The organism is Dongia rigui (assembly GCF_034044635.1).
GTDB lineage: Bacteria > Pseudomonadota > Alphaproteobacteria > Dongiales > Dongiaceae > Dongia > Dongia rigui.
The window spans coordinates 2,102,203-2,158,072 of sequence record NZ_JAXCLX010000001.1 but is presented as its reverse complement, the minus strand read 5'-3'; the positions used below and the strand labels follow the sequence as shown (position 1 = coordinate 2,158,072).

The following is a 55,870-nucleotide window of genomic DNA, read 5'->3' as shown; positions in this document are numbered from 1 at the left end:
CGGCGATGATGTTCATGGCGATGGCGGGGGATGTTAGGAGCAGCAGCAGATCGACGCCGCGAAAGCCCAGCGCCCGGCCGCCGGCCAGCGCAATCAGCCAGGTGAGGAAACACCACAGCGCATAGGCCAGCGCATAAGGCATCGTCCCGAAGACCGCCACCAGCGGCAGAAGATGCGGCGGGTATGACCACATATGCGCGGGGAAGTCGGCGCCAAAAAGATCGCGCAGCAACGCGTTATAGGCATTGAAATCGAACAGCGGCGCGACATCGCCCGCCCAGGCCAGTTTGGCCCCCAGCCAGGTGTTGACGAAATCGAGGCCGATCATGTGGCCGCGAAAATGGAGATCCCCGGTCACCGCCGCATAGGTCCATTGCGCGATCAAGGCAATGACGACGAGGATGTTGGCAAATGCAAGCGGGCCGATTGTGCGTCCGTTATCTTCAACCTCAGATAGCAGGGCGAGGCGCGAATGGGTGTGTGACGGCATGGTCATGAGGCAGATACCGCAGTTTCTTAGGAACAGACGCTCTGCCAGCCGCCGCCATAGATCGCCCACAACAACACGCCACCCAGCGCGATGCGATAGACGACGAAGGGAGCGAAGCTGGCACGACGCAGCCAGTACATCATGAAGGCGATGGCGAGGAAGCCGGTGACGGCAGAGAAGCCCGCCATCATCACGGCCCGCTCCATTTCGGCAAAATTGCCGGAGCGCACCAGTTCGATGCCTTTATAGAGGCCGGCCGCCGCAATGGTCGGGATGGACAGCAGGAAGGAAAACCGCGCCGCTTCCTTGCGCTCGTAACCCAGGATCCTTGCCATGGTCATGGTGATGCCCGAGCGGCTGGTGCCGGGCACGAAGGCGAGGCATTGGAAAAACCCGATCGCCAGGGCCGATCCGGCGGTCATGTGTTCGATGCGGCGCACGGTGAGGCCGACACGGTCGGCGATGTAGAGCAGGATGCCGAACCCGATCAGTGTTGCGGCGATGATGCGATCGTCCCGCAAGGCATCGCCGGCCCATTTATCGAGGGCGAAGCCGATGGCCAGGGCGGGGACGGAGGCGACCAGGAGCAGCCAGACCATGCGGGCGCGGTTGTCGCGCTTGCCACGGGCGAGTTTCGCCAGGCCGCCGGCCATGTTGCCGACATCGCGCCAGAAATAGATCAGCACGGCGACCAGCGTACCGACATGGGCCGCGACATCGAGGGTCAGGCCCTGATCCGGCCAGCAGAACAGCTTCGGCACAAGGATGAGATGGCCGGACGAGGAGATGGGCAGGAATTCCGTGATGCCCTGCACGATGGCGAGGACAAGGATGTCGATGTTCGGCACGCGGCAACCATCCCCTGGCGGCTTCGGCGCGGCCAACCGGCCGCTTTTCTCAGAGTCTCAAGTGAATCAGTGCGTTGGCTTATAGCATGGGGCGGAAAAGCTGCCGATTGGATAATTAGTCACATATCGGACCTATTATCCGGCGCAAACCACCCGACAGGAGTCCTCCGAGGCTATTCTTGACCTCTCGGACGAATTATAAGTCAGCTTACCTGTCTTAACTGGTCAAATCTTCATTGATCTGACAAAAGAGCCTGCTAATGTGTCGGGCCATTCGCCCCGATCCGGGGCCAAATCGGCGAGCCAAAGCAGAGGAAGCCATGGCGGAAAAATTGCTGAAATTCGTGTCCGTCGCCCGCGCCATGCCGGATAAGCGCAAAGCCGACGAGCGCCGCACCGATTTTGCCGAGATCTATGCCGATTTCGCCGCCCGCTTTGCCCAAACCCAGGCCAGCCGCTGCTCGCAATGCGGCGTGCCCTTCTGCCAGGTGCATTGCCCGCTCAACAACAACATCCCGGACTGGCTGAAACTGACCGCCGAGGGGCGCCTGGAGGAGGCCTATGAGATCTCGGCCGCCACCAACACCTTCCCCGAGATCTGCGGCCGCATCTGCCCGCAGGACCGTTTGTGCGAGGGGAACTGCGTCATCGAGCAGTCCGGCCACGGCACGGTCACCATCGGCGCCATCGAAAAGCATGTGACCGACACCGCCTTCGAAATGGGCTGGGTGCAGCCGGTGAAGCCCAGCCACGAACTGGCGCAGAGCGTCGGCATCATCGGCGCCGGTCCCGCAGGCCTTGCCGCCGGCGAGGCTTTGCGCCGCAAGGGCTATCAGGTCACGATCTATGACCGCTATGACCGCGTCGGCGGCCTGCTCATCTACGGCATTCCCAATTTCAAGCTCGACAAGCAGGTGGTGGCGCGGCGCGAAAGGCTGCTGCGCGAAAGCGGCATCAAGTTCGAGCTGGGTGTCGAGATCGGCCGCGACATCAGCCTCGACGATCTGCGCGCCCGGCATGACGCGGTGCTGATCGCAACCGGCGTCTATAAGGCGCGTGATCTTGCTGCCCCCGGTTCCGGGGCGAAGGGCATCGTGCCGGCGTTGCAATACCTGACCGCCGCCAACCGCGACGGCCTCGGCGATCAGGTGGCCGAGATCGCCAGCGGCGAGCTCAATGCCAAGGGCAAGAATGTGGTCGTCATCGGCGGCGGCGATACGGCGATGGATTGCGTGCGCACAGCCATTCGCCAGGGCGCCAAATCGGTGAAGTGCCTTTACCGCCGCGACCGCGCCAACATGCCGGGCTCGCAGCGCGAGGTGCAGAACGCCGAGGAAGAGGGCGTCGAATTCATCTGGCAGTCGGCGCCGGCCGCGTTCCTCGACGACGAGGTCGGCAAGGTGAAGGCGGTGCGTGCCGAGCGCATTCATCTCGGTATGGCCGATGCCACCGGCCGGCAGACACCACGCGTCATCGACGGCTCGGCCTTCGACATGCCGGCCGATCTGGTGGTGAAAGCCTTGGGCTTCGAGCCGGAAGACCTGCCGCAGCGCCTCAAAGCCCCGGCCCTCTCGGTCACCAAGGCCAACACGGTGCGCATCAACTGGCGCAACCTCACCACCACCATCCCCGGCGTGTTCGCTGCCGGCGATATCGTGCGCGGTGCCTCACTGGTGGTCTGGGCGATCCGCGATGGCCGCGACGCCGCCGCCGGGATCGAGGCATATCTGAGGGAAAACGCGCGCAAGGTCGCGGCGGAGTAAGGACGAAAGCCATGTCGCAGGAAATCGAACTCTTCCAGAAGAACGCCGCGCATCTTCACGCCAACGGCATGTATGACCCGGCCGATGAAGGCGATGCCTGCGGCGTCGGCCTCATCGCAGCCCTCGACGGCAAGCCGCGGCGCGAAGTGGTCTTGATGGGTATCGAGGCGCTGAAAGCCGTGTGGCACCGCGGTGCCGTCGATGCCGACGGGAAGACCGGCGACGGTGCCGGCATTCATGTGCAGATCCCGCATGCCTTTTTCGAGGATTTCATCCGCCGCGCTGGGCAGACCTTGCAGCCGGGCAAGTTTGCGGTCGGGCAGATCTTCCTGCCGCGCAACGATCTGGGCAAACAAGAAAGCTGCCGCGTCATCGTCGAGCAGGAAATCCTCAATGCCGGCTACACCATCTATGGCTGGCGCCAGGTGCCAATCGACATCTCGATCATCGGCGAGAAGGCCAATGCGACGCGGCCTGAGATCGAGCAGATCATGATCGCCAATTCGCGCGGCGTATCGGAAGAAGATTTCGAGACCGATCTTTATGTCATTCGCCGCCGCATCGAGCGGGCGGCCGTCGCTTCCCAGGTGCCGGAGCTTTACATCTGCTCCCTCTCCTGCCGCTCGGTCATCTATAAGGGCATGTTCCTCGCCGAACAGTTGACATCGTTCTATCCCGATCTTCTCGACGAGCGCTTCGTCTCGAACTTTGCCATCTATCACCAGCGCTATTCGACCAACACCTTCCCGACCTGGTCGCTTGCCCAGCCCTTCCGCGTCATCGCCCACAATGGCGAGATCAACACGCTGAAAGGCAATGTCAACTGGATGAGCGCCCATGAGACGCGGCTCTATTCCAGCGTCTATGGCGACCGCATGAACGATCTGAAGCCCGTCATCCAGGCGGGCGGATCGGATTCGGCGCAGCTCGACAATGTGTTCGAAATCTTGACCACCCATGAGCGGCCGCTGCCCATGGTGAAAAGCCTGCTCATCCCCGATGTCTGGGACGGGCGCGTGACCATGCCGCAGAACATCAAGGACATGTTCAGCTACTGCAATTCGGTGATGGAGCCCTGGGACGGGCCGGCGGCCATCTGCGGCTTCGCCGGCACCTGGGTCGTGGCTGGCCTCGACCGAAACGGCCTGCGACCCTTGCGCTATGCGATCACCGAGGATGGCATCCTGGTGGCCGGTTCCGAGACCGGCATGGTGCGGCTTGATGAGACGCGCCTCAAGACCAAGGGCCGCCTGGGGCCAGGGCAGATGCTGGCCCTCGATCTTTCGGAAGGTCGTCTCTACGACAACAACTCGATCCTCGACAAACTGGCGGCGACCGCCGATTTCTCGGCCTGGGTCAAGAACATCACCGTCATCGATGACCTCATCAAGAAGACGCGCGGCGAGCCAGCGATCTTCGAGAAGGATTATCTGCGCCGCCGCCAGGTTGCAGCCGGCCTCACCATGGAAGACATGGAAGTCGTGCTGCAGCCGATGGTCGACGAGGCCAAGGAAGCCGTCGTCTCGATGGGCGACGACACGCCCTTGGCCGTCCTTTCCGATCGCTACCGGGGTCTCCATCAGTTCTTCCGCCAGAATTTCAGCCAGGTGACCAACCCGCCGATCGACTCACTTCGCGAGAAGCGGGTGATGAGCCTCAAAACGCGCCTCGGCAATCTTGGCAACGTGCTCGACCAGGACGAAAGCCAGTGCCGCCTGCTGCAGCTGGATTCACCGGTTCTCACCACTGCCGAGTTCCAGGCGATGCGCGCCTATATGGGCGAGAGTGTGGCCGAGATCGACTGCACCTTCGATGTCACCGGCAACGACAATGCGCTGCGGGAAGCGATCCAGCTGGTGCGCCGCCAGGCCGAGGATGCCGTGCGTGGCGGCGCGACGCATCTGATCCTCTCCGACGAGCATGTGAGCGCCACCCGCGCCGCCATTCCGACCATTCTGGCGACGGGTGCGGTGCATGTGCATCTGCTGCGCCAGCAGCTCCGCACCTTCACCAGCCTCAATGTGCGCTCGGGCGAATGCCTCGACGTGCATCATTTCGCGGTCCTCATCGGTGTCGGCGCCACCACGGTCAACGCCTATGTCGCCGAGGCGGCGATCGAGGACCGGCGGCGGCGCGGCCTTTTCGGCGAAATGGCGCTGGAAGATTGCCTCGATAATTACCGCAGCGCCGTCGACCAGGGCCTCTTGAAGGTCATGTCGAAGATGGGCATCTCGGTCATCTCCTCCTATCGCGGCGGCGCCAATTTCGAGGCGCTGGGTCTGTCGCGTACGCTCGTTGCCGAGTATTTCCCGTCGATGCCCAGCCGCATCTCCGGCATCGGCATGACCGGCATCCAGCACCGTGTCGTCGATCTTCATAAGCGCGCCTGGAACGAGAGCGTCGTGGCGTTGCCGGTCGGTGGCTTCTACAAGTTCCGCAAATCCGGCGAGACCCATGCCTGGGCGCCGGAACTCATTCACACGCTGCAATCGGCCGTCGCCACCGAATCCTATCAGGCCTTCAAGCGCTATTCGGAAGCTGTGGCCAAGCTGCCGCCCGTGGCCATCCGCGACCTTCTCGATTTCGTGCCGGGCACGACGCCGATTTCGACCGACGAGGTCGAAAGCATCACCGAAATCCGCAAGCGTTTTGTGACGCCCGGCATGAGCCTGGGTGCGTTGGGGCCGGAAGCCCATGGCACGCTCAACATCGCCATGAACCGCATCGGCGCCAAATCCGATTCCGGCGAGGGCGGCGAAGATCCCTTGCGCTTCCGCCCGCAGGCCAATGGCGACAACGCCAATTCGGCGATCAAGCAGATCGCGTCGGGCCGCTTCGGCGTGACGGCGGAATATCTGGTCAATTGCCGCGAGATCGAGATCAAGGTGGCGCAGGGCGCCAAGCCCGGCGAAGGCGGCCAGCTGCCGGCCTTCAAGGTGACGATCGAGATCGCGAAGCTGCGCCATGCAACACCCGGCGTCTCGCTGATCTCGCCGCCGCCGCACCATGACATCTATTCGATCGAGGATCTGGCGCAGCTCATTTATGATCTGAAGCAGATCAACCCCGCAGCCAAGGTCTGCGTGAAACTGGTGGCGCGTTCCGGCATCGGCACGATTGCGGCCGGTGTCGCCAAGGCCAAGGCCGACGTCATCCTGGTTTCCGGCCATGTCGGCGGCACCGGCGCCTCGCCCCATACCAGCATCAAATATGCCGGCATCCCGTGGGAGATGGGTTTGGCGGAAGTGCACCAGGTGCTGACGCTCAACCGTCTACGGCACCGCGTGAAGCTCAGAACCGATGGCGGCATCAAGACCGGCCGCGACGTCGTCATCGCCGCGATCCTGGGTGCCGAGGAATTCGGCATCGGCACCGCCTCGCTCGTCGCCATGGGCTGCATCATGGTGCGGCAATGCCATTCCAATACCTGCCCCGTGGGTGTCTGCACGCAGGACCATGCGCTGCGCGAGAAATTCACCGGCACGCCGGAGAAGGTCGTCAACCTCTTCAGCTTCATCGCCGAGGAAGTGCGCGAGGTTCTGGCGCAGCTCGGCGTCAAGACATTGAATGAGGTGATCGGCCGGACGGAACTGATCGAACAGGTGAGCCGCGGCGCTGCCGATCTCGACGACCTCGATCTCAATCCCATCCTCAGCCAGGCCGACCCCGGAAACGAGGCGCGCTATTGCACGCTGGAAGGCCGCAACGAGGTGCCGGATACGCTCGACGCCCGCATGGTGACGGATGCGGCGGCCTTGTTCCAGGCCGGCGAGAAGATGCAGCTCCAGTACAATATCCGCAACACGTACCGCGCCATCGGCACGCGTCTCTCATCGCATATCACCAAGCGTTTCGGCATGGCGGGGTTGAAGCCCAACCATCTGACCGTGCGCCTGCGTGGGTCAGCCGGCCAATCGCTGGGCGCCTTCGCGGTGCAGGGACTGAAGCTCGAGGTCTTTGGCGATGCCAATGATTATGTCGGCAAGGGCCTCTCCGGCGGCACCATCGTGGTGCGCACCCTGCCCTCCTCGCCGCTCGAGAGCAACCGCAACACCATCATCGGCAACACGGTTCTTTATGGTGCTACGGCCGGCAAGCTCTTTGCCGCTGGTCAAGCAGGCGAGCGTTTCGCCGTCCGGAATTCCGGCGCCGATGTCGTCATCGAGGGCTGCGGCTCCAATGGCTGCGAATACATGACAGGTGGTACAGCGGTGATCCTCGGCCCCGTCGGCGACAATTTTGCCGCCGGCATGTCCGGCGGCATGGCCTTCGTCTATGATGAGGATGGCCGTTTCCCCCTTCGCATCAATGGCGACAGTGTGGTGAGCCAGCGCCTGGAAAGTGCCTATTGGGAGAGCCGCCTGAAGTCGCTTATCGAAGAGCATGCGACCGAGACCCAGTCGAAATGGGCCGGCAGCATCCTCAACGACTGGGCAGAGGAGAAGAAGAAGTTCTGGCAGATTGCCCCCAAAGAGATGCTGGACAAGCTGGAACATCCGCTGACCGATCAGCCGGCCAAGCCCACGGCCAAGAAGGCGAAGTAAGCCGCATGGGTAATCGCTATGGCGACGTGCCCTTGCGCTGCCGGGCGGTGGCGGCAGCGATCATCGCCGGCACCGGCACCAGCGCCAGGGTGCTGGCCCTGCGCCGTGCCGGTGACGTTGCCGGCGGCGCCTGGGGTTTGGTGACCGGCAGCATCGAGCCGGGCGAGACGGCAACCGAGGCGATCATTCGCGAGATCGCCGAAGAGACCGGCATCCAGGTCACGGATCTGTTCACCTGCGGCTTGACCGAGACCTTCTATTTCGCGCCAGACAACGTCATGGAGCTGATGCCGATCTTCGTCGCCTTCGTGCCGCAGGAGGTGCCGGTGGTGCTCGATCACGGCAGTGACGCCTTTGAATGGTGCTCGCGCGACCGGGCGTCGGCCCTGTTCAGCTTTGCCGGGCAGCGCCGTGCCATAGGCGATATCTGGCACGATTTCGTCGACTGCACGCCCGCCGATTTCCGGAAAGTGATGTGATGCGGCCGATCGTCATCGTCCCGGGCCTTGGCAATTCGGGCCCGCAGCATTGGCAGCGCCTGTGGCAAGCGGAGATGCCCGACCGGATCGTCGCCGTCGAGCAGGCTGATTGGGACCAGCCGGACTTTGCCGATTGGCTGCTGCGTCTCGATGCCGTCATCGCCGCCTGTGCAAAGGCACCGGTCATCGTCGCGCATAGCCTTTCTTGCGCGCTGGTCGCGCATTGGGCGGCTCAGCATGAGCGGCCGGTCGCCAGCGCGCTGCTGGTGGCGCCAGCCGATGTCGATTCGGATACCCACACGCCGCCGGAGACACGCGACTTTCGCCCAATGCCAATGCAGACCCTGCCCTTCCCCAGTGTCGTGGTGGCGAGCAGCGACGATCCCTATGTCACTAGGGACCGTGCCGAAGCCTTTGCCGTCGCCTGGGGCAGTCGCTTCGTCGACATCGGCGCCGCCGGGCATATCAACAGCGCGGCCGGCTTCGGTCACTGGCCGCTTGGGCGCCTGCTGCTCGACGATCTCAGCCGCTAGCGCTGGGCCAGCGACAGCAACCGGCGCTTGGCGGGCCTGAGATTTTCCGCCTCATCAAGCGCCAGGGCGTGCACAACGCGCCAGCGTGCGCCTGCCGGCCATGTCGTTCGCCGCAAGGTGTAGGCGCTGGCGAGGCTGGCTGCATCCGCACCCCGCGCATTGCTGAACGACCACACGGCCTCCGCCCGCGCGAAGTCACCAGACAGCGCGTTGATGGTAAGCGAGGCCAGGCTGGCGCTCATCAGACCCTGCTGGCGATAGGCCGCAAAGACCTTGGCGAAATGCGCCCGCAGTTCGCCGCGCGCGGAAAAGCTGCCATGACCATGCATGCCGGAAACGAGGCAAGGGAGATCATAGAGAGCCACAACGGCATCGGCATCGAAGTCGAGGCAGGCGGAATCATAGGCCTTGAAAAACAGCTGCAACTCGGCGCGGAGATCGGCCGGGTTCTTTCGTTCCGGGGTGGTCGAGAGGGATGCGCGCGGGCTGGCGCGCAAGGTGGTTTCGGTAAACATCGATCATGACCTTTCGGCGCGGCACGACGGCTCATGATTGCCATCCCCGCGCCCGTCGGCGAATGCCGACATGCGTCGGCGGGAATGGCACGTTCGGAAACTCATGTCCGCTCAATGCAGCACGGCAAAGAAATTGTGCGGTGAACGCGCCAGCAGCGAAGGATCGATCAGGATCTGGAAAAGATCGGAACGAGACTTCTCGGGCGCAGCAACAGGCCCGGCCTGAACGGATCAGGCCGGGGTGGTAATTCGCGCGATATATGCGCTATTTTGGCGCCAGGTCATGAAGCAAATTTAGCGAAGCGCGGTGATTGGTCAAGTCGGCATATCTGGCGAGTCGTTACGCGCCAGGCAAAAGGCTTGTCACGCCGCCGCAGGGAGTCGTTTTACACTTGATCTGCCTCATTGTTGAAGCTCAATTCGATACCAATCCGGAGAGAAGTCAAAATCTAGCATCTTTCGACATACCTCCCGAAAAATCACAATCGCCGCTTGGACTACTATCTGTGCTGAAATTGCGCCTTGGGTTCTAGTCTTCACGCTTTGCGGCAATTCGCCGCCATGAACGACCTTGTTCCGCAATTTGTATAAGGCTTCGATTATATCCCGAACGCGGAGTCGTTGCTTAGCGGTTCCGCCCATCAATCCAGCGCACCTCAGAGAAACAGGGCCTGATTTAGGTCCAGTTTCGGTCCCCATTAGTTGTTCAAAAGCTATACAAAGATCGACAGCTTGATCCCCAATATTTCGCCTAGAAACGCTAACCTCAAAGCGCTCCATAGATTTTAGCAGCTTGTTCTGCCATTGGTCCTTTTTGATAAGCAAAGAAGCCATGGCCGTAGAAAAGTGATTTTCACTGATCTCAAGTATACTAACTTTGGACGGCACAATTTCTGGCATTCGCCATGCTCGCTTGATGTCGTACATGAACGACTCAAGATTTAAGCTCTCATACTCTGCCCACGAGATATCGACAATTGGGCCGCCGGTACCAAACACTACGATCCCTTTACACACTATGTCGTTGCGCCTCACGACATCATAGAAAGCAAGCTCCTGATCTATCCGATCCTTTGTTAGAAAGGGAAATGTGAGCGCTTTCTGAGCAATGACTAGCGCTGGCTGTTCAGAGACATTCGATGTGTAAGCACCGAGCACCGGCTGTAAATTTGGTAACCGCCATCGCTCTGAATCATTTGGCGATGCGAACTTAGTCTCTTCGAAAGGAAAGAGGGCGATGCCTTCAGCTACTTGAATTTCTTTTCTAACTGACGCACCCCAAACAAGCGTCCAAAATATTAACGGAGCGGTTCTTGTACCTAGCATCTCTCGCACGCTTAGAACGCGACGCAGGATTTCTTCGTCTCCGTCAAAATATCCAAATCCGAATAGATACTTCGTGAGCCAGTCAGATTGTACTTGGCGCGTAATTCCACGCGCCCAGATCCAGCAGCCCTGAGCTTCGTCGAACAATTTCAAGCTCCTTAGTTGCTGATCGATGGGCGCCAGTTCGTCTGACTTTGGATCAGGCATTCCCAGCAATGAGGGCCGTATGCCCTCTCTATCAAGCCGCGCCTGAAATAGCGCGTGTGATTGCTTTGTAGCTGTCACCAAATCGTCGGACGTCACCGGAGCACTCCTTCGAGGTCTGGTTCGAAAGTGCGAATTCATCCAAGCTTTGGCATCCCGTACAATAAAGCAATGATTAATTGCAAAGGTGACGCCGGCCCCAATAACATCCTGCTTGTGACCTACGGGGCTGGGCGGCACCATAGGGGCCCCCGAGTCGCGAGGTTGGTGCGGAATGGACCCGCAGGCGCCCAAGGTTCTCAAAAAACTGACGCTCAATGCCGGGGCGCTGCGACGGCTGGCCGATGTGCATCGCAACTGGCGGCTGGGTCGCGTCAACGGCCAGCGCATGATGCTGAGCGAATGCAATCTCTCCCAGCTCGACCTCAGCCATATGGATTTCACCGACGCCTATATGGTGCGGTGCAATTTGGAACGCTCGGTCCTGCGCGGCACCTCCTTTCGCGGCGCCATCCTGACTGGTTCGGTCTTCGACGAAGCCGACATGACCGGCGCCAATTTCGAACGCGCGGATATGCGCGGCGCGGTGTTCCATGGCAGCGACATGACGCGCACAGCCTTGGCGGCCGCAGACTTGCGCCAGGATTTCAGCCAGCGTACCGGCAAGGATGCCAATTGGGACGAGGCACCGGCCTGCCGCTTCCGTGGTGCCAAGCTCGCCCAGACCGTCTTCAAGGACGCCAAGCTGGTCAGCGTTGATTTTTCCGGTGCCTATTTGCTGGAGACGGATTTTTCCGGTGCCGATCTCAGGCGTTCCATTTTCGCCGCTGCCGAGCTGCAGGCCATTCGCCTTAACCAGGCGGAATTGGAGAATGCCGATTTCAGCCACGCCTCGGTCGACCAGTCGACCCGCGACCAGGTGCGAGCGGCGCAGTTGCCCGTGGGTTCCGCCCCGCGCCTGTCGCAGGATGAGGTCAGCGAGCGCTTGGGCCAGCATGCGCGCTGGGTCAACTCGCTGGGGCAGGCGGGACAGCGGCTGGAACTGGAGGGCTTCGACCTTTCCGGCCTCGACCTCAGCCGCACCAATCTCGCGGCGGCGCGGCTGGTCGGCTGCCGTCTCACCCGCGCCAATCTGAAGCGCGCCTGGCTGCTGGCCACCGACCTCAAAGGCGCCAATTTGACGGAAGCGGATGTAAGTGGCGCCGATCTGCGCGGCGCGGATCTCAGCGACGCACATCAGCGCGGGCTGGAAACCAGCGAGGCCAAGGTCGGCGCCATTCCGGGCCTGCCGATCTCCACCAAGGGTCTCAGGAGCTGAAATTGGATCCCGCAGCATCCGGCCTCTTCGCCTGGCTTGCCGAGGCGAGCCTTCGCGGCATGCCGCTCAAAGACTTGGTCGACGGCTTCTGCACCGAGATCAACGCGAGGGGCTGCAAGATCGATCGCGTGGTGATTGCGACGGCGGCACTCGATCCCTCGATCCGCGCGCAATCGCTGACCTGGGAGCGAGAGCAAGGTGGCCAGCTCGCCACCTTTCCTCATGGTGAATCGAATCTGGCCTGGCGGCAAGGGCCGCTCGCCATGATGATCCGCACGCATCTGGGCGTCATGCGCCGCCGCCTTGCCGAGCCGCTGGCCGAGGATGACTACGCCTTGTTTGCCGAATTGAAGGCGCAGGGCTTCGCCGATTGGGTGGCCTATGCCCATCTGTTCCATTGGGACGCCGAGCATGTCGAAGGCGGCGGCATGGGCATGGTCTCTGCCTGGTCGACCAGGGACCCGGCGGGTTTCAGCGAAGCCCAATTGGCGTTTCTGGGGCCCCATGTGCAGGCATTGGCGGCGGCGGTCAAATCATTGGTGATTGTCGACAGCGCCTGCAGCATCCTGTCCGCCTATGTCGGCGAGGATGCCGGGCAGCGGGTCTTACGCGGCGCCGTCACGCGCGGCAGTGTCACCGAGACCCGCGCCGTGCTGATGTTCGCTGACCTCACCGGCTTCACACGCTACAGCGCGGAGCAGCCGATCGACGCGACGCTCGACACGCTCAACCGTTCCTTCGACTGCGTCGGTGCCGCCATCGAGGGCCATGGCGGCGAGATCCTCAAATTCATCGGCGATGGTGTGCTGGCCGTCTTCCTGCTGGATCAAGGGCGGGACGACGGTGACGTGGCAATGGGTGCGGTCGGCGCGGCCGAGGAGGCGCAGCGCCTGCTGGCCCAAGCGCAGCTGCCGCTGAAGCTCGACATCGCGCTCCATGTCGGGCGCGTGTCCTACGGCAATATCGGCACGGCGCGGCGCCTCGACTTCACCGTCATCGGTCGCGCCGTCAATGAGGTGGCGCGCCTGGAACCGCTCTGCGGCCAGCTGGGCGAGCCGATCCTCATTTCAGCCGACCTGGCACGCTTGCTGCCGCCAAACGCGAAACGCCTGCGACCCTTGGGGCCGCAGGCGTTGCGAGGTTTGGCTGAGATGGATGTGTTCGGGCTTTAGCGCCGCTCGACCATCAGCTTCTTGATCTCACCGATCGCCTTGGCAGGATTGAGGCCCTTCGGGCAGGTCTTGGTGCAGTTCATGATGGTGTGGCAGCGATAGAGGCGGAACGGATCTTCGAGCTGGTCGAGACGCTCACCCGTGGCTTCATCGCGCGTGTCGGCGATCCAGCGATAGGCCTGCAGCAGGATGGCTGGACCCAGATAGCGATCGCCGTTCCACCAATAGCTGGGGCAGGAGGTGGAGCAGGAGAAACAGAGGATGCATTCCCACAACCCGTCGAGCTTGGCGCGCTCCTCCGGCGATTGCAGGCGCTCGCGCGTCTGCGGCGGTGTGTCGGACTTCAGCCACGGCTCGATCGTTTCGTACTGCGCGAAGATGTGGGTGAGGTCGGGCACAAGATCCTTCACCACCGGCATGTGCGGCAGCGGATAGATCTTCACATCGCCCTTCACCTCGGCCGTGAATTTCGTGCAGGCGAGCGTATTGGTGCCGTCGATGTTCATGGCGCAGGAGCCGCAGACACCTTCGCGGCAGGAGCGGCGGAAGGTCAGCGTCGAATCGATCTCGTTCTTGATCTTGATGATCGCGTCCAAAATCATCGGGCCGCAGGTGTCCATGTCGACTTCGTAGGAGTCGATGCGGGGATTGGCGCCGGTATCGGGGTCCCAGCGATAGATCTTGAAGACCTTGATGTTCTTGGCCCCCGCCGGCGCCTTCCAGGTTTTGCCGGTGGTGGGTTTCGAATTCGCTGGCAGTGTCAGTTCGGCCATGATGGCGGTCCTTAGTACACGCGGGCTTTGGGCGGGAAGACCTGAACGTCATTGCTCAAGGTCGTCATGTGGACGGGGCGGTAATCGAGCGTCACCTTGCCGGCTTCGTCGATCCACGAAATCGTGTGCTTCATCCACTTTTCATCGTCGCGGTTCGGGAAATCCTCGCGCGCCTGGGCGCCGCGGCTTTCCTCGCGGTTGAGGGCCGATTCGATCGACACCACCGCCTGATACATCAGATTGTCGAGTTCCAGTGTTTCAACAAGATCGCTGTTCCAGATCAGCGAGCGGTCATCGACCTTCACCCGGTGGCGCTGGCCATAGACGTCGCGGATCTTGTCGACGCCCTCTTTGAGGGTCTTGCCCGTGCGGTAGACCGCGCAATCATTCTGCATGATCTTCTGCATGTCGAGGCGCAGTTTCGCCGTCGGGATGTCACCCTTGGCATGGCGCAGGCGGTCGAGACGCTCGATCGCCTTGTCGCCGGCATCCTTCGGCAGGTTGCGATGCTTCTCACCCTTGCCGATGATTTCGGTGGCGCGAATGGCGGCCGAGCGGCCGAAGACGACGAGGTCGAGCAGCGAATTGGAACCCAGGCGATTGGCGCCGTGCACGGAGACGCAGGCCGCCTCGCCGATCGCCATCAGGCCGGGAACAACTGCGTCCGGGTTGCCATCCTTCTTGGTGACGACTTCGGTGCGATAATTGGTGGGGACACCGCCCATGTTGTAATGGCAGGTCGGCAGCACCGGGATCGGTTCACGCGTCACGTCGACGCCGGCGAAGATGCGCGCCGTTTCGGCGATGCCGGGCAGGCGTTCGTGGATGATCTTCGGATCGAGATGCTCGATGTGGAGATGGATGTGGTCCTTATGGGCGCCCACACCGCGGCCTTCGCGGATTTCCATCGTCATGGCGCGGGAGACAACGTCGCGGGACGCCAGATCCTTGGCCGACGGTGCATAGCGTTCCATGAAACGCTCGCCCGCCGAATTGGTGAGATAGCCGCCTTCGCCGCGGACACCTTCTGTGATGAGGCAGCCGGCGCCGTAAATGCCGGTCGGGTGGAACTGGATGAATTCCATGTCCTGGAGCGGCAGGCCGGCGCGGAGCGCCATGGCATTGCCGTCGCCGGTGCAGGTATGGGCCGAGGTCGCCGAGAAGAAGACGCGGCCATAGCCGCCGGTCGCCAACACGACGATCTTGGCATGGAAGCGGTGAATGGTGCCGTCATCGAGGTTCCAGGCGACGACACCAACACAGGCGCCTTCCTCATCCATGATGAGGTCGAGGGCGAAATATTCGACGAAGAATTCGGCGCGGTGTTTGAGTGCCTGCTGGTAGAGCGTGTGCAGGATGGCGTGGCCGGTGCGGTCGGCGGCGGCGCAGGTGCGCTGCGCGATGCCCTTGCCATATTCGGTGGTCATGCCGCCGAAGGGGCGCTGATAGATCTTGCCGGCCTCGGTGCGGCTGAAGGGCACGCCGTAATGCTCGAGCTCGATGATCGCCGGCACCGCTTCGCGGCACATATATTCGATGGCGTCCTGGTCGCCGAGCCAATCGGAACCCTTGACCGTGTCGTACATGTGCCAGCGCCAATCGTCCGGACCCATATTGCCGAGCGAGGCGGAGATGCCGCCCTGCGCCGCCACGGTATGGGAACGCGTCGGATAGACTTTCGAGATACAGGCCGTTTTCAGGCCTTTTTCGGCCATGCCGAAGGTCGCACGAAGGCCGGCACCGCCGGCGCCAACGACCACCACGTCATAGACATGATCGACGAATGGATAGGCGGTTCCGTTGATCTTGGGCGCGCCGCTTACTGTTTCAGCCATGATGTTTCACTTTTTCAAAAAATCGGCTTAACCGGCGAAGGCGATCATCAACAGCGAGACGATCGCCGTGACAACCAGCGCCACGCCACTCATCGGCAACAGAATGAGGAGAATGAGCTTGGTCGGCTGACCATGGATGTAATCCTCGACCACGACCTGCAGGCCCAAGACGGCGTGATAGACGGTGATGAGAATGGTAAGACCCAATCCGCCCAGCGTCACCGGACTGGAGAGCCATTGACTGACCACCGCGTAATCGGCGCCGGCCATGCAGACCAGCGAGGCGACCAGCCACAGGCTTAAAGGTATGAGCGCCAGCGCCGACATGCGCTGCCCCCACCAGTGATGCACACCTTCATGGGCTGAGCCGAGGCCCCGCGCTTGTCCTAAGCGCGAGCGGAGCGAGTTCGGATTGCCAGCCATCAGAACGCTCCCATCTGGAAATAGCCGATGACCCAGGCGGCGATAGTGAAGATCACAGTGCCGATGATGACGGCGTAACCCGATTTGTAGGCGGTCGGCAGTTCGAAGCCGAAGCCGGCATCCCAGGCGAGATGCCGAATGCCATTGAGGAGATGATAGAAAAACGCTGCCGACCAGCCGAAAAGCAGCAGGCGCCCAATGAGGCTGCCGTTGAAATCCTGCAGGCGATCGAAGCTATCGGCACCTTGCGCGGCGGCGATCAGCCAGCACACCAGATAAAGCACACCGACCGCGAGACCGATGCCGGAGAAACGATGAAAGATCGACGTGGCCGAGGTAAGCTGCGGCTTATAGACCTGCAGATGTGGGCTGAGTGGTCGTGGATGGCGCTTCTGAGAGTGAGTCTGTGCGCCCGAGGACTGGCTTTCTGCCATGATGTGTTCCCGTCCGATATCTTGCGCTGCTTTTACGCAGCAAAGCGCAAGCTGGTTTGCCTAGAGGAACCCGCCCAACTCTCCCCAACAGATTCTTCGGGACAGGTTCCCTGGGTCTGGACGCCGCGCGAACGGCGCCATGTGCTTCTGCACTGCAGCAGAAAGCGTGATCTTGATACTTAATTGTTACCACACCGTCAACGAAAGCAAACCGATAGCGACCGATTCGCGTCTAGCCGCGTCGTTTCATCAAAACGGTATAGTCGAGGTCCAGGACGACGCTTTCGGGATATTTTCCTGTCGAATCCGGACCCGGAAAGGCCGCGCAAGGGTCATCCTTGGTGGCGATCGTCTTAAGACGCAAAGCACCTATGTCCTTTCGGCCAGGGATCTCGATCTTTTCCAGCACCTCGGACCAGGCATAGATCGTGTCGCCGGCGAAACTGGGGTTCACATGGCGCCCACCATTGATGGCGGCGATGCGAAACGCATTGGCGAGGCCATTGAAGCTCAAGGCCCGCGCCAGGCTGATGATGTGCCCGCCATAGATGAGGCGGCGGCCGAAACGCCCCTGCCCTTCCGTGTGCTGGTTGAAATGCACCTTGGCGTTGTTCTGATAAAGACGCGTCGCCGTCATGTGGTCGGATTCTTCCAGCGTCATGCCGTCGACATGGTCGATCTTTTCGCCCACCGCGTAATCGTCCCAGAGGAACGGCGAGCCGGCGAGTTCGTCGTCGTAATTGGAGAGATCCAGCTCGGCCGGCACTTCAAATTCACCGACATCGAGGGCGGCCGGCAGCTGCGGAACATGCGTCTCGGGCGTCGGCGCATGCTTGTCGCGCTTTTTGACCATCACCCAGCGCACGTAATCGAGCACCACCTCGCCCGCCTGGTTGCGCCCCACGGAATGCACATAGACGATGCCGGTCTCGTGGTTTGAATTCTCCTTGAGGCCGATCACCTTCGACTGCGCGATGATGGTGTCGCCGGGATAAAGCGGCACGCCGAACTTCCCCACCGCGTAACCCAGGTTTGCAACGGCATTCAAAGAGATGTCGGCAACCGTGCGGCCAAAGATGAGATGAAAGGCCAGCAGATCATCGATGGGGGCACCGGCAAGGCCGATGCTCTGGGCAAAACTGTCCGATGACGGCAAGGCAAAGCGAGATCCGGTGAGGCCGATGTAAAGCGCCACATCCCCTTCGGTGGCCGTGCGCGGCACGGCATGCAGGATCTCCTGGCCCAGGCGGAAATCCTCGAAGAAATTGCCTGGGTTTGTTTTGGGTGTCGGCATGGGCGGCCTCTTATTCATCAGCGACATGCCAGCGGTATGACATAGCAGGATGAACCGTGCAATCTGGCCCCCGCACAAGGATATCTGTCAGCGCTGCCAGCCATCCGAAGCTGCATAGGCCGAATGCGATTTCGCCGACGCTGCCCACATTGCCTTAGCCTCGCAAAGCCGCGACAGTGCCTTCGATCAAACAAGACGGGGACAGATGATGACCAGGACCATCCTCATCACCGGCGCATCGCGCGGCATCGGGCGCGCTGTGGCCATCCAGTGCGGCAAGCGCGGCTGGTCGGTTGGCGTCAACTATGCGGGCAATGCGGCGGCGGCAGCCGAGACGGTGAAGGCAGTCGAGGCGGCGGGCGGCAAGGCCGTCGCCATCCAGGGCGATGTCGCCCATGAGCGGGACGTCATCGCCATGTTCGATGCGACCACCAAGGCCTTCGGCGCCATCACCGGTGTCGTCAACAATGCCGGGATCGTGGCACCAGCCTCGAAGGTCGCCGATATGAGCGTCGAGCGCCTGACGCGCATGTTCGCGGTCAATGTGACCGGCGCCTATCTGGTGGCGCGAGAAGCGGCGCGGCGCATGGGGACGGATCGCGGCGGAACAGGTGGCGCGCTGGTCAATCTTTCCTCAGCCGCCGCCCGTCTCGGTTCGCCCAATGAATATGTCGATTATGCCGGCTCCAAGGGCGCCATCGACACCATGACCATCGGCCTCTCCAAGGAGTTGGCACCTGTCGGCATCCGCGTCAATGCGATCCGCCCCGGCCTCATCGACACCGAGATCCATGCCAGCGGCGGCGAACCCGACCGCGCCTTTCGCCTCGCCGTCAATGTGCCGCTCGCTCGCCCCGGCACGGCGGACGAAGTTGCCAATGCCGTCCTGTGGCTGCTCTCGGGCGAATCCTCCTATGTCACCGGCGCGCTGCTGGATGTGAGCGGCGGGCGGTAGGACTGCTCCAAGCCGTATCGAGACATGATCGGCATTGCGCGCCTTAGGCCGTTTGCCTAGGCTCAGGCCCGATTTCACACCTTAACGTCACGCCAGAAACGCCACATCAGAGTCCGCCGCATCATGCCCATCCTGTCCATCCAGTCCGAGGTCGTTTACGGCCATGTCGGCCACCAGGCCTCGCGCTTCATTTTGGAGCGGATGGGCCACCCGGTCTGGGCGGCACCGACGGTGCTGTTTTCGAACCACCTCGCCCATAAGACGGTGACGGGGCGGGTGCTGGAAGCAGCCCAGGTGCGCGAACTCATCGACGGGGTGAGGAAGCTCGGCGTGCTGGGGAAGGCCAATGCCGTGCTGACCGGCTATCTGGGTGCGCCTGAGACCGCCGCCCTTGTGGCCGAAGTGGTGGCCGAGGTGAAGGCGCTCAACCCCCGCGCCATCTACATCTTCGATCCGGTGATCGGCGACCAGGGCGCAATGTATGTGAAGCCGGAACTGGCGCTGGCGCTCTCCACCATCCTCGTCCCCATCGCCGATGTGCTCTCGCCCAATGTCTATGAGCTGGGCCATCTCACCGGGCTTGAGGTGAACAGCCGCGCGCAGGCGGTCGATGCGTTGCACGCCTTGGCCAAGCGCACCAAGGCCCGCGCCATCATCGGCACCGGCATTCCCGACCCCGACCACCCGGAGGAACTCGCCGTCATTGCGCTGGCCCGCCAATCGCCCGGCGATTCCGGCACCATCTCGATGGCGGTGACACGGCGCCTGCCGCTCTTTGCCTCGGGCACGGGTGACGCCTTCGCCGCGCTCTTCACCGCCCGCTATTTGCGCGACCAGGATCTCAAAGCCGCCATCGACGCCGCGGTGCTGGGCATGAGCTATATCGTCACCGAGACCGCCGCCACGAACTCGGACGAGCTCAAGATCATCGAGACCCAGGACAAATGGGCTGCGGCGCTGGCGCGCTGATTTTCGGTCCACAGATTTTTGAAGGGCGTTAGCAACGACGGAAATCGCTGCGGTGAAAAAAGAACGAAGATAGAACTTTTTGCTTCCAAAATGTCCATTTACGCTGTATTATGCGTATAAGCGTAAACACTTTGGAGGCCTGCCCATGCGTCCGCCCGCAAAGAAACGTATCGACTTCGAAGTCGCGACCTCGCCCGCCGACAGCAGAACCGAGGCGCTGCAGGAAAAGGCCAAGCTCGCGCAGCATCTGCATGTCCAAGGCGTAAACCCTGTCCGCTGGACCGAGGCGCATCCGGCGCCGCAATCGGACCAAGCGACATTCCAAAAGGCCGGGATCAAGTCCAAGGACAACCAGTTCGAGGTTGGCGGCAGGCTCTACGATTGGTCGCCAGCGGTGACGGCGACACCGGCACAGGCAAAGGCCATCGCCGACGCCTATGTCGCTGAACGCACCGGCAAAAATGATGTGGCTGCGGCGACACCGACGATCGAGGAGCTGGTCGACATCGCCGCGGTGCCGCTGACGCATCCCCTCGGCACACCACAAACCGGACGCCCAGCAAATGATTTGAACGCCGCCGAGGAACGCGCTGCCCTCGCCCGCCGCTATGGGCAATCCGGCGTCGACCCCGGCAAGGTCCATCCGGGCGACCCGCTCGGTATCGCTGATCAGGCCCCGCTGAAGCGCCCCTCGGTGGCAGATGGTGGCCACACGCCGCGCATTGCAAATGATAACGCCGAGAGTCTCGAAAAGGAGACCGAGCGCTTCTATCGCGAGCAGGAGCGGTTGCGCCGCGTGACACCGATTCCGGTCGTATCAGATTCTGATGGGCGCGCTGCCTGCATCAAGGCCAACGGCGGCTGCCGGTTTGAGGTGAAGGACAATCCCGATGCCGATGGTGACATGCCATTCTATGAAGCCAGCCACTCGCCAGAGATTGCCAAATACGATGCCATGATCGAAGCTGCCGGCGAGGAGTTCCAGGTAGATCCCGACCTTATTCGCGCAATCATGTATATGGAAACGACGCATGGCTACTACGATAAGCTGCGGCCCTGGATCGGCGGCGAAAACAAGTCGATTCTGCCGATGAACGTGAACGTCGCATATTGGGGCGATTTTGTGGGTGACCGCGATGGTCTTGCCGATCCGATGACCAATATCCGAGCCGGCGCCAGAATGCTGCGCGCGATCATGAACAATCTGCCCAAAAATGCGCCGGTCTCTCATATCGCTTCGCTCTACAATAGCCATCGCGCCGAGAGCGTTTCCAATTATGGCGCCAGGGTCGCGCGGATCTTCGATGAGAAAATGTGGCGCAAGAAGAATGCACCGCTTGTCGGATGGCCATCGAGGACACCAAAGCCATGAATCAGGCGTCAGGGCGAATAGGCTTCTATCTGGCAGTCAGCTTTTTGGTCGCTCTGCTGCTGTTCCACATCGGCGTCCAGCATAACCCCGAAGGGGAGTTCATTGATCTCGGTACGATGCAACTCGATCTCGGCTATAGCGCGCTGTTCCTTATTGAGAACATGGCCGTGCTGCTCGTTCTGCCGCTCAGCATCGAAGCGGCGCTGGCGATCTGGGCGCGGTGGCGCGGACAGCGAACAAGGCACGCTCCGGCACAACGATGGTTGCCCCGGGCGGTGGTGATAAGCATTGCCGCTTCCTTGGCGATTGCCGCTGTCGCCACCTATGCCGCGTGGCGCCACGGCCAGGGGACTCTTGGCGACGCTGGGGGCCTTCTCTGGGTATGTGCCGGCTTCTTTCTGCGGTGCGTCGCATTTTTCTTTGCGGCGATCCTGGCCGCCGCGACAATGCTCCACCTCGTGCTGGCAGTCGGCCGGCGCCTTCTCGCGCGCTAGAGCGGGCGGCGAAGCCGCACACTGTCTTCCGCGAAACCGGCTCTGGCATAGAAGCGGCGCGCCGTGGCATTGCTGGCAAACACATCAAGCAGCAGTGAGGGATAGCCGTGCCCGCGCGCCCAATCTTCTGCCGCCTTCATCAACATGCTGCCGACACCTTGGCCGACGGCACTCTCTGCTACCGCGATAATGCTGAGATATCCGGATTCGCAGCCGCGCACATCGTCAAGCGTGGGCTTGACGTGCATGTAGCCAAGGATTGCGCCGCTTTCGTCTGCAGCGACGATGAGGCGGCTCTTCGGATTTGTGTCGGTGAGGGCTGCTTCGGTGACGTTGCGTTGGAAGTGCCGGAAGTCTTCGCGCGTGGCACCTGGTAACGCGGCTTCGGCGATGAGGCGCGGATCGAGGGCGCGGATGGCGGCGTGATCGGCGGCGGTTGCGGCGCGCAAGGTGACGGGCATTTTAATGACGCCTAGCCTTTTGAAGCACTCCTCACCCCAGCCCTCTCCCCGCCAGCGGGGTGAGGGAGGTCGATTGAGTGAGATCAAAACCCCCTCGCCCCACCGTCGGCGAATGCCGACCTTCGTCGGCTGGGTGGGGAGAGGGGTTGGGGTGAGGGGCCGAAACCCGGCGCTTACGCGGCCTTCTGCTTCAGATAGTCCTGCGCCAGCACTTCGGCGATCTGGACGGCGTTCAAGGCAGCGCCCTTGCGCAGGTTGTCGCCGACGATCCACATGGTGATGCCGTGCTTCACGGTCGGGTCCTTGCGGATGCGGCTGACGAAGACGTTGTCTTCGCCGGCCACTTCGAGCGGCGTCACATAGCCTTCATCAGCGCGGTGGTCGACGACGGTGATGCCCTTGGCCGAGCGCAGGGCGGCACGCACTTGTTCGACCGAGATCTCGCTTTCAAACTCGATGTTCACGGCTTCCGAATGGGCAATGAAGACCGGCACGCGCACGCAGGTCGCCACCACGTTGATATTGGGATCGAGAATCTTCTTGGTCTCGACCGTCATCTTCCACTCTTCCTTGGTGAAGCCATCCTGCATGAAGACGTCGATATGCGGAATGACGTTGAAGGCGATCTGCTTGGTGAACTTGGTACGTTCCGGCGACTGGTTCATATAGACGCCGCGCGTCTGGTTGAAGAGCTCGTCCATGCCTTCCTTGCCCGCACCCGACACCGATTGATAGGTCGAGACGACGACGCGGCTGATCTTGGCGATATCATGGAGCGGCTTCAACGCCACGACCATCTGGATGGTCGAGCAGTTCGGATTGGCGATGATGTTCTTCTTGGTATAGCCGGCGATCGCCTGCGGGTTCACTTCCGGCACCACGAGGGGCACGTCCGGGTCCATGCGGAAATGGCTGGTGTTGTCGACGATGACGGCACCCGCGGCAGCAGCCTTCGGCGCGAAGGCGGCCGAGATCTTGGCGCCGGCCGAGGAGAGGACGATGTCAGTGCCCTTGAAGTCGAACTTGTCGAGCGAGCGCACTTTCAAGACGTCGTCTTCGCCGAAGGAGATTTCCGACCCCGCCGAGCGATCCGACGCGAGGGCGATGACCTCTGAAACCGGGAACTGGCGTTCGGCCAGGATCTGCAGCATCTCCCGCCCGACATTGCCCGTGGCGCCGACCACGGCTACGCGATAACCCATGATGTCCTCACTTCTCTCTTCACACGTGGCGCCCGTGACCGATATTGGTGCGGGAAACCGATTAACAAACGCCCAAAAACAAAAAGGCCGCATCTGCTGCGGCCTTTGTCCTGGGATGGAAACCCAATGGCCGCGTTCAGACGCCGGTGGTTTTACCGGTGGTCTTAGTGGCGGTTTTGGTGGTGGCAACGGCGCAGGCGAGCATGGCGGCCGGCAGAGCCGTCCCCGTCATCTTCGCCTCGTCATACGCAAAAGCGCGCATCGCCATCAGCCTTGTCCAAAATGACGGACCGCCAAAACGATGGCCGGACCGTCGAAACGGCGCTTTTTATACCGGACTGGCGGGATTTGTCGAGAGGCATGTCGCCACAGGCCTGGCGCAAAGCCTCGGGAAGTCGCGCAATTTTATTGCCGAGAGACGAAGACGGGGTCCCAGAGGAGCGGGTTCGCCATCTTGTCGAGTGTCGGCGTCGGCATCGCCTTGGCCACATCTGCCATGCTGGGGAGCGTCGTTACCGGCACGGTTGGCTTGACGTGGACCCGCTGCGGCTGGTGGAGGCGTGGGCCTGGCAACTGCTTGGGATACATCGAAACCGAACCATAGAGCTCGATCATCTGCGATTTGGGACAGGGGCAATTGGCCCTGGCCGGCAGACTGGCGCCTGCCACCAGGAGTGCCGACAGAACGATGGATTTCCCAATCGCCCCCAATCTTCCCTCATCCGTTCAATGCGCCATCAAGACCTAGTGCGCCATGAGCACGGGCAAATCAGCGGCATCGATCATGTGGCTGGTGACACCGCCCAAGACTAGCTGGCGCAGGCGGCCATGGCTATAGGCGCCCATGACGATGAGCGTCGCCTTGGCGTCGCGCGCAGCGCTGAGGAAATGGTCGGCGGTCGCCTTATGGGTATCGGTCGGTGCTTCGCCCACACTGGCCGAAATGCCGTGCCAGGCCAGGAAGTGGGTGAGATCGCCCGAGGGATGCGGGTCGCGCTTGCCTTCCTTGATGGAGAGGACGCGGACTTTGCCCATGGCCTTGATGAGATCGAGGCCAGCAGTGACAGCGCGCGTCGCCTCGATGCTGCCGTTCCAGGCGACCAGCGCCGGGCCGTCCTCGATATGCGACAGTGCTTCGGCCGACATGCCGTTGGGCACCAACAGGACCGGCCGGCCGGCACCAAACAACACATCCTCGATACGCACGGCGATGAGATCGGCCGCCTCGTTCTTCTTCGGGCGCGCCAGCACGACGAGATCCGTCAGCCGGCCATAGCGGCTGATCAGGTCTTCCTCATTGCCCTTCACATTAAGATAGGCGGTGGTGACGGCGGGCCGCACGCTGGGCGCACCGTCGATCGGCGTGCCGCTCGCAGCTTGCCAATCGGCGAAGGTCTTCGCCGCATTCTTGGCGCGGTGCGCGGCATGGCGCTCGGCCGCTTCGACCAGTTCGGTGATGGCGACGCCGACATCGACCATCAGCGGCGTCTGTTCCAGCGGGTCCGTCTCGACATGCAGCACGGCAATGTGGGCGCCGTGTCGCTTGGCGACGACCAGGGCGGCGTCGAGCGAGGTGCGGTCGCCGTCATAACCGAACAGCGGCACGAGGATATGTCGAATAGCCATGGCGGTGACTCCCGGAATTTCTGCTGCAGATAACGATCAGTGTGGCGTCGGCCCAGGCTGGCCGGGTTGATCAAGATCAATCCGGTCATGCGGCCGGCCATGAGGCGTGTCAGCTCTCAACCTTTAAGATGGGGCGGTGGTTCCGTCAGAACAAGATGATGAGCCTTGGAATGACGCACGTGCAAGGACAAATGAAAAACGCCGGCGGCGTGGGCCTCCGGCGTTTTTTTCACACTTGGAACGGATCTTAAGGGTTCAAGCCGCGAGGCGGTCGAGTTCCTTGAGGATCTCGTCGCCCATCTCCTTGGTACCGACCAGCGTGCAGCCCGGCGCCATGATGTCGCCGGTACGGAAGCCCTTGGCGACGACGTTGTTGGCGGCTTTCTCGAGAAGGTCGGCATCTTCGCCCTGGTCGAAGGAATAGCGCAGCATCATCGAGAGCGAGAGCAGGCAAGCGAGCGGATTGGCCTTGCCCTGGCCGGCGATGTCGGGGGCAGACCCATGCACCGGCTCGTAAAGCGCCTTGCGCTTGCCGCCCTTATCGGCTGCGCCGAGGCTGGCCGAGGGCAACATGCCCAAGGAACCGGTGAGCATCGCCGCGCAATCGGAGAGGAGATCGCCGAACAGATTGTCGGTGACGATGACGTCGAACTGCTTGGGCTGGCGCACCAGCTGCATGGCGCAGTTGTCGGCATACATGTGGGAAAGCTGCACGTCCTTGTATTCCGTGTCGCCCAGCTTCTGCACTTCCTCGCGCCACAGCACGCCGGATTCCATGACATTGGCCTTTTCGACCGAGCACAGCTTGTTGCCGCGCTTACGGGCAAGTTCAAAGGCCACACGCGCCACGCGCTGGATCTCGCTGGTCGTATAGACCTGGGTGTTGATGCCGCGACGCTCGCCATTGGGCAGGGTCTCGATGCCGCGGGGGCTGCCGAAATAGACACCGCCGGTCAGCTCGCGCACGATCATGATGTCGAGGCCCTTGACCAGCTCGGTCTTCAGCGACGAGGCTTCGGCGAGCGCATCGAAGACGAGGGCCGGACGCAGGTTCGCGAACAGCTCCATGTCTTTGCGCAAGCGCAGCAGGCCGCGTTCCGGCTTGTCCTTGAACGGCAGGTTGTCCCATTTAGGCCCACCGACGGCGCCGAGGAGCACCGCATCGGCGTCGATCGCCTTCTGCATCGTTTCGTCGGTCAAGGGGACCCCATGCTTGTCGAACGAGCAGCCGCCGACCAGGCCGTCTTCCGTTTCGAAGCCGCTGCCGCGGCGCTTCTCGAACCAGCCGAGCGTGCGCTTCACTTCGCCCATGACTTCAGGGCCGATGCCGTCGCCGGCCAGGATCAGGATCTTCTTCGAATTGCTGGACATGTCTGCTTCTCTAAGTCGGGATCGGGTCGAATGAAAGGCCCCCTCTCCCTAACCCTCCCCCCACCGTCGACGAATGTCGACATCTGTCGACGGGTGGGGGGAGGGGATCAGAACCAGCTTGAACGCGATGCGCGTAGCGAACTCGGCCGGACTCCCTCCCCCCAACGTGGGGGAGGGTGGGGGAGAGGGGGGGCTAATTCAGTTCCACAGCCAGGGCTGGCTGAGCTTGTTCTTCGTCTCGAAGGATTCCATGGCATCCTTCTTCTGCAGCGTGAGGCCGATATCGTCGAGGCCATTGAGCAGGCAGTGCTTGCGGAAGGCGTCGACCTCGAACTTGATCGTGCCGCCATCGGGGCCTTTGATCTCCTGCGTCTCCAGATCGACCGAGACCACCGCATTGGCGCCGCGCTCGGCGTCGTCCATCAGCTTGGCAACGTCTTCCTTGCTCACCTTGATCGGCAGGATGCCGTTCTTGAAGCAGTTGTTATAGAAGATGTCGGCAAAGCTCGTCGAAATGATGCAGCGGATGCCGAAATCGGCGAGCGCCCAGGGGGCATGCTCGCGCGACGAGCCGCAGCCGAAATTGTCGCCGGCGACCAGGATCTGCGCCTTGCGATATTGCGGCTTGTTGAGGACAAAGTCCGGAATCTCTTTGCCATCGGGCGTGTAGCGCATCTCGTCGAACAGGTTCTTGCCGAGACCCGTACGCTTGATGGTTTTGAGAAACTGCTTCGGGATGATCATGTCGGTGTCGACATTGCGGATCGGCATTGGTGCTGCGATCCCGCTGAGCTTGGTGAATTTTTCCATGGTCCGCCAACTTGTTCCCAGGGGTCCCGGACGACATGCCGGAACGGGCGGCGGGTGTTATGTCACGTGGGGGAAGCGGGTGCAAGATTGGGGGGCGAGGCGATGGCCGCTCAACCCCTCTCCCCTCGCGGGAGAGGGGTTGGGGTGAGGGGTGGATGGACCGGGCCGGATGATAGAACCCCTCACCCTGCCCTCTCCCACGAGGGGAGAGGGTTAACATTGCCACACTATAACTATTTGATTTAACTTACTAAGCTGCCGCAAACCCGCCCAGCTTGGCCATCTGCCAGGGCAAGAGCGGCTTGGGTGGGGGGCAGTGGAAGAGCGGCACGCCATTGGGGATGCGCTCGCGCCGCGCCAGCCCTGCAAAACGCTCGATCGCCCAGTAGATACCGCCATGGGCGACGATGAGGACCGGGCCGGGGTTGCGCAGGGCCTCGTTGATGCCATCGAGCGCCCGTTCCATGAAATGGCTGAAGCGTTCGGCCCCGCGCGGCGTCTCGCCATGGCGCCAGGCGTCGTACCAGGGGCCTTTGGGGTGACCTTCGCGCTCGCCGAAGCTGCATTCCTTCAGCGCTGCAATCTCCTTCACCGGAATATGGAGACCGGTGGCAACGATATCGGCGGTCAGCGCCGCGCGGTCCAAGGGGCTGGTGCAGATCGTGCCGATATTCTGGTCGCGCAGAATCTCGCGGGCGGCGCGCGCCTGGGCAAGGCCGGTGCCGTTCAAGGGCATGTTGACCTGGCCCTGCACGAGGCCGATGCGGTTCCAATCGGTCTCGCCATGGCGCAGGAAGAAGAAGGTCTGACGGAGGAGCTGCATGGGAAATCCCCTTCCCTGGTAGGCATGTTCATCGCGTGATTCGCGACGGCCCGCAGACTCGTCTTCAATCGGGGCGGAAATGGGGCAGTGGCGTGAAAATTCGACGAACCTCGCTCACGAAATTGTCAGCGGCGCGACAGGTCACGGTTAGGTCACGCGTCGGTGTCCGAATGGGACTTGTCTGAATGCCCCAGCGGTCGCTCCGGTGACACGATATCGCGGACGCGCTGCTTCAATTCCTTGAGTTCGGGAAAGCGGCCCTCGCCTTTACGCGACCACACCAGCGCGCCATCGACCGTCACCTCGAAGATGCCGCCGGTGCCTGGAACAAGCGTCACACCGCCCAGCTCGTCCTCAAAGGTCACGAGCAGCTCCTGCGCCGTCCACCCGGCCCGCAGCAGCCAGCGGCACTGCGTGCAATAGGTGATGGCGACGATTGGTTTCATTTCTTGTCCACCTGTGTCAGGCCATGCGGATAGAGCCGCACGATCCACAACAACAGCAGCAGGCCCGGAAGGGCCATCAGCGTGGTGAGCGCCCAGAAACTCACCCAATCGGTATGGTCGGCCATCCAGCCGCTGCCGCTGGAAAGCAATGTGCGGCCTTGCGCCATGAAGGAAGAGAATAGCGCGTATTGGGTCGCCGTGAACGCGACATTGCAGAGGCCCGACAGATAGGCAACCAGGGCCGAAGCCGCAATGCCGCCAGCGATATTGTCGGCGCTGATGGCAATCGTCAGCCAAACGATGTCGGCGCCCTTGGTGGCGAGATAAGAAAACAGCAGGTTGGTCACCGCCTGCAGGATGCCGCCCACCAGCAAGGTCTTGAACAGGCCGAAGCGCGCCACGATCAACCCGCCGACAACACCGCCGACCAGCGAAGCAATGATGCCGAACACCTTGGACACAGCGGCGATCTCTGTCCCCGTGAAGCCCAGCTCATGGTAGAAGGGATTCGCCATCGCACCCCCGAAGGCATCCCCGTATTTGTAGAACAGAATGAAGAGCAGGATGACGACCCACCCCTTGCGGCCGATGAAATCGGCAAAGGGGCGGATCACCGCGTCATTCAGCATGTCCCGATAGGATTTATCCTTGGGGATCGACGCCGTCTTGGGCTCCGGGACGAACAGGGTGAAAACGGCACACAGGATCATGGCCCCGGCGAGCACCGCGAAGATCGTCGGCCAGCCGATGTAATCCGAGAGCGCTGTGGCGCCAGCACCCGCCAGCAGCAATCCGAAACGATAGCCCACCTGCGTCGTGCCGGCGCCGGCACCCTGCTCATCGGCGTCCAGTATCTCGATGCGGTAGGCGTCGATGACGATGTCCTGACTGGCGGAAAAGAACGCGACGATGACGGCCAGCAGCGCCGTGAGGCTGGCATCGGCAACCGGGTCGGTCTGCCCCATGACGAAGATCGCGGCCGCCAGAAGAACTTGCAGCAGCAGCAGCCAGCTCTTGCGCCGCCCCAGCTTCCCCATTATCGGCAAGCGGAGCTGATCGATGACAGGCGACCAAACAAATTTGAAGGTGTAGGGAATGCCCACCAAGGTGAAGAGTCCGATGGTGGTCTTGTCAACGCCGACGGTCGAGAGCCAATAGGACAGTGTCGAAAGTGTCAGCAGCAAGGGCAGGCCACTGGCGAATCCCATCACCAGGATGATGAACTGGCGCCCGGTGAAATATACGGTGAGGGCCTCACTCCAGCTTGCCTGCCGCTCGACGCTCATATGTTGACCTTGGAAATAGTGTTGCCGACGACTCGGGGGTTCGACCGGTTCGCATGCTGGATGAAAGCTATTTCGGCTTCAATTGCTCGTTGAGGCTGGCGAGCGTTGCCGTATCGAGATCGCCGATTCGCTTGGCCAGGCGATTGGCCAGTTCCGTGGCCAGCGGCGACAGGCCGCCGGTATCGATGCTGACCTTGGGGTCGGAAAGATCGGCCAGCGCCTTCAGGTCGTCGACTTCATCCCAGGCGAGGTTGAAATAGGCGGCGACCTGCTGCACGAAGCCGGTCTTGGGCCGCGCCCGGTGACCGTGTTCCAGCGCCGAAAGATAGGCCGAGCTGACCTTCAAGGCCTTGGCCATGTCTTTGAGCTGCCGGCCATGGGCCTGCCTGAGCTCGCGCAACTTCTGTCCGAAAGGTGTCATGGAGGAGTGAGAGTAAGGCGGCAGCGTGATTCGCGGAACCACCCCTCACTGCGCAGACGCCTATCCCGATTGGCGGAACGACCCCTCACCCCGGCCCTCTCCCCGCAAGCGCGGGGCGAGGGAGTTTCTAGCGAGTCCTGCATATAAGCCCCTCGCCCCGACCGCCGACAAATGTCGGCCTTCGCCTCCGGGCAGGGAGAGGGGTTGGGGTGAGGGGCGCTTACTCAGACCGCGATCTTGAAGCGGGCGACGCTGTTGTCGGGGTCGTTGAGGGCCGGTTCGCCGCCGGCCTGGCGATAGGCGCGGTCGGCCTGCTTGATCGGCGGGTCGTGGAGGCCGGCCTGCAGCTGTTCCTGGGCGATGAGCTGGGCCATAAAGGGCGCCGAAAACGTGCCGAGCGGGAGCTGTTTCCCGCCACCCGCATTGCCCTCGCGGCCAAGGGCTGCCCGGCTGGTGTCGTCGGCCGCGTCGGGCTGGCGGCTGGTTGCCGGCAGTTCGGCATTGCCCAGCGTGTCGCTGCGCCCGCCATCGAGGACGCGAAAGCGGAACTGCTTGGCCTTGGCGCCGCCGCCAGTGGCATCGGCCGTCGCATCGACGGTCGCGAGGTAGGCGCTGTCGTCGCCGCTCTGTCGGCCACCCGAAGCGCCGCGCGCGGGCGCGACTGACCGGCCGCTATAGACGGCGGGCGGTGGCAGCAACAGCGGACCGATCTCGGCCATGCGGACGGAGCTTTCCCCCTTCGTCGAAGATAGATAGAATTTTAGATAAATTGGATTGAGGGACAAGCCGCTTCAAGGGTCGGCACAAAGAATCTGATCACATCATCGTGCGACTCCGTGACGAATTTAACTAAATTTACCAGATATTTACCATGTTAGATCGACCCGACCGGGGAGCCGCCGGAGCCGGCCTTGTGCCGCCTGCGGCAAATGCCCTTCGCCCGGAAAAATGCCCAATCAGTCAGGTTTTAGGACTTTGTTTAGACTCTGGCGCTAGGGTCGGCCGATGGTACCGAGTGACGGCGACAGAGGGGCGCTCGTGACGGCTTTGAGGAGCGAGCAAGGTTTGACTTCCCTGGCGCCGGAGACGGCCCAGAGCTTGCCGCACATCGATTCCGGCACGGAATCAGCCCAGGATTGGGTACGGAACGCCATCGGCGCTTCCGGCGATATCCTGTACAAATGGGACATCCTCTCGGACCGCCTCAATTGGGCAGGCGAGATCGAGGAAGTGTTGGGCGAAGGCGAAAACGCGATCGCCAGCGGTCATGGCTTCAACAACCGCATCCATCCGGAAGATCTGCCCCGGCGCCTCAAGGCCCTCTCCGACCATTTCAGCCAGGGCGACAATTACGATTGCGAATACCGTGTGCGCAACGGCCAGGGTGTCGTCATCTGGGTGCATGACCGCGGCCGGGTCGAGATCGATGCCAATGGCATGCCGGTCGCGATGTCCGGCGTCATGCGCATCATCACGCAGAGGAAGCAGAACGAAGCCCGCCTTGAGCGCATTGCCAATTACGATGAGCTGACCGGCCATTTCAACCGCGCGCGCCTGCGCGACGAGTTGGAACACGCCCTCTCCTTCTCGCGGCGCTTCAAGGTTGACGGTGCCTTCCTGGTCATCGGTGTCGACAAGCTCGCCATGGTCAACAACGCCTATGGCTATGAGATCGGCGATGCCGTGCTGGTGGCGATCGGGCAAAGGCTCGACCGCACGCTGCGCGCCTCCGACGTCATCGGACGCCTAGGGGGCGACCGCTTCGGCGTGCTGCTGACCAATTGCCCCGAGGAATGCGTCGTGGGTTGCATGGATCGCATCATCCAGTCGATGCGCGAACAGGCGATCGAGATCGACGGCCAGTCGATCCCCATCACCGTTTCGATCGGCTGCGTGCTGTTCCCGGGCCTCGTCAACACCGCCTATGAGGTGATGACCAAGGCCGAATCGGCGCTCACTTACGCCAAGAAGGCCGGGCGCTGCTGCTATAATGTCTATCGGCCGTCTGAACAGCAGACCCTGCTGCATCGCCGCGCCATGGATATCGGCACCCAGGTCCAACAGGCGATGCGCGACCAGCGCCTGATCTTCACCTACCAGCCGATCATCCACGCCCAATCGATGACGGTCTCGAAATACGAATGCCTGCTGCGCATGAAGGACCTGAAGGGCGAGATTCTGCCCGCCGGCGCCTTCATTCCCGTGGTCGAGCAGCTGGGCATGACGCGCCTCCTCGATCGCTACGTGCTCGACATGACGGTCGAGGAATTGCGCAAGGATCCGGCGGCCGTTCTCTCGCTCAACATCTCCGGCCTTACCGCCACCGATCAATCCTGGCTGCGGGCGCTGATCGCCGCGGTGAAATCAACGCCCGCCATCGCCCCGCGCCTGATTGTGGAAATCACCGAGACGGCGGCGCTTCACGACATCGAGGAATCGGCGCGCTTCGTCAACGTCGTGCGCGATGTCGGCTGCCGCGTTGCCATCGACGATTTCGGCGCCGGCTTTACCAGCTTCCGGCATTTGAAAGCGCTCACCGTCGATCTGGTGAAGATCGACGGCTCGTTCGTGCGGAACCTTGCCAACAATGTCGACCAGCAGCTTTTCATCCGCAATCTGATGGGCCTTGCCGGCACCTTCGGCCTGGAGACGGTCGCCGAATTCGTCGAGAACGAGGCCGATGCTCAGGTTCTTATCCAGGCCGGCGTCCACTATCTGCAGGGCTATCATTACGGCCGCCCGCAATTCGACCGCCCCTGGACCGTCGGCCAGCGCATTCTGTCAGCTTAAGGCCTCGTTCAGCCCCGACCATCCCTAGTTGATCGCCACCTGCTGCTGGTCCATAAAGCAGCGTGATGAACGAAACCGGTACACCAGCGCAGCGCAGCGTCAAGCTTGCCGAATTGCCCGCCCTTGTCGCCTATCACGGCGAGGCGGTCTGGCTGGATCATCGCGATGCACCAGCACAGCGGGTCAGCCACGGCACGGCCGGCCTGTCGGCCCGCGCCAAGGCGCCCCTGCTGGTGCATGCGCCATCGACCGCGCGCCGCCTGCGGGTCGAGCGCTTCTTCGCCTTCGATCTCTTGGAACTCTATGCCTTCGTGCGGCCAGCGAGCTTTGTGCTGCCGACACCCAAGGGTCTTGCCGAAACGCTGGGCCTGGTCGTGCCGCCGCACCATGACCCGGTGGCGGAAGCCAAACTGCTGCATGAATGCGCGCGGCTGCTGCTCACCGAACTGATGGCGCAGTCGCGGCAACGGCGGCGAACGACGGGTTTGGCCTGGGCGATGGCGCGCGCCGGCTGGGCCTGGGGTCCATTCGTGCTGCGGGCCCTCGACTTTCAGGCCGAAGGGGCGGCGGCACCCGGGATCGGCATCTGGGACGATCTCCCCGAATGGAGCGATGGCGCCCCGCCACCGGAACCGGACCATCTCCCCATCCAGGCGGATGAGACGCGGCGGCGCCTCGCTGAGTTGATCGGCGAAGGGGCCGAGCAGCGCGCGGCGCAGGCGGATTTCGCCGCCGGCCTCACCCCCGCCTTCTGCCCGCGCCCCGAGGAGGATGCGCCCAATGTCGTGCTGGCCGAGGCGGGCACGGGGGTGGGCAAGACGTTGGGCTATATCGCGCCGGCGAGCCTCTGGGCGCAGCGTAACCAGGGACCGGTCTGGATCAGCACCTACACCCGGCATCTGCAGCACCAGATCGATCAGGAGCTTGACCGGCTCTATCCCAATCCAGCGCAGAAGGCGCAGAAGGTCGTCATCCGCAAGGGGCGCGAGAATTACCTGTGCCTGCTCAATCTCGCTGAAATGGGCGGGCAACTCACGAGCCGCCCGGTCGATGCCGTGGGCTTCGGCCTGGTCGCGCGCTGGGCCATGGTGACGCGCGATGGCGACATGGTGGGCGGTGATTTTCCAGGCTGGCTCCCCGACCTCATCGGCCAGGGCCGCACCTTTGCCTTGGCCGATCGGCGCGGCGAATGCATCTATGCCGCCTGTCCGCATTACACCCGCTGCTTCATCGAACGCTCGGCAAGGCGCGCGAAGAAGGCGGAGATCGTCATCGCCAATCATGCGCTGGTGATGATCCAGGCCGCGATCGGCAGCAGCAATGACGAGCAGCGTTTGCCGACGCGCTATGTGTTTGACGAGGGTCATCATCTTTTCAGCGCCACCGACAGCGCCTTTGCCGCGCATCTGACGGGCCAGGAAATGGCCGATCTGCGGCGCTGGCTGCTGGGTGCCGAGGGCGGCAGGTCGAGCCGCGCGCGCGGTTTGAAGCGCCGCCTCGACGATCTCATTCTGGACGATGCCGAGATGCCGGCGCTGGTGGATGCCGTGCTGCAGGCGGCGCGCGGTCTGGTGAGCGAGGGCTGGCAGCAACGCCTGGCCGAGAACCAGGCGGCGGGTGCGGCGGAGAAATTTCTCTACGCCGTGCGCCATCAAGTATTGGCGCGTTCCAGCGCGCCGCGCAGCGGCTATTCGCTGGAATGCGCCTGCGCGCCGCTGGAACCCGATGTCGCCTTGGCCAGCGTCAGCCTTGACCGTGCATTGGGGGCGCTGATGGAGCCGATGCTGGCCCTGGCTGCCAAGCTGATGCGGCGTCTCGACGACGAATCCGAGAATCTGGAGAGCGCCGAACGCCAGCGCATTGATGCCATGGCGCGCGGGCTGCAGCGGCGCGGCGATATGGAAGTGGGCGCCTGGCGCGCGATGCTGAAGGCGCTCAGCCATCAACAGCTGCCGGATCCCGACGCGGCACCGGTCTTCGTCGACTGGTTCGGGCTGGAGCGCAATGACGGGCGCGAAATCGATGTCGGCATGTATCGCCATTTCCTCGACCCCACGCAGCCTTTTGCCGATGCGGTGATGAAGCCCGCGCATGGCGTTGTCGTCACATCCGCCACGCTCACCGACGGCACGGGATCGGATCTCGCCTGGATGGGCGCGGAAGCGCGGGCGGGCACCAAGCACATGCCCCTCCCAGCTTATCGCCTGCGCGTGCCCTCGCCCTTCGATTACGCCAGGCAGACCCGCGTTTTCATCGTCACCGATCTCGACAAGGAAGATCTTTCTCAGGTGGCTGCCGCCTATCGCACGCTGTTCCTGGCGGCTGGCGGTGGCGCGCTCGGCCTCTTCACCGCCATCCAGCGCTTGCGCGAAGTACATCGGCGCATTGCCCCGGCACTGGAGGAGCACGGGCTCAATCTCCTTGCCCAGCATGTCGACGCCATGGACAACGCCACCCTCATCGATATCTTCCGCGGCGATGTCGATGCCTGCCTGCTGGGGACCGATGCGGTGCGCGACGGTGTCGATGTGCCGGGAAATGCGCTGCGCCTCATCGTCTTCGACCGCGTCCCCTGGCCGCGCCCGGATCTCCTCCACCGCGCGCGTAAATCGGCTTTCGGCGGCACGGCTTACGAGGACCAGTTGACGCGGTTGAAGCTGAAGCAGGCCTTCGGCCGCCTCATCCGCCGCGCCGACGACCATGGCGTTTTCGTCCTCCTGGATAAGGCGATGCCGTCGCGCCTTCTCACCGCCTTTCCCCCCGATGTCGCCGTGGAACGCATCGGCCTCAAGGCCGTCATCGAGCAAACGGCCGCGTTTTTGGCTGAAAACGTTAATAAAGCGACTGTTCGAGCAGCGATTTCCGGGCCAAGGTCTGGGGTTGAGCCATAACGCCCCCGCCGCTATTGTTCGGGCGATTTTTCGTCAGGTAACCTTTTTCATCTGTTAACAGGGATTCCCAAGCAATGGCCGCCGTGCAGAACCATCATTCCGCCCTCATCTACACCATGGTGCTGATGGCCGCGGCCGATCGCGACATGTCGGATGCGGAAATGTCGTCGATCGGCGACATGATCGGCCATCTGCCCGTCTTCCGCGATTTCGACCGCGCGCAGATCGCCAAGACTGCTGCCGCCTGCGTCGATATCCTCAACGGCAAGGAGGGGCTCGATGCGGTCTTGAAGAAGATCGTCGACACCCTGCCTGAAAAGCTGCGCGAGACGGCTTATGCGCTGGCTTGCGATGTCGCTGCCGCCGACAGCACCGTGACGCAGGAAGAAGCCCGCCTTCTCGATTTGCTGCGCTATGAGCTGAAGATCGGCAAGCTGGTCGCCGCCGCCATCGAACGCGGCGCCCGCGCCCGTCACATCACGCTGTAAACAGACCGTCACGCGAAGATCACGCATCGGGGTGGTGGCACACCACCTCGATGTTGTGCCCGTCCGGATCGAGGACGAAGGCCGCATAATAATGAGCGTGATAGAGAGGGCGAAGGCCCGGCGCACCGTTGTCTGTCCCGCCGGCCGTCAGTGCGGCGCGATGGAAGTCATTCACCTGGTCACGAGTCTCGGCGACGAAGGCCAAATGCAGATGGGCCGGCTTCTCGGCAGTCTGGAACAGGCATAGAGACGATTTGCCGTCGGCACTCATTTCCACGCCGAGCGCATTTTCCTGGACGATTTTCAGCCCCAGCGGCGCGAGCGCGTTAAGGTAGAAGGCCTTGCTGGCGGCAAAATCGCGGACGCCGAAGACGACGTGATCAAACATGCGAACTCAATTTTGATCGATCAGGGCTGATCTTTGTGCCTTACGCTGCCGAGCGCAGGCTGCCATGGGCGAAGTCCATGTAGAGCTCGCGGGCGCGGCGGCAGATCGGCCCGATCTCGAGCTTCCTGTCCTCGATCTGGGTCATCGGCATGACCTTGCCGAAATTCCCCGATGAGAACAGCTCGTCGCATTCGAGAATGTCCTTGGGCGTCAGTGTCTTTTCATAGACGGGGATCTTCGCCGCATTGAACAGGCGGATGAGGCGCTGGCGCGTGATGCCGTTCAAGAAACAGCCGCTGGCGGCGGGTGTGATGGCGGCACCGTCCTTCACGATCCACAGATTGGCGGAGGCGAATTCGGCGATATTGCCGAGCGGGTCGAGCATGACCGCTTCGTCGAAGCCCTTGGCGCGGGCTTCGCCGGAGGCACGGCCGGCTTGTGCGTAGAGGCAGACCGCCTTGGCATCGGTCGGCGCCATTTCGGGCGACGGGCGGCGCCATTTCGAGATCATGGCACTGCCGCCCTTGGTGGGATCGGGGAGCGGCGTCAGCACGACGGAAATGCAGATGCGCGTCGACGCCGGGTCCGGCGCCATCCAGCCATCCTCGGACCACATGAAGGGACGCAAGTACAAATGGCTGCCACGCGGAAAGCGCGCGATGCCGTCACGGCAGATCTCTTCGATCTCGCCGGCGGATAAAGGCGAGCGGAGGCCGACATTGCTGGCGGAACGCACGGCACGGCGGCAATGCAGGTCAAGATCGGGCGTCACGCCATCAAATGCGCGCGCGCCATCGAAGATGCCGCCCATCAACCAGGTCGCATGATCGAATGCGCGCATCAGCGGCGGATTGCCGGTGACCCATTTGCCGTCAATAAAATGCCACTGTTCCATGGCGGGCCTCACTCGTGAATGCCGATCTGCCCGCCGGCTTCAGACGCGAACTGCGTCGGCACAGGCGGTCATGCGGCCAGCTGTCATAAAGATCAGCGTATACCAGAGTGAAACGCTAGGACGCTTTTGGATGGGGTGCAAGCCTCGTGGCAGGTGCGAGATGCAACAGGCTGCGTCACGCCGCTGCGGCCGCCGGCACGGATCAGGCGAAATAGCGTGCCGGCAGGGGCCGCGGATGCAGGCGCTGCTGGCGCGCGTCACCTTCATCCGCCGTGACGGCCGAGGGTTCGTCGCGGAAATAGAACAAGGCGGCGCCCAGTGCCCGCAAATCGGCGCGCTGCTGCTGCAGCCGCTGCGATTCCGTTGTCGCCGTTGCTGCCTCAGCTGCCGACTGTTCAGGGGCAGAAGGTTCGGCGGGACGCAGAATCTCGCGCAGCCTTGCAGCGGCAAGGCGGGAACCGGTGGTGATGACCTGACGGTCGACCAGCTTGAGCTGGGCCCGCCGCTGGGCCCATGCCGCCTGGTCGCCACTGCCGAATCGGTTACGGGTGCGCATCTCTTCCGGCAGGAAGTCGAAGCTGGCCTGAACCGACGCCGCATCGGCTTCGGGCAATTCATTCCATCTTGCTGTACGCGGCATCAGAGTTCTCCGTCGGATCGAGATAGAACATTTAGAGAACAATCAGGACAAAGTCAAGCCCCCGGCGGAATTTCCGGCCGGGGGCTTGGTATTACGTTTGTTAGATCAACAGCTTACTGCGTGACCCACTGGATGCGGGCGATGAAGCGAACCTGGTCCTGCGGCACGAATTGCTGCTGGGCGGGCTGGCGGATCGCTTCCAGGTAATAGCCGTCGGCGTCATGGCGCACCACCTTGCGCACCAGGACGGTGCCGGCGGTGGTGCCGATGATGATGCGGTCACCGCGGCGGATTTCGACCCCGCGTGTCGCCACCAGCGTGTCGCCGTCGCGGTAGATCGGGTCGAAATCGGCGCCGGTAATCTCGACACCGAAGCAATCCTTCGTGGCACCGGCAAATTCCAGATGGCCCCAATCGCTGCCGATCGGCGCACCGCCATGGTCGAAGCAATCGCCAGCCGCCAGGCGGTCAAGCGTGATGACGGGAATGGTGCGGCTGGCACCCTTGGCGACGACACGGCCACCGCTGATGGCCTGGTCGTAACCGCCGGCACCACCATGGCCGTTGCTGTGGGCTTCGCCGTTGGCGGCGCCTGTCAGCAGCACGAAATCGACGAAGGGCTCGCCGGTGACGGTGAGGATCTTCGACAGCGATTCAGTGCTGGGCCAACGTGGCCGGCCTTCGCGCGTGATGCGCTTGGATGGATTGAAGGCGGTGGGATCAAGGCCTGCGCGACGCGCGAGACCCGAGGCGGATAGCCCATGTTTGGCGGCCAGTCGATCAATACCACGCCAAACGTCGGCATGCTGCAACATGGGAACTGACACGATCGCTTCTCCTAAAGTTCAAGCCAATACGACGCGCTTGCCGCAGCCCCAGGACGAAGCGTTCCTTTCCTAATTCGGTGCCGGACCGTCAGGTCCAGGATCATCTTCCGACATCTGTGCTTCCTCCCCCCGAAGGCCGCACCATCAGTCATGATCGTCATCATTTTAACCCAGGAAACCCACGGAAAGAACAGCTGATTTAAAGTATTAGGATTAGAGCACCCTATACTTTAGGGTAAGAAAGAAAGCCGTGAATCACCTCTTTAATAGTAGAATTCGTTTAGTTTCCGCCACTTTCAGTGAAGTTTGGAACTTTCCGCATTACGTGAAAAATCTCCTGTCCGGCAGGGAATATTCCTCGAACCAGGTCTTCCCCCTCGCCGCCACGGCGGCAAGGCTCTCCCCAACCCCTTGCCCAATGGCGCCGCATTGGCTAGGTCGGGCAGCAGCATGATGAGCCCCGACTTGATCTATCCGTTGTTACGTCCGGCCCTGTTTCGCCTCGATGCCGAGAAGGCACATCGCCTGGCGGTGCGCGCGCTCGGCACCATGTCGGGGACGGTGGTGAAAGCGCATCCCGCCTTGGGGCAGCGCCTTTGGTCGCTTGAGTTCCCGAACCCCCTGGGCCTTGCCGCCGGCTTCGACAAGAACGCCGAATGCTATCGCGGCGCGCTGGGTCTCGGCTTCGGCTTTGTCGAGATCGGCTCGGTGACACCGCGCCCGCAGGCCGGCAACCCGAAGCCTCGCTTGTTCCGCCTTCCGGCGGACCGCGCCGTCATCAACCGCATGGGCTTCAACAATGACGGCATGGATGCGGTGGCCGCGCGATTGGCGGCACGCGACCCTGCCCGGGGCATCGTCGGCGTCAATCTCGGCAAGAACAAGGAGACCGCCGACGCCGCCGCCGATTATGAATTGGGTGTGGCGCGGCTTGGCGACCTTGCCGATTATCTCGTCATCAATGTCTCCTCGCCCAATACGCCGGGGTTGCGCGCCCTCCAGGGCAAGGAACCCCTGGCCGAACTCATCCAGCGCACGCGCGCAGCGCGCGATCGCCTGGCCGCCAGGCCGCCGCTGCTGCTGAAGATCGCCCCCGACCTCACCGAGGACGATCAGCGCGACATCGCCGAGGTGGCGCTGGCTGAGAAACTCGACGGGCTCATCATCAGCAACACCACCATCGCGCGGCCACCGCTGCAGGAGACGCTGGCGGCCAGGGAAACCGGCGGCCTTTCCGGGGCGCCGCTTCTTGGCCCATCGACGGTTCTTCTGGGGCGCATGTTCAAGCTGACGCAAGGCCGGCTGCCGCTCATCGGCGTCGGCGGCATCAGCGATGCCCGCGATGCCTATGCCAAGATCCGCGCCGGCGCATCGCTGGTGCAGCTCTATTCCGCCCTGGTCTATGAAGGCCCGGGCCTTGCCGCGCGCATCGTGGCGAAGCTGCCGGCCTTGCTCGCTGCCGACGGTTTTACCCATGTGAGGGATGCGGTCGGCGCCGATCACCGCTAGGATGCGCCCCATTACGGCCTTAACACGCTCTTAACCAAGGATTTGCTAGGGCTAGACCATGACCCAGCGCGCCCATGTCCTCGTCTTCCTGCTGTATTCCCTGGGCGCCGTCCTGGTAGCCTTCTGGCTGCCGTCATTCGTCCCCAGTGTCTCGCGCATCCTGGCCTATATCGCCGGCTGCTTCATCGTCATGGCGGGCGGGTTGCTGCAACAGGCGATGCTGGGCAAGGCCCGCTCTCAGCAGCAGGCCCAGTCACTGGCTGAACTCAACCGGCTGCTGGCCGATGTGTTGAAGGATCAGCGCAAGCTCGAAGACGACATGCTGCAGCTTCGCGCGACACTCGCCAACATCGCCAGCGCCCCGGCCCAGGACGTGGGCAACGTCGTCAACGAAGTGAAAGTGCTGCAAAAGCTGATCGAGCAGCTTTATGGCGCCCGCACCGCCGGCGCCAAGGCAGCATCCAAGGCGATGCCGGCGGCCAGCCCAGCCACGGAAACAGCCGCCGAGAAAATCGCCGAGAAACCTGCGGCACCGAGGCCGGTCGCGCCGAAGCCCGCCCCTGAAATAATCTCGGCGCCCGCGACCGGTGGCGGCCCCGGCGGCAGCCTGCCGATGCCGCCGGTTGCCTATGACCTTGCCGCAGACGAGATCCTTGATGCGCTGCGCGAGGGGTTGCGTGAGAACGGGGTCGAGCTTGCCTTGCAGCCCATCGTCACCCTGCCGCAGAGGAAGCGCCGCTTCTTCGAATGCTTCTCGCGCGTGCGCATCAGCGATGGCCGCGTGCTGACGCCGGAACAGTATATCGACATCGCCGAGCGCCACGGCCTGGTGACGGCGATCGACAACATGCAGCTGTTCCGCTGCATCCAGATCCTGCGCCGCATTCGCAAAGGCAATGCCGGCATCGGCTTCTTCATCAATATTTCCATCCACACCTTGGCCGATCGCGACTTCTTCCGCGAGTTCATCAACATGATGGCGCAGAATGCCGAGCTTGCACCGGCCATCGTCTTTGAGTTCTCGCAGCGCACGATGGAGACGGCCGATGACGCCCTGCTGCGCGACCTGGAGCGGCTGGCCCAGCTCGGCTATCGCTTCAGCCTGGACCAGGTGACGCATTTCGACCTCAACCCGTCGCAGCTTTCCAGCCACCATTTCCGCTTCATGAAGGTCGAGGCCGAGCGCCTGATCGCCGCCGCCCGTGCTGGCGCATTGGGCGACGATCCGCAGGAGTTCAAGCGCATGCTGGATTCCTTTGCCATCGACCTCATCGCCGACCACATCGAATCCGAACCGATGCTGCTCGAGCTTCTCGACATGCATCTCGATTTCGGCCAGGGCTATCTGTTCGGCGAGCCGCGCATTGCCCGCGCCGAAACTGCCGCCCTCACCTGACAAAGACAAAGACGACATGACTCAATTCCCGAACGGCCTTTCTGCCATCGCCGACGACATCGACCTTGTGGTGATGGATCTGTGGGGCTGCATGCATGACGGCATCAAGGCCTATCCCGCCGCCATCGAGGCCTTGCGCGGCCTCAAAAGCCGGAACATTCCCGTGGCCCTCGTCTCCAACGCGCCGCGCCGCATCGAAACGGTGCGGCCGCGTCTGCGCGAGATGGGCATCAGCGACGATCTCTATGCCGGCTTCTATACCTCGGGCGAGGAAGTCTGGGGCCACCTCGCCAGGTGCGACGCCGCCGGTTATGACAGCCTGGGGCGCAGGGCCTATCAGATCATCGGGCCGCAGGACACGACTTTCACCGACGGCCTCGATCTAGACCTGACGCAGGATATCGCCGCCGCCGACTTCCTGCTGGTGCTGGGTGTGGCGAGCCCCGAGGTGAAGGTCGCGGATTTCACCAATGTGTTGAAAGCGGCACGCGCGCGCGATCTCACCCTGGTCTGCGCCAATCCGGACCTCATCGTGCATCGCGGGCGCATTGCCGAAATCTGCGCCGGTGCCATTGCCGAAGCCTATTTCGAAATGGATGGGCGCATCCTCATTGAAGGCAAGCCCCATGCCGGCATCTATCGCCGCGTGCTCAATGATTTCAAGGTCGCACCAGCGCGGCTGGTCGGCATCGGCGATGCCTTGCGGACAGATGTGGCCGGTGCCGCCGGGATCGGCGCCAGATCGCTGCTGATCGGCGGGGGCATCCACCACGCCGCCTTGTTGAAGGACGACAAGGTCGACGCCGTGGCATTGAAGGAATTGTCGCGCGGCGGTCCGCGCCCCGATTACGCCCTGCCTTATTTGTGCTGGTAGCGCGTCAATCCAGCCGGCCGTCTGCGCTGGCCGGCCGCGACATGCGGAAGGTCTGGTCGATCACGGCATAGAGGGAGTAGCCCATGCGCGCGATCGGCCGCGCGCGCGTGATGTCGACGCGGCCATCGACGATGAGCCCCTCATCGATATGGACCCCCACCACATCGCCGAAGACGACCGTGTTGGGCTGCGCCGGATCAAGCGTCGGCAGCACGACGCTTTGCAGATAGCGGCATTCCAGCGCCACCGGCGAGGCTTTGACGCGGGGCGGCGCCACGATGCTGGACGGCACCATTTCGAGCCCCGCCGCTTCTGCCTCGCTTTCGCCGGCAGGCAGGCGCGCCGACGTGGCGTTCATCTCGTCGCGCAAATCATAGGTCGCGAGATTGACGACGAAGGCACCGACCGCCTCGGCATTGTTGAGCGAATCCTTGCGGCTGCCATCGGCCTTGGTGCCGCTGGGGGCGAACATGACGATGGGCGGGCTGTCCGCCACCAGGTTGAAGAAGCTGAACGGCGCAAGATTGACGCAGCCCTCCAGATCGACACTGGAGATCCAGCCGATCGGCCGCGGCACGACCAGCGCCTTCAAGGGGTCGATGGCAAGGCCGCTATTGCCGAGGCGGGGTTCATAGAACATCAGTTGGTCTCTGGACGGTGGGAGAGTTTCTCGAACAAGAACATGCCGGCGAGCAGCGCCGCAAAGAAAATCCAGCCATTCACCCCGCCCAACGCCAGCAAAGTCACGGCAGGGCCGGGGCAGATGCCGGCAAGGCCCCAGCCGACACCGAAGATGGCCGACCCCAGGAGCAGGCGGCGGTCAATCGCTTGCACGGGTGGAAGATGAAAACGTTCAGCCGCCATCGGTTTGGCCCGGCGGCGTAGCCAGGCAAAACCCGGCACCGTGACGATCAACGCGCCGGCCATGACGAAGGCAAGGCTCGGGTCCCAGCCGCCCTGGCCGATGGCCGCGAGATCGAGGAAGGCCAGAACCTTCGTCGGATTGGCCATGCCGGACAAGACCAACCCGGCACCGAAGAGACCGCCGGCAATCGACCCGATCAGAAGACGCGACAGCATGGGTCAGCCCCCCACGACGTGGCGCATGACAAAGGTCGTCAGCATGCCCGCGGCCATGAAGACGGCGACCGCCGCCAGGGACCGCGGTGACAGCCGCGCCAATCCGCAAATGCCATGGCCGCTGGTGCAGCCGGAACCCAGCCGCGTGCCATAGCCAACCAGCAAGCCGGCGACGATGAGTCCCGGCAGATTGGCGCTGGTGGAAGGGGCGAAGCCACCCAGCGTCTTGGCCATGTTGAAAGCGCCAAGAGCCATGCCGACGAGGAACAGCAGGCGCCAGCCGAAATCGGCGCGCGGCTGGCTGATGAGGCTGCCGATAATGCCGCTGATGCCGGCAATGCGGCCGATTCCCGCCATCAGGATGAGTGCGGCCAGACCAATAAGGGCACCGCCTGCCAGTGCCGTGATCGGGCTGAATGCGTTCCAATCCATATGGCGATCCTTTCCCGACCGATCAGCGCCGCTTCTTGGGCGGGCAGAAGGTCTTCTTGAGCACGCCCGCGATCTCCAATGCCGGCTTGCTGGCGATGCGGTAATAGATGCTGGTGCCATCACGCTCGGTCGCCACCAGCCCCTCGGCGCGGAGGCGCATCAGATGCTGCGACACCTTGGGCTGGGCCATGCCGAGTGCCGCGCCGATATCGCCGACACAGAGCGGTCCAGCCGCCAGGGTACACAGAATGGCAAGCCTGTGTTCATGCGCGAGACCGCGCAGGAAAGACGCCGCTTCCGCCGCCTTGGCAAGAAGATCGTCCGCCTCGGTGAGGTGTGCGGCTTTTACATTCATATATTCGAATATATGAATGTATTATGCGCTTGTCAAGAGACCGCAAAGTGCTCCAGCAGGAAATCGAGCAGCGTGCGCAGACGTGCCACGCGTTTGAGGTCGCGGTGATAGCCGACCCAGACATCGCGTGAGGGCGGCGCCTCGCCGAGGTCGAGCGCTTGCAGGGCGGAAACACGATCACCCAGCAGACGCGGCAGGACGGCAAGCCCTGCGCCGGCAAGACAAGCCTGTGCCTGAACATCGCGGTTGTTGCTGCGCAAGGCGATGCGCGCCTTCGGCAGGACGCGGCGCAGCCAGGCGCGGTCGGGCAGATCGCTGAAGGCTTCGTCCATCGTCACCAGGCTGACACCAGCACCATCGCGTAACGACACAGGTGCCGCGCCACGCGGACCATAGAGCGCATAGCCCATGGTGAGCGCCTTGCGCTGGATCACGTCCGGCTCATCGAACCGCGCGATGCGGAAGGCGAGATCCGCTTCGCGCCGCGCCAGGCTATAGCGGCGCTGGTCGGTCAGCAGCTCCACCGTGATGCCGGGATGCGCTTGGGTGAAGCGGGCAAGCAATGGGGCCAGGACATGGGCGCCGAACCAGTCGGAAGACGCCAGGCGGATCTCGCCGCTCAGGCCACCATCGGCGGTGGCGCGGGTGACGGCCAGCGCCTCCTCTTCCATCCGTTCGGCATGGGCCAGAATGGCCTGGCCTGCATCGGTGAGGACGAAGCCGCCGGTGCTGCGCTGAAACAGTATCTGGCCCAGGGCGCCCTCCAGCGCCCGCAGCCGGCGCCCCATCGTGGGCTGCGTCTGGCCGATGGCCTTGGCCGCTCCCGCCAGGGTGCCCGCCCGGGCAATGGCGAGGAAAACCTTGAGATCGCTCCAATCCATCGGCTGGTTCATGGATTGGAGCTTAACCTTATTCATGCATTTCTGCATGGCATTTGAACATTATCGTTGATCGCCAAACGAATTCGTACGCCCCATCCTTTGTCCATGGACCCCGCGATGGAGGACGAGATGGCACAAGACATGACCGCCCGAACAATGCGCGCCCTGATAGCGACGGGCCCGGATGCGCCCTTCCAGCTGACCGAACGCCCGCGACCGGTGGTGGCGGCAGGTGAGGTGCTGGTCCGCATCAAGGCCAGCGGCGTCAACCCCCTGGACCTCAAGATCCGCGCTGGAGAGGCAGCCCATGCCCGCCATCCGCTGCCGGCGATCCTGGGACTCGACATGGCCGGCACGGTCGAGGCCGTGGGTGCGGGCGTCACTGGCTTCCGCTATGGCGACGAGGTCTTCGGCATGGTCGGTGGTGTCGGCGGGCATCAGGGGACGCTGGCCCAATACGTGGCGGCTGATGCTGATCTGCTGGCCCTGAAGCCCACCAATCTCAGCTTTCGCGAAGCGGCGGCCTTGCCCCTCATCTTCATCACCGCCTGGGAAGGCCTGGTCGACCGCGCGCATGTGCAGCCGGGGGAGAAGGTGCTGGTCCTGGGTGGCGCGGGCGGTGTCGGCCACATGGTCGTGCAGCTGGCCAAGGCGAAGGGCGCCGAGGTCTATGCGACCGACCGCGACAGCCCGGTCGAGGCTTATGTCGCCAAGTTCACCGACGGCGAAGGCTTCGATGTTGTCTATGACACGGTGGGTGGTGCGTCGCTCGATGCCGCTTTCCGCGCCGTCAAAAGCTATACCGGCCGCGTGGTGAGTTGCCTCGGCTGGAGCAGTCATGCCCTGGCGCCGCTGTCATTCCGCGCCGCCACCTATTCCGGTGTCTTCACCTTGCTGCCGCTGCTCTCGGGCAAAGGCCGGCCGCATCACGGTGACATTTTGCGCCAAGCCGCAGTACTCGCTGAGAACGGCCAGCTGCTGCCGCGCGTCGACCCGACGCGATACACGCTGGCACAAGCGGATGCGGCGCATGACGCACTGCGTCAGCGCCGCGCGCAGGGGAAGGTCGTGATCGAGATCGACTAGAGCACTACTCCGCTGCCTTCTTCACCACCGGGAAGCGCGAGCGCATCTCCAGTTCGAAGATCGGCACGGTGTTGCGGATATACTGCCCCTTTGCGTCGAAGACCGGCTGGTAGTCCCAGGCCACACCCTGTTTCCTGAGGATGTCGTTCAAGTAACGCCGGCGGCGCTGGCTGGCCACTACCTGCTGGCGGATGCCTTCCATGTCCCAGCCCTTCGCGATCTCGGCACGCAAGGCGGCAACCTGTGCGGCATAAGCGGGATCGGCGGCGAGGTTCTTCACTTCCAAGGGATCGGCTTCGAGATCGTAGAGCTGATCGGGGTCGGACTGGAAATGGACGAACTTCATTTTGCCACGGCGGATCATGACGCCGGGCGCCTTGGCACCTTCGCCCATATATTCGCCGATCACCTCGTCATGGCCCTTGCCCCCGGTGATGTGCGGCACCATCGAGCGGCCTTCGGTCACGACTTCCTCATGCTGTGGCGCGCCACTGGTGGCGAGGTCGAGGAGGGTGGGGAGAATGTCGATCTGCGAGACCGCTTCCTTGACACGCCCGGCCTTGACGCCGGGGCCGTTGATGATCATCGGGATGCGCGCCGAATTCTCGAACCAGTTCATCTTGAACCACAGCCCGCGCTCGCCCAGCATGTCGCCATGATCGCCAGTGACGATGGTGTAGGTGTTGTCGGCAAAGCCGCTTTCTTTGAGCGCCTGCATCATGTCGGCGAAACGCTCGTCGATATAGGAGACCGTGCCGTAATAGGCATGGCGGGCATTGCGAATGGCATCTTCGGTCGGTGCCGGATCGAGCATGCCGATGCCGTTGGAGATGCGCTGTTCATGCGGGTTCAAGGGCACGGAACCAGCCTTCAATTTCGGCATGTCGATATCGTCATGCCGATACATGTCCCAATGTTCCTTCCGCGCCAGATAGGGATCGTGCGGGCTGATCAGCGACACGACGAGGCAGAAGGGCTGATCGTCGCCTTTACGCGCCAGGTCGAAGAGATGGCGCTTGGCGAGGAACACGACCTCGTCATCGAAATCGAGATAGGCCGAGCGCGTGCAGATGCCGGCGTCGTGCACCACGTCCATGTTGTGGAACCAGTCGAGCTTCATTTCCGGATGGTCCCAATTTGGGACCCAGGCGAAGTCGGAGGGATAGACATCGGTGGTGAGGCGGCGGTGGAAACCGTGGAGCTGATCCGGCCCGCAGAAATGCATCTTGCCGGAGAGGGTGGTGTCGTAGCCAAGCGCGGAGAGGTGATGGGCGAAGGTCGGGATCTCGGCCATGAATTCGGCGGCATTGTCCCAGGCGCCGATCTTGGTGGGAAGGCGTCCCGACATGAAGGAATAGCGGGCCGGGGCGCAGAGCGGATAGTTGCAATAGGCGGCGTCGAACACCGCCGATTTGTCGGCGAAGGCCTGCATCGCCGGCATCTTCACGACGGGGTGGCCGTAGCTCGGCATGAATTGCGGCGCCAATTGGTCGAGCATGAAAATGACGAAATTCGGTTTGCGCTGTGCCATCTGGGTTCCCCGTTGTCGCCTGGAGCTGAGACCAAGTGTCACCCTTGGAACTGGCGTCTTCAAACCAGAAATTATAGAGTCAGAGGCTAAGTTCGTCTTAGCCTGGTGACCGCCATGACGTTCCGTAAGCTGCCGCCCTTAGGGATGCTGCGCTCCTTTGAAGCCGCCGCCCGGCACATTTCCTTTGCCCGGGCCGGCGACGAGCTGGGCGTCACGGCGGCGGCCATCAGCCAGCAGGTCAAGGCGCTGGAGGAGCATCTGGGGCAGAGCCTGTTTCTGCGCCGGCCGCAGGGGCTGAGCCTCACTGAGGCGGGTCTTTCCTACCTCACCGTCATCCGCGATGCCTTTGACCGGCTGGGGGCGGGGACGGATGAGATCTTCCATGGGCGGTCGGCGGCAGACGTGTCGGTGCGCGTCACCGCCGGCTTTGCGCATTTGTGGCTGGCGCCCCGCCTGCCGCGTTTCCTCAATCAGCATCCGGATATGCGGCTGCGCCTTCTGACCACGCTGTGGACGCCGCTGGAGATCGACCGCGACGCGGATTTCGAGATCCGTTGCGGTATCGGCGCCTGGCCGCAGCTCACCGCCTATCGGCTGACGCGCGACCGGCTGTTTCCGGTCTGCGCGCCGGAACTGGCGGAAGGATTGCCGCGGCCCTTGCCGCCGGAAGCCTTTAGCCGGCAGCGCCTCATCCATGTGGCAAGCTTCGCCGAAGGCTGGACCGACTGGTTCCGCGGCGCCGGCTTCCCGGCGGGTGCTGCGACGGAGGCCGTCGTCTTCGACACGGCAAGCCTCGCCGTGGACCTGACCCTCGCCGGCAGTGGTTTCATGCTGGGGCGATCCTGTTTCGTCGACCGGCTGCTGGCGGAAAAGCGGCTGGTCGCCCCCTGTGCAGCGAAGATCAAAAGCAGCGAGGCCTTCTACCTGGTGGAGCGGGCCGGCGAGCGCCTGGCGCATCCGGCCCGGACCTTCCGCGACTGGATTCTGGCCGAAGTCCAGAATCCCTAAAGACGGGCTTAAGTATTTCTCTCTTTACTCTATCGATCTAATAGTGTTTAAAGGGAGATGAATAGGTCTGCCTCGTTGACATTGTCGTCGACAGATACTGGCAGGCCGATCTGTGAGGACGGATGATTATTCAGCCTAAGTCACTGATTATTGCCGCTTTTCTGGCCGCGACGCCAATTTCCGTGGGCGCGATCGCAGCGCTGACCGGCATCGCCGCGGCCCCGGCCGAGGCGGTCGACGTCATCGGTTTCGACCGCAAATGGCTGCTCTCCGTCGATGAGGCCCGTGCGGTCATTGCCGACGGCGCCATCGTGCTGGACGCCCGCAATGCGGCTTTGCGCGCCCAGGCGCCGATCCGCAATGCCGGCATCCTGAGTGCCGCCGATCTTGCCGGCAGCGATGCCGAGGTAACGGACCGCTTGCGCAATCTGGGCGTCAACCGCGGCGAACCGGTCATCGTGCTGGGCGACCCGGCCCATGGCTTAGGCGAAGACGCGGCCCTCGTCTTGGCCCTGCGCTCGCTCGGTCATCAGCGCATTGCCATGGTGGATGGCGGCTTGCCGGCCCTGCTTGCCGCCGGCCTGCCGACGGTCCAGGCGCCCTTCGGCCTGGGCAATTTCGAGATCGCGCATGATGATTCCTGGTCGCTCGACGCGACCCGCGCCAGCGCGCGTGATTTTCAGCTGGTGGAAAGCGACCTGTCGCCGGAATTGCTGACCCCCGATGGACGCATCAAGAGCGCCGACCAGATCGCGGCGATCCTGGCCGCCAAGGGTATCGACCGGGATACGCGCATCGCCACGGCCGGTGACCGCTCGGCGTGGCTTGCCACCGTCCTCCTTGACCAGGGCTATGACGCGCGCCAGGTCGTCGGCGCGCCAGAGGCATTGACCGCAGCCAATTGAGGGGCGTTCTAATGGCTTCATGAATGAAGCCTTCTTCCGCCTCGGCATCTTCCTGATCCTGTTTGCCCTGCTGGGCCTGGCGGAGACCTTTTATCCGCGCCGACCCCTGCGCGTCGGCAAGAGCCAGCGCTGGGGCAGCAATCTGGGCCTGCTGGTCATCGACGTGCTGGCGCAGCGCTTGACGCTGGGCGCCATCGTCTTTGCGGCGGCCCTGCTGGCAGAAAAAGAGGGCTGGGGTCTGTTTCACCTCCTCGACTGGCCCTTTGCCATCGAAGCCCTCATCACCCTGCTGGTCCTCGATGCTGCCATCTATCTGCAGCATGTAGCGACGCATAAGGTGCCGCTCCTGTGGCGCCTGCACCGTGTGCATCACACCGATCTCGATGTCGATCTCAGCACCGGTTTCCGCTTCCACCCCGTCGAGATCCTGCTGTCGGCGCTCTATAAGGCCGGCATCGTGCTGGCACTGGGTGCCGATCCGATGATCGTCCTCATCTACGAAGCGGCGCTCAGCGCCTTCTCGCTCTTCACGCATGCCAATCTGGCGATACCACCGCGCTGGGATCGGCACCTGCGTTATCTCATCTGCACGCCCGACATGCACCGGCGGCATCATTCGATCGACCAGCCAGAGACCGATTCCAATTACGGCAACATCCTGTCGCTGTGGGACCGGCTGGGTCGCAGCTATTTCGAGGCACCGCGCCTGGGCCAGGACGGCGTCGTCTTGGGGTTGGCAGAAGAACAGGATGCAGCACGGCTGGCGCTCGGCCAGCTGCTGCTGCTGCCCTTCACTGCGGGGCGCCAGCCACGCTGAAGCGCGCAGCCCAACGCTGCTCGATCTCGTGATAGGTGCCGTTCTTGCGGATGATCTCAAGCCCGCGATCAAGTGCCGCGATGGCCGCCGTCGCCTCGGGCCGCTTCTTTGAAAATGACACATAGAGATCGGGCTGGAAGAGCAGGCCAACGATCTTGACCTTGCCCGCCAGTTCGCTGCCATGCTCGGCGAGGAGATGCGCCATCACCTTGTCGTAGATCACGCCATAGGCAACGCGCTTCATGGCGACGACGCGCAGAACGGAAAGATCATTCTTCACCACGCTTTTGTCGACCGACGCATCGCCTTGGAACGGTTCGCCATAGGTATAGCCATTGGTGACGGCGACACGCTGGTTCTTCAGGTCGACGGGTCCAAGGTCATGGGCAGGCGAATCGACCGGCGCGATGATGACGATATTGGCCGAAAAGAGCGGATTGTCATGGAAGCGGAACCGGGCTTCGGTCGCCGGTTCACGCGTGGTGTCGAAGCAGCCGAGCTGCCAGCCGGCTTCGACCTCCTCCAGGCAGCGCGCATAAGGCTGGCTGACGAACTCGACCTTGGCGCCGGCAGCCGCATAGGCCGCGCGCACCAGATCGACCGCCATGCCGTCTGGCTTGCCATCGCGCAGGGCGGAATAGGGATACCAGTCATTCTCGGCGACGACCTTGAAGGGTTCATCGGCCGCCGCGTTGGCGCAAGTGGCTGCCAGAGCCAGAAAAACCAAGACCAGAAGGCGTTTCATGGCCGCGATGTCTTCACCGCCACGGCGCCATAAAGGTCCGGCCGGATCTGGTCGTTGAGCGGCCACCAATTGCGCACGCGGCGCACCTGGTCGAGATCGATGGTGGTGGTGAGCAGCGCCTCCTCGTCCGGCGCGCCCGCGAGGATGACGCCCCAGGGATCGACCACGCTGGAGCGGCCGATGAAGCCAATGCCGGTCACCTTTTCCCGCCCCGTCATGCCGGAGGCGGCGATGAACATCTGGTGGTCGGTCGCGCGCGCCTTCAAGAGGAAATCCCAATGGTCGAAGCGGGGCGACAGGAACGCGGTCGGCAGCAGGATCAGTTCGGCACCGGCCCGGGCATAGGCGCGGAACATTTCCGGGAAGCGGATATCGGCGCAGATGCCGATTCCAAAGCGGCAAAGGTTCGTGTCGTAAAGCTGCAGCTCCTTGCCCGGCGTGACCTTGGCGGATTCCATGATGCCGGGCGGCAGGTCGGTGCGGTTGGGCACGTCGAAAAGATGTGTCTTGCGATAGCAGCCCAAGAGATCGCCGCCGGGTGCCACCACCGGCGACGTGTTGTAGATGCGTCCATCCGCACCCTTTTCATAGAACGAGCCGGTCACATACATGGCGTGCCGGCGTGCGGCATCGGCCATCAGATCGAAGGTCGGACCGGGAATGGATTCCGCCAGTGCCTTATGCGCATCACCGCTCGAAAAACCCGTGCCGGTGAAGAGTTCCGGGAGAACAACAATGTGACTGCCGCGCGCGCCCGCGAGGTCGAGGTAATGCCGCGCCTTGGCGAGATTGGCCGGCTTCTCGTCATCCTGCGCGTTGAACTGCGCGATCGATATCGTGACCGGGCGTGCCTCGTTCATGTCCATCCCATCCCGAGACTGATGTTGACCCCCAACACCCCTGAACGATAACCGAAGCCAGCGGTGGCGGTACAGCCTTCTTCCGCCGTCTGAGGCGGCAAGCCGGCGGCCGACCGGTGCCGCTCAGATGCCTAAGATGAACTTCTGCGCGCGCATGATCTCAAAATAATCCCGCGCTGCAAACTGGACCGTGCGATTGCCGATATGCTGGGCGCCCGGATACCAGGAGGCGCGATAGGCATCCGTCGGGTTATTGAAAACCACCTCCAACACGGTCACATCGGCCACCGGCGGCAGCAATTTCGTCCGGTCGAGCTTCAACGCCTGGGCGACACCGTCCCTGATGCGCGCGCGCGCCAAAGCCGGCGCAATGGAGACGGTCGAGCGGCCGATGCCTTCAAGCACCGGCACCGTCACCATGCCGGGGTTGAGGCGCGCGGCATCGGCACAGATGCCGGCATCGCCGGAGACGAACACCGACGGCACCTTGTAATAGGCGGCAGCCGTCGCATAGACATGGAACTCCGATGCCGGCACGCCGTTGAGGCGCAGTTCCGCGATGCGCAGATTGGTGGTGTGCGCCAGCGGGTTCCCTTCCGCACCGGCGCGGCTGTGATAGCCGGTAAAGACCACGGCATCGAAGCCAGCCTCGACGCCCTGGATCATGCTCAACGGGTGGCCGCTCCAACCGCGAATGATCCGGACGCAATCCGGCAGATTTTCGGTGATGATGTTGCGCCCGGAATCATGGGCGTCTTTCAGCAGGATCTCGGTGGCCCCCGCCGCGATGGCGCCGTCGATCGCCGCCAGCACTTCGCCGGTCATCAGCTGGCGGAATTCGGGATAGGCCGGATGCTTCTTCTCGGCTTCATCCCAATGGGTGATGCCGGCCGTCCCTTCGATATCGCTGCTGATGAAAACCTTCATGACCTACGAACCCTTGTGGCAATCCGTGAGACGGATATGGCTATGCGAGGGCCTGATTGATGCCAGTTCAAGGGTCGGAATGCAAATCTGCTCATCCAGCATTCACGGTTTGCACCAACGTGATCAAGAGCTAGAATTCCGGCCCAAACGAGTAAAGGTGGGTTGCAACGAAATGTTCGGGTCGCTGCGGAAACCTCTAAATCGTACCATCGGCATCTTTGTTCTCCTTGCACTTGGCTATTGGGCGTTTGATCTAGTCATTCTCGGACCAGCTATTGAGCATCGGTTGCCATGGGCGGTGACAAACGAGAAGGCACTTTTGTGGATAGGTCAGTGGATACCAAACCTCCACAATCACCTGCCCAAAATCGTTGAAGTCTTTGGGATCGAAGGCGCATTGCGATATGCGCGCATCCTTACGTCGACCACCATATCGGTGATAGCAGCCCTGATCTTCTACGCGGCGACGTGGTCTTGGCGGCCAAGTGAAAGGCTGGAATGGGTGCCAAGCCGCAGCATCGGTTTTATTGAACGACATCGAGCCATCTCCGGCATTGCCGCAGTAGCTATGACATATATGTTGGTATTTGGCGTTAATCCGAGGGGTAGCACTAACGGCGCTGGAATATTGTTCGCAGCCACCGACGATCCAATCCGCATGCTTCTTTCGCCGATCACCACCGGCCTCTTGTTAACTCTATTCATTGCCAACGCAGTCGAGCAGACCCACTATATCCGGCGCTACGAGAAACTTCATTCGGACCACGACTCTCGTCCCAATTTCTAATCCTGGGCCGTGCGACGCTCTTCCTTGCGCTTCATGACAAAGGCATCGAGCGCTTCCTTGATGCCGGGATCGAGCTGTGGCGCTACATAGGCGTTGAGGGCCTGCTGCCAGATGGCGGTGGCACGCGCGGTTGCATCATGGCCGCCGTCGGCTGCCCAATTGGGATAGGAGCGCCAATCGGCAATGAGCGGCTTGTGGAACGCCGTCTGATAGCGCGCCAGCGTGTGCTGGGCGCCGAAGAAATGCCCGCCGGGTGCCACTTCGCGCTGCGCATCGAGGCCGAGCTCGGCGTCGGAAATGTCGAAGGGCTGCACCAGGCCCGCCATCAGATGCAGCATCTCGACATCGAGCACGATCTTTTCGAAGGAGGCGGTCAGGCCACCTTCCATCCAGCCGGCGCCGTGATAGACGAGATTGGCGCCGCCCAGCACCGACGACCACAGCGACATTTCCGATTCATAGGCCGCCTGGGCATCGACCGCATTGCTGGCGCTGGCATTGCTGGCGCGGTAGGGCAGGTTATAGCGCCGCGCCAATTGCCCGCCGATCAAGGTCGCCCGCGCATTCTCCGCCGTACCGAAGGCCGGTGCGCCGGAACGTAAATCGACATTCGAGGTGAAGGCGCCATAGACGACCGGCGCCCCGGGCCGCGTCAGCTGGGTGAGGGTAATGCCCGCCAAGGCCTCGGCATTCTGCTGGGCAAGGGCGGCGGCGAGGCTGACCGGTGCCATCGCACCCATCAGGGTAAAGGGCGTAATGACACTCGCCTGGCCCCACTCGGCCATCGCCATCAACCCATCGCTCATCGCTTCATCAAAGCGACGCGGGGAATTGACCGAGATGATGGTGATGCAGGATGGATCGGTGACGAGGTCCTCCCGCGTCAGCCCGCGCGCGATCGCCGCCATGTCGATGCCGTCGAGAGCGCGCTCCGCGCCAATCGCCGTGCAGTGATAGACCTTGTCGGAATAGGTGACGTTGGCAAGATAGCAATCGAGATGGCGGCTCTGCGCCGGCAATTCTTGCGGTGCCGTCGGCTGATTGCCGATGAGATGGATGATGTCGAAGCTTTGCGCCAGCTGGATGAGGCGCCGGTAGTCTTCGAGATTGCCGGGGCGGCGACCGTTGACGCGGTCCTCGACCGTCGGCGGACCGGCGACCAGGCTGAAGGCCAGCGCATCGCCGCCAAGCTCGATACGCCGCGCCGGGTTGCGCGGTGTCAGCGCGAAGGAGCGCGGCGCCGTCTTCAAGGCCTCGCTGATCAATGCTTCGGGAATGCGGACAATGCCGGTCCCGTCATCCACCTTGGCCCCGGCCTTGGCAAAGGCGGCGCGCGCCTTGGCGCCCATGAACTCGATGCCGATGTCTTCGAGGATCGTGATCGAGGCGCGATGCACCGCGTCGAGCTGTTCCGGGTTCAACGGTTCGACCGGCTTCAGGCTGCGTTTCAGAATGGCCGGAAAATTCCCCTGCGCCAAGCCGCTGTCGCGCGGCCGCCGCGCGTGATCGTCGCCGCGCCGCCGCACGCGCACCCGCGCATGACTTTCATGATCCTCAGCCATCTTGGCGCC

Annotated in this window: 56 protein-coding genes (1 of these 56 cut by a window edge); 21 read left to right on the top strand and 35 right to left on the bottom strand. The window is 62.8% G+C overall.

Translation table 11 applies throughout. The features are described from left to right. Positions 1 to 496: the beginning of a glycosyltransferase family 87 protein gene (locus SMD31_RS10075; RefSeq protein WP_320500695.1), read on the bottom strand. The gene continues 749 nt to the left of window position 1, outside the view; 496 of the gene's 1,245 nt are visible here — the first part of the coding sequence; it begins with the start codon at positions 494 to 496; the stop codon falls past the left edge of the window. A 20-nt stretch (positions 497 to 516) separates the two neighbouring features. Continuing rightward, the gene (locus SMD31_RS10070; RefSeq protein WP_320500694.1) at positions 517 to 1,338 is read right to left on the bottom strand and encodes an undecaprenyl-diphosphate phosphatase; all 822 of its coding nucleotides are present in this window, start codon (positions 1,336 to 1,338) and stop codon (positions 517 to 519) included. Between the two features lie 320 nt (positions 1,339 to 1,658). On the opposite strand from SMD31_RS10070, the gene SMD31_RS10065 reads away from it, so the two are divergent. The 4 genes from SMD31_RS10065 to SMD31_RS10050 are packed head-to-tail and all read left to right on the top strand — an operon-like array spanning position 1,659 to position 8,657. Continuing rightward, a complete protein-coding gene (locus SMD31_RS10065) occupies positions 1,659 to 3,101 on the top strand; it encodes an NAD(P)-dependent oxidoreductase (protein ID WP_320500693.1) in 1,443 nt (480 codons plus the stop codon). An 11-nt stretch (positions 3,102 to 3,112) separates the two neighbouring features. After that, positions 3,113 to 7,645 (top strand): glutamate synthase large subunit, encoded by a 4,533-nt coding sequence (gene gltB / locus SMD31_RS10060; protein WP_320500692.1) that lies wholly within the window; start codon positions 3,113 to 3,115, stop codon positions 7,643 to 7,645. Between the two features lie 5 nt (positions 7,646 to 7,650). Beyond that, complete coding sequence (locus SMD31_RS10055; protein ID WP_320500690.1) at positions 7,651 to 8,124, top strand: NUDIX hydrolase; 474 nt, start codon at positions 7,651 to 7,653, stop codon at positions 8,122 to 8,124. Further along, a complete protein-coding gene (locus SMD31_RS10050; protein ID WP_320500689.1) occupies positions 8,124 to 8,657 on the top strand; it encodes an RBBP9/YdeN family alpha/beta hydrolase in 534 nt (177 codons plus the stop codon). The genes SMD31_RS10055 and SMD31_RS10050 overlap by 1 nt, the downstream gene beginning before the upstream one ends. Here SMD31_RS10050 and SMD31_RS10045 read toward each other — a convergent pair. After that, positions 8,654 to 9,172 carry a hypothetical protein gene (locus tag SMD31_RS10045; protein WP_320500688.1) on the bottom strand — a complete coding sequence of 173 codons (519 nt, stop codon included), beginning with the start codon at positions 9,170 to 9,172 and terminating at the stop codon, positions 8,654 to 8,656. The two genes, SMD31_RS10050 and SMD31_RS10045, sit on opposite strands and share 4 nt — an antisense overlap. A 402-nt stretch (positions 9,173 to 9,574) precedes the next feature. After that, positions 9,575 to 10,645, bottom strand: coding sequence for a HEPN domain-containing protein (locus SMD31_RS10040; RefSeq protein ID WP_320500687.1), 1,071 nt, complete (start codon positions 10,643 to 10,645; stop codon positions 9,575 to 9,577). 331 nt (positions 10,646 to 10,976) lie between these two features. Between SMD31_RS10040 and SMD31_RS10035 the strand changes: the two genes are divergently transcribed. Continuing rightward, positions 10,977 to 12,020 carry a pentapeptide repeat-containing protein gene (locus tag SMD31_RS10035; protein WP_320500686.1) on the top strand — a complete coding sequence of 348 codons (1,044 nt, stop codon included), beginning with the start codon at positions 10,977 to 10,979 and terminating at the stop codon, positions 12,018 to 12,020. A gap of 2 nt (positions 12,021 to 12,022) precedes the next feature. After that, a complete protein-coding gene (locus SMD31_RS10030; RefSeq protein WP_320500685.1) occupies positions 12,023 to 13,192 on the top strand; it encodes an adenylate/guanylate cyclase domain-containing protein in 1,170 nt (389 codons plus the stop codon). On the opposite strand, the gene SMD31_RS10025 is transcribed toward SMD31_RS10030, so the two are convergent. From SMD31_RS10025 to SMD31_RS10005, 5 genes are all read right to left on the bottom strand, one after another. Continuing rightward, complete coding sequence (locus tag SMD31_RS10025; protein ID WP_320500684.1) at positions 13,189 to 13,965, bottom strand: succinate dehydrogenase iron-sulfur subunit; 777 nt, start codon at positions 13,963 to 13,965, stop codon at positions 13,189 to 13,191. The genes SMD31_RS10030 and SMD31_RS10025 overlap by 4 nt on opposite strands. Positions 13,966 to 13,976: 11 nt before the next feature. Beyond that, positions 13,977 to 15,800 carry a succinate dehydrogenase flavoprotein subunit gene (sdhA, locus tag SMD31_RS10020; RefSeq protein ID WP_320500683.1) on the bottom strand — a complete coding sequence of 608 codons (1,824 nt, stop codon included), beginning with the start codon at positions 15,798 to 15,800 and terminating at the stop codon, positions 13,977 to 13,979. 27 nt (positions 15,801 to 15,827) lie between these two features. Next, a complete protein-coding gene (sdhD, locus tag SMD31_RS10015) occupies positions 15,828 to 16,223 on the bottom strand; it encodes a succinate dehydrogenase, hydrophobic membrane anchor protein (RefSeq protein ID WP_320500682.1) in 396 nt (131 codons plus the stop codon). After that, positions 16,223 to 16,657 (bottom strand): succinate dehydrogenase, cytochrome b556 subunit, encoded by a 435-nt coding sequence (gene sdhC, locus SMD31_RS10010; protein WP_320500681.1) that lies wholly within the window; start codon positions 16,655 to 16,657, stop codon positions 16,223 to 16,225. Before sdhC ends, sdhD begins: the two co-directional genes overlap by 1 nt. Before the next feature lie 232 nt (positions 16,658 to 16,889). Beyond that, complete coding sequence (locus SMD31_RS10005; protein ID WP_320500680.1) at positions 16,890 to 17,951, bottom strand: MaoC family dehydratase; 1,062 nt, start codon at positions 17,949 to 17,951, stop codon at positions 16,890 to 16,892. 205 nt (positions 17,952 to 18,156) lie between these two features. On the opposite strand from SMD31_RS10005, the gene SMD31_RS10000 reads away from it, so the two are divergent. The 4 genes from SMD31_RS10000 to SMD31_RS09985 all read left to right on the top strand — a co-directional run bounded on the left by SMD31_RS10000 (position 18,157) and on the right by SMD31_RS09985 (position 21,741). Beyond that, positions 18,157 to 18,906, top strand: coding sequence for an SDR family oxidoreductase (locus SMD31_RS10000; protein WP_320500679.1), 750 nt, complete (start codon positions 18,157 to 18,159; stop codon positions 18,904 to 18,906). Between the two features lie 123 nt (positions 18,907 to 19,029). Next, the gene (pdxY, locus tag SMD31_RS09995; RefSeq protein WP_320500678.1) at positions 19,030 to 19,875 is read left to right on the top strand and encodes a pyridoxal kinase; all 846 of its coding nucleotides are present in this window, start codon (positions 19,030 to 19,032) and stop codon (positions 19,873 to 19,875) included. 79 nt (positions 19,876 to 19,954) lie between these two features. Continuing rightward, positions 19,955 to 21,247 (top strand): lysozyme family protein, encoded by a 1,293-nt coding sequence (locus SMD31_RS09990; RefSeq protein WP_320500677.1) that lies wholly within the window; start codon positions 19,955 to 19,957, stop codon positions 21,245 to 21,247. Continuing rightward, positions 21,220 to 21,741, top strand: a complete 522-nt coding sequence (locus tag SMD31_RS09985) for a hypothetical protein (RefSeq protein WP_320500676.1) — start codon at positions 21,220 to 21,222, stop codon at positions 21,739 to 21,741. Before SMD31_RS09990 ends, SMD31_RS09985 begins: the two co-directional genes overlap by 28 nt. Here the strand turns inward: SMD31_RS09985 and SMD31_RS09980 are convergent. From SMD31_RS09980 to SMD31_RS09925, 12 genes are all read right to left on the bottom strand, one after another. Next, positions 21,738 to 22,202, bottom strand: coding sequence for a GNAT family N-acetyltransferase (locus SMD31_RS09980; RefSeq protein WP_320500675.1), 465 nt, complete (start codon positions 22,200 to 22,202; stop codon positions 21,738 to 21,740). The genes SMD31_RS09985 and SMD31_RS09980 overlap by 4 nt on opposite strands. A gap of 173 nt (positions 22,203 to 22,375) precedes the next feature. Next, on the bottom strand, positions 22,376 to 23,404 hold the full coding sequence (locus SMD31_RS09975) for an aspartate-semialdehyde dehydrogenase (protein ID WP_320500674.1): 1,029 nt from the start codon (positions 23,402 to 23,404) through the stop codon (positions 22,376 to 22,378). 136 nt (positions 23,405 to 23,540) lie between these two features. Further along, a complete protein-coding gene (locus tag SMD31_RS09970; protein WP_320500673.1) occupies positions 23,541 to 23,666 on the bottom strand; it encodes a hypothetical protein in 126 nt (41 codons plus the stop codon). Between the two features lie 143 nt (positions 23,667 to 23,809). Continuing rightward, a complete protein-coding gene (locus SMD31_RS09965) occupies positions 23,810 to 24,115 on the bottom strand; it encodes a hypothetical protein (protein WP_320500672.1) in 306 nt (101 codons plus the stop codon). A 33-nt stretch (positions 24,116 to 24,148) separates the two neighbouring features. Continuing rightward, positions 24,149 to 25,030, bottom strand: a complete 882-nt coding sequence (locus tag SMD31_RS09960; protein WP_320500670.1) for a universal stress protein — start codon at positions 25,028 to 25,030, stop codon at positions 24,149 to 24,151. A 255-nt stretch (positions 25,031 to 25,285) separates the two neighbouring features. Further along, on the bottom strand, positions 25,286 to 26,401 hold the full coding sequence (gene leuB, locus SMD31_RS09955) for a 3-isopropylmalate dehydrogenase (RefSeq protein ID WP_320500669.1): 1,116 nt from the start codon (positions 26,399 to 26,401) through the stop codon (positions 25,286 to 25,288). A gap of 198 nt (positions 26,402 to 26,599) precedes the next feature. Beyond that, complete coding sequence (leuD, locus tag SMD31_RS09950) at positions 26,600 to 27,211, bottom strand: 3-isopropylmalate dehydratase small subunit (protein WP_320500668.1); 612 nt, start codon at positions 27,209 to 27,211, stop codon at positions 26,600 to 26,602. Positions 27,212 to 27,461: 250 nt separating this feature from the next. After that, entirely contained in the window at positions 27,462 to 28,034 is a 573-nt protein-coding gene (locus tag SMD31_RS09945) for a histidine phosphatase family protein (RefSeq protein WP_320500667.1), read from the bottom strand. A gap of 152 nt (positions 28,035 to 28,186) precedes the next feature. Further along, positions 28,187 to 28,480, bottom strand: coding sequence for a SelT/SelW/SelH family protein (locus SMD31_RS09940; protein ID WP_320500666.1), 294 nt, complete (start codon positions 28,478 to 28,480; stop codon positions 28,187 to 28,189). Continuing rightward, a complete protein-coding gene (locus SMD31_RS09935; RefSeq protein ID WP_320500664.1) occupies positions 28,477 to 29,766 on the bottom strand; it encodes an AmpG family muropeptide MFS transporter in 1,290 nt (429 codons plus the stop codon). The genes SMD31_RS09940 and SMD31_RS09935 overlap by 4 nt, the downstream gene beginning before the upstream one ends. A gap of 67 nt (positions 29,767 to 29,833) precedes the next feature. Continuing rightward, positions 29,834 to 30,187 carry a helix-turn-helix domain-containing protein gene (locus tag SMD31_RS09930; RefSeq protein WP_320500663.1) on the bottom strand — a complete coding sequence of 118 codons (354 nt, stop codon included), beginning with the start codon at positions 30,185 to 30,187 and terminating at the stop codon, positions 29,834 to 29,836. 224 nt (positions 30,188 to 30,411) lie between these two features. Beyond that, complete coding sequence (locus SMD31_RS09925; RefSeq protein ID WP_320500662.1) at positions 30,412 to 30,906, bottom strand: hypothetical protein; 495 nt, start codon at positions 30,904 to 30,906, stop codon at positions 30,412 to 30,414. Between the two features lie 346 nt (positions 30,907 to 31,252). Between SMD31_RS09925 and SMD31_RS09920 the strand changes: the two genes are divergently transcribed. The 3 genes from SMD31_RS09920 (at position 31,253) to SMD31_RS09910 (ending at position 36,356) form a co-directional block, all read left to right on the top strand. Then, positions 31,253 to 32,977: a putative bifunctional diguanylate cyclase/phosphodiesterase gene (locus tag SMD31_RS09920; RefSeq protein ID WP_320500661.1), complete on the top strand. Its 1,725-nt coding sequence runs from the start codon at positions 31,253 to 31,255 to the stop codon at positions 32,975 to 32,977. Between the two features lie 65 nt (positions 32,978 to 33,042). Further along, positions 33,043 to 35,868: an ATP-dependent DNA helicase gene (locus SMD31_RS09915; RefSeq protein WP_320500660.1), complete on the top strand. Its 2,826-nt coding sequence runs from the start codon at positions 33,043 to 33,045 to the stop codon at positions 35,866 to 35,868. Positions 35,869 to 35,942: 74 nt separating this feature from the next. Further along, entirely contained in the window at positions 35,943 to 36,356 is a 414-nt protein-coding gene (locus SMD31_RS09910) for a tellurite resistance TerB family protein (RefSeq protein ID WP_320500659.1), read from the top strand. Between the two features lie 19 nt (positions 36,357 to 36,375). Here the strand turns inward: SMD31_RS09910 and SMD31_RS09905 are convergent, their stop codons facing one another. From SMD31_RS09905 to SMD31_RS09890, 4 genes are all read right to left on the bottom strand, one after another. Continuing rightward, positions 36,376 to 36,744, bottom strand: a complete 369-nt coding sequence (locus SMD31_RS09905; RefSeq protein ID WP_320500658.1) for a VOC family protein — start codon at positions 36,742 to 36,744, stop codon at positions 36,376 to 36,378. 40 nt (positions 36,745 to 36,784) lie between these two features. After that, complete coding sequence (locus SMD31_RS09900) at positions 36,785 to 37,639, bottom strand: branched-chain amino acid aminotransferase (protein ID WP_320500657.1); 855 nt, start codon at positions 37,637 to 37,639, stop codon at positions 36,785 to 36,787. A 202-nt stretch (positions 37,640 to 37,841) separates the two neighbouring features. Then, positions 37,842 to 38,279, bottom strand: coding sequence for a hypothetical protein (locus tag SMD31_RS09895; protein ID WP_320500656.1), 438 nt, complete (start codon positions 38,277 to 38,279; stop codon positions 37,842 to 37,844). 113 nt (positions 38,280 to 38,392) lie between these two features. After that, the gene (locus SMD31_RS09890; RefSeq protein WP_320500655.1) at positions 38,393 to 39,106 is read right to left on the bottom strand and encodes a S24 family peptidase; all 714 of its coding nucleotides are present in this window, start codon (positions 39,104 to 39,106) and stop codon (positions 38,393 to 38,395) included. A 453-nt stretch (positions 39,107 to 39,559) separates the two neighbouring features. On the opposite strand from SMD31_RS09890, the gene SMD31_RS09885 reads away from it, so the two are divergent. The 3 genes from SMD31_RS09885 to SMD31_RS09875 are packed head-to-tail and all read left to right on the top strand — an operon-like array spanning position 39,560 to position 42,885. Continuing rightward, positions 39,560 to 40,615, top strand: coding sequence for a quinone-dependent dihydroorotate dehydrogenase (locus SMD31_RS09885; protein ID WP_407652127.1), 1,056 nt, complete (start codon positions 39,560 to 39,562; stop codon positions 40,613 to 40,615). 58 nt (positions 40,616 to 40,673) lie between these two features. Then, positions 40,674 to 42,011, top strand: a complete 1,338-nt coding sequence (locus SMD31_RS09880; RefSeq protein WP_320500653.1) for an EAL domain-containing protein — start codon at positions 40,674 to 40,676, stop codon at positions 42,009 to 42,011. A gap of 16 nt (positions 42,012 to 42,027) precedes the next feature. Next, complete coding sequence (locus SMD31_RS09875) at positions 42,028 to 42,885, top strand: TIGR01459 family HAD-type hydrolase (RefSeq protein WP_320500652.1); 858 nt, start codon at positions 42,028 to 42,030, stop codon at positions 42,883 to 42,885. 4 nt (positions 42,886 to 42,889) lie between these two features. On the opposite strand, the gene SMD31_RS09870 is transcribed toward SMD31_RS09875, so the two are convergent. Genes SMD31_RS09870 through SMD31_RS09850 form a run of 5 tightly spaced genes read right to left on the bottom strand, consistent with a single transcriptional unit; the run spans position 42,890 to position 45,669 of the window. After that, entirely contained in the window at positions 42,890 to 43,525 is a 636-nt protein-coding gene (locus SMD31_RS09870; RefSeq protein ID WP_320500651.1) for a flavin reductase family protein, read from the bottom strand. After that, positions 43,525 to 43,965, bottom strand: coding sequence for a YeeE/YedE family protein (locus SMD31_RS09865; RefSeq protein WP_320500650.1), 441 nt, complete (start codon positions 43,963 to 43,965; stop codon positions 43,525 to 43,527). The genes SMD31_RS09870 and SMD31_RS09865 overlap by 1 nt, the downstream gene beginning before the upstream one ends. Positions 43,966 to 43,968: 3 nt before the next feature. Next, positions 43,969 to 44,397 (bottom strand): YeeE/YedE family protein, encoded by a 429-nt coding sequence (locus SMD31_RS09860; RefSeq protein ID WP_320500649.1) that lies wholly within the window; start codon positions 44,395 to 44,397, stop codon positions 43,969 to 43,971. A gap of 22 nt (positions 44,398 to 44,419) precedes the next feature. Beyond that, on the bottom strand, positions 44,420 to 44,752 hold the full coding sequence (locus tag SMD31_RS09855) for an ArsR/SmtB family transcription factor (protein ID WP_320500648.1): 333 nt from the start codon (positions 44,750 to 44,752) through the stop codon (positions 44,420 to 44,422). 32 nt (positions 44,753 to 44,784) lie between these two features. Beyond that, positions 44,785 to 45,669 (bottom strand): LysR family transcriptional regulator, encoded by an 885-nt coding sequence (locus SMD31_RS09850; RefSeq protein WP_320500647.1) that lies wholly within the window; start codon positions 45,667 to 45,669, stop codon positions 44,785 to 44,787. 105 nt (positions 45,670 to 45,774) lie between these two features. Between SMD31_RS09850 and SMD31_RS09845 the strand changes: the two genes are divergently transcribed. Beyond that, entirely contained in the window at positions 45,775 to 46,719 is a 945-nt protein-coding gene (locus tag SMD31_RS09845; RefSeq protein WP_320500646.1) for a zinc-dependent alcohol dehydrogenase family protein, read from the top strand. Between the two features lie 4 nt (positions 46,720 to 46,723). On the opposite strand, the gene betC is transcribed toward SMD31_RS09845, so the two are convergent. Next, the gene (gene betC / locus SMD31_RS09840) at positions 46,724 to 48,250 is read right to left on the bottom strand and encodes a choline-sulfatase (protein WP_320500645.1); all 1,527 of its coding nucleotides are present in this window, start codon (positions 48,248 to 48,250) and stop codon (positions 46,724 to 46,726) included. 114 nt (positions 48,251 to 48,364) lie between these two features. Here betC and SMD31_RS09835 point away from each other — a divergent pair, with 114 nt between their 5' ends. From SMD31_RS09835 to SMD31_RS09825, 3 genes are all read left to right on the top strand, one after another. Beyond that, a complete protein-coding gene (locus tag SMD31_RS09835) occupies positions 48,365 to 49,258 on the top strand; it encodes a LysR substrate-binding domain-containing protein (RefSeq protein WP_320500644.1) in 894 nt (297 codons plus the stop codon). Positions 49,259 to 49,380: 122 nt separating this feature from the next. Continuing rightward, the gene (locus tag SMD31_RS09830) at positions 49,381 to 50,163 is read left to right on the top strand and encodes a hypothetical protein (RefSeq protein WP_320500643.1); all 783 of its coding nucleotides are present in this window, start codon (positions 49,381 to 49,383) and stop codon (positions 50,161 to 50,163) included. A 19-nt stretch (positions 50,164 to 50,182) separates the two neighbouring features. Continuing rightward, complete coding sequence (locus SMD31_RS09825; protein ID WP_320500642.1) at positions 50,183 to 50,980, top strand: sterol desaturase family protein; 798 nt, start codon at positions 50,183 to 50,185, stop codon at positions 50,978 to 50,980. Here SMD31_RS09825 and SMD31_RS09820 read toward each other — a convergent pair. From SMD31_RS09820 to SMD31_RS09810, 3 genes are all read right to left on the bottom strand, one after another. Then, positions 50,955 to 51,725 carry a substrate-binding periplasmic protein gene (locus SMD31_RS09820; RefSeq protein ID WP_320500641.1) on the bottom strand — a complete coding sequence of 257 codons (771 nt, stop codon included), beginning with the start codon at positions 51,723 to 51,725 and terminating at the stop codon, positions 50,955 to 50,957. The two genes, SMD31_RS09825 and SMD31_RS09820, sit on opposite strands and share 26 nt — an antisense overlap. Continuing rightward, a complete protein-coding gene (locus SMD31_RS09815; RefSeq protein WP_320500640.1) occupies positions 51,722 to 52,585 on the bottom strand; it encodes a carbon-nitrogen hydrolase family protein in 864 nt (287 codons plus the stop codon). The genes SMD31_RS09820 and SMD31_RS09815 overlap by 4 nt, the downstream gene beginning before the upstream one ends. A 123-nt stretch (positions 52,586 to 52,708) precedes the next feature. Then, positions 52,709 to 53,512, bottom strand: coding sequence for a M55 family metallopeptidase (locus SMD31_RS09810; protein WP_320500639.1), 804 nt, complete (start codon positions 53,510 to 53,512; stop codon positions 52,709 to 52,711). Between SMD31_RS09810 and SMD31_RS09805 the strand changes: the two genes are divergently transcribed. Beyond that, positions 53,511 to 54,299 (top strand): hypothetical protein, encoded by a 789-nt coding sequence (locus tag SMD31_RS09805; protein WP_320500637.1) that lies wholly within the window; start codon positions 53,511 to 53,513, stop codon positions 54,297 to 54,299. The two genes, SMD31_RS09810 and SMD31_RS09805, sit on opposite strands and share 2 nt — an antisense overlap. Here the strand turns inward: SMD31_RS09805 and SMD31_RS09800 are convergent. After that, positions 54,296 to 55,861, bottom strand: a complete 1,566-nt coding sequence (locus SMD31_RS09800) for a trimethylamine methyltransferase family protein (protein WP_320500635.1) — start codon at positions 55,859 to 55,861, stop codon at positions 54,296 to 54,298. The two genes, SMD31_RS09805 and SMD31_RS09800, sit on opposite strands and share 4 nt — an antisense overlap. Positions 55,862 to 55,870 lie beyond the last annotated feature (9 nt).

Excerpts from the sequence above, each read along its gene's own strand:
- SMD31_RS10065 (WP_320500693.1), top strand. The coding sequence starts at position 1,659 with ATGGCGGAAAAATTGCTGAAATTCGTGTCCGTCGCCCGCGCCATGCCG.
- gltB (WP_320500692.1), top strand. The coding sequence starts at position 3,113 with ATGTCGCAGGAAATCGAACTCTTCCAGAAGAACGCCGCGCATCTTCAC.
- SMD31_RS10055 (WP_320500690.1), top strand. The coding sequence starts at position 7,651 with ATGGGTAATCGCTATGGCGACGTGCCCTTGCGCTGCCGGGCGGTGGCG.
- SMD31_RS10050 (WP_320500689.1), top strand. The coding sequence starts at position 8,124 with ATGCGGCCGATCGTCATCGTCCCGGGCCTTGGCAATTCGGGCCCGCAG.
- SMD31_RS10045 (WP_320500688.1), bottom strand. The coding sequence starts at position 9,172 with ATGTTTACCGAAACCACCTTGCGCGCCAGCCCGCGCGCATCCCTCTCG.
- SMD31_RS10035 (WP_320500686.1), top strand. The coding sequence starts at position 10,977 with ATGGACCCGCAGGCGCCCAAGGTTCTCAAAAAACTGACGCTCAATGCC.
- SMD31_RS10025 (WP_320500684.1), bottom strand. The coding sequence starts at position 13,965 with ATGGCCGAACTGACACTGCCAGCGAATTCGAAACCCACCACCGGCAAA.
- sdhA (WP_320500683.1), bottom strand. The coding sequence starts at position 15,800 with ATGGCTGAAACAGTAAGCGGCGCGCCCAAGATCAACGGAACCGCCTAT.
- sdhD (WP_320500682.1), bottom strand. The coding sequence starts at position 16,223 with ATGGCTGGCAATCCGAACTCGCTCCGCTCGCGCTTAGGACAAGCGCGG.
- sdhC (WP_320500681.1), bottom strand. The coding sequence starts at position 16,657 with ATGGCAGAAAGCCAGTCCTCGGGCGCACAGACTCACTCTCAGAAGCGC.
- SMD31_RS10005 (WP_320500680.1), bottom strand. The coding sequence starts at position 17,951 with ATGCCGACACCCAAAACAAACCCAGGCAATTTCTTCGAGGATTTCCGC.
- SMD31_RS10000 (WP_320500679.1), top strand. The coding sequence starts at position 18,157 with ATGATGACCAGGACCATCCTCATCACCGGCGCATCGCGCGGCATCGGG.
- pdxY (WP_320500678.1), top strand. The coding sequence starts at position 19,030 with ATGCCCATCCTGTCCATCCAGTCCGAGGTCGTTTACGGCCATGTCGGC.
- SMD31_RS09985 (WP_320500676.1), top strand. The coding sequence starts at position 21,220 with ATGGCCATCGAGGACACCAAAGCCATGAATCAGGCGTCAGGGCGAATA.
- SMD31_RS09980 (WP_320500675.1), bottom strand. The coding sequence starts at position 22,202 with ATGCCCGTCACCTTGCGCGCCGCAACCGCCGCCGATCACGCCGCCATC.
- SMD31_RS09975 (WP_320500674.1), bottom strand. The coding sequence starts at position 23,404 with ATGGGTTATCGCGTAGCCGTGGTCGGCGCCACGGGCAATGTCGGGCGG.
- SMD31_RS09970 (WP_320500673.1), bottom strand. The coding sequence starts at position 23,666 with ATGCGCGCTTTTGCGTATGACGAGGCGAAGATGACGGGGACGGCTCTG.
- SMD31_RS09960 (WP_320500670.1), bottom strand. The coding sequence starts at position 25,030 with ATGGCTATTCGACATATCCTCGTGCCGCTGTTCGGTTATGACGGCGAC.
- leuB (WP_320500669.1), bottom strand. The coding sequence starts at position 26,401 with ATGTCCAGCAATTCGAAGAAGATCCTGATCCTGGCCGGCGACGGCATC.
- leuD (WP_320500668.1), bottom strand. The coding sequence starts at position 27,211 with ATGGAAAAATTCACCAAGCTCAGCGGGATCGCAGCACCAATGCCGATC.
- SMD31_RS09945 (WP_320500667.1), bottom strand. The coding sequence starts at position 28,034 with ATGCAGCTCCTCCGTCAGACCTTCTTCTTCCTGCGCCATGGCGAGACC.
- SMD31_RS09940 (WP_320500666.1), bottom strand. The coding sequence starts at position 28,480 with ATGAAACCAATCGTCGCCATCACCTATTGCACGCAGTGCCGCTGGCTG.
- SMD31_RS09935 (WP_320500664.1), bottom strand. The coding sequence starts at position 29,766 with ATGAGCGTCGAGCGGCAGGCAAGCTGGAGTGAGGCCCTCACCGTATAT.
- SMD31_RS09930 (WP_320500663.1), bottom strand. The coding sequence starts at position 30,187 with ATGACACCTTTCGGACAGAAGTTGCGCGAGCTCAGGCAGGCCCATGGC.
- SMD31_RS09925 (WP_320500662.1), bottom strand. The coding sequence starts at position 30,906 with ATGGCCGAGATCGGTCCGCTGTTGCTGCCACCGCCCGCCGTCTATAGC.
- SMD31_RS09915 (WP_320500660.1), top strand. The coding sequence starts at position 33,043 with ATGAACGAAACCGGTACACCAGCGCAGCGCAGCGTCAAGCTTGCCGAA.
- SMD31_RS09910 (WP_320500659.1), top strand. The coding sequence starts at position 35,943 with ATGGCCGCCGTGCAGAACCATCATTCCGCCCTCATCTACACCATGGTG.
- SMD31_RS09905 (WP_320500658.1), bottom strand. The coding sequence starts at position 36,744 with ATGTTTGATCACGTCGTCTTCGGCGTCCGCGATTTTGCCGCCAGCAAG.
- SMD31_RS09900 (WP_320500657.1), bottom strand. The coding sequence starts at position 37,639 with ATGGAACAGTGGCATTTTATTGACGGCAAATGGGTCACCGGCAATCCG.
- SMD31_RS09895 (WP_320500656.1), bottom strand. The coding sequence starts at position 38,279 with ATGCCGCGTACAGCAAGATGGAATGAATTGCCCGAAGCCGATGCGGCG.
- SMD31_RS09885 (WP_407652127.1), top strand. The coding sequence starts at position 39,560 with ATGAGCCCCGACTTGATCTATCCGTTGTTACGTCCGGCCCTGTTTCGC.
- SMD31_RS09880 (WP_320500653.1), top strand. The coding sequence starts at position 40,674 with ATGACCCAGCGCGCCCATGTCCTCGTCTTCCTGCTGTATTCCCTGGGC.
- SMD31_RS09875 (WP_320500652.1), top strand. The coding sequence starts at position 42,028 with ATGACTCAATTCCCGAACGGCCTTTCTGCCATCGCCGACGACATCGAC.
- SMD31_RS09870 (WP_320500651.1), bottom strand. The coding sequence starts at position 43,525 with ATGTTCTATGAACCCCGCCTCGGCAATAGCGGCCTTGCCATCGACCCC.
- SMD31_RS09865 (WP_320500650.1), bottom strand. The coding sequence starts at position 43,965 with ATGCTGTCGCGTCTTCTGATCGGGTCGATTGCCGGCGGTCTCTTCGGT.
- SMD31_RS09860 (WP_320500649.1), bottom strand. The coding sequence starts at position 44,397 with ATGGATTGGAACGCATTCAGCCCGATCACGGCACTGGCAGGCGGTGCC.
- SMD31_RS09855 (WP_320500648.1), bottom strand. The coding sequence starts at position 44,752 with ATGAATGTAAAAGCCGCACACCTCACCGAGGCGGACGATCTTCTTGCC.
- SMD31_RS09850 (WP_320500647.1), bottom strand. The coding sequence starts at position 45,669 with ATGAATAAGGTTAAGCTCCAATCCATGAACCAGCCGATGGATTGGAGC.
- SMD31_RS09845 (WP_320500646.1), top strand. The coding sequence starts at position 45,775 with ATGACCGCCCGAACAATGCGCGCCCTGATAGCGACGGGCCCGGATGCG.
- betC (WP_320500645.1), bottom strand. The coding sequence starts at position 48,250 with ATGGCACAGCGCAAACCGAATTTCGTCATTTTCATGCTCGACCAATTG.
- SMD31_RS09835 (WP_320500644.1), top strand. The coding sequence starts at position 48,365 with ATGACGTTCCGTAAGCTGCCGCCCTTAGGGATGCTGCGCTCCTTTGAA.
- SMD31_RS09830 (WP_320500643.1), top strand. The coding sequence starts at position 49,381 with ATGATTATTCAGCCTAAGTCACTGATTATTGCCGCTTTTCTGGCCGCG.
- SMD31_RS09825 (WP_320500642.1), top strand. The coding sequence starts at position 50,183 with ATGAATGAAGCCTTCTTCCGCCTCGGCATCTTCCTGATCCTGTTTGCC.
- SMD31_RS09820 (WP_320500641.1), bottom strand. The coding sequence starts at position 51,725 with ATGAAACGCCTTCTGGTCTTGGTTTTTCTGGCTCTGGCAGCCACTTGC.
- SMD31_RS09815 (WP_320500640.1), bottom strand. The coding sequence starts at position 52,585 with ATGAACGAGGCACGCCCGGTCACGATATCGATCGCGCAGTTCAACGCG.
- SMD31_RS09805 (WP_320500637.1), top strand. The coding sequence starts at position 53,511 with ATGACCTACGAACCCTTGTGGCAATCCGTGAGACGGATATGGCTATGC.
- SMD31_RS09810 (WP_320500639.1), bottom strand. The coding sequence starts at position 53,512 with ATGAAGGTTTTCATCAGCAGCGATATCGAAGGGACGGCCGGCATCACC.
- SMD31_RS09800 (WP_320500635.1), bottom strand. The coding sequence starts at position 55,861 with ATGGCTGAGGATCATGAAAGTCATGCGCGGGTGCGCGTGCGGCGGCGC.